This is a genomic window from Cytobacillus depressus, assembly GCF_008923245.1.
Lineage (GTDB): Bacteria > Bacillota > Bacilli > Bacillales > Cytobacillaceae > Cytobacillus > Cytobacillus depressus.
The window spans coordinates 403701-460526 of record NZ_WBOS01000001.1 but is presented as its reverse complement, the minus strand read 5'-3'; the positions used below and the strand labels follow the sequence as shown (position 1 = coordinate 460526).

65 protein-coding genes and 1 riboswitch (2 of these 66 running past the window's edge) are annotated in these 56826 nt (G+C 38.4%); of the genes, 52 read left to right on the top strand and 13 right to left on the bottom strand.

Annotation, left to right across the window (positions count from 1 at the left end; genetic code table 11):
• The 3 genes from F7731_RS02265 to F7731_RS02255 all read left to right on the top strand — a co-directional run.
• Positions 1 to 58, top strand: the end of a protein-coding gene (locus F7731_RS02265) for an iron-sulfur cluster biosynthesis family protein (RefSeq protein ID WP_151533148.1). The gene continues 272 nt to the left of window position 1, outside the view; only the last 58 of its 330 coding nucleotides appear in the window; its start codon lies off the left edge, out of view; its stop codon occupies positions 56 to 58.
• A 197-nt stretch (positions 59 to 255) separates the two neighbouring features.
• A complete protein-coding gene (locus F7731_RS02260; RefSeq protein ID WP_151533147.1) occupies positions 256 to 990 on the top strand; it encodes a polysaccharide deacetylase family protein in 735 nt (244 codons plus the stop codon).
• A gap of 132 nt (positions 991 to 1122) precedes the next feature.
• On the top strand, positions 1123 to 1626 hold the full coding sequence (locus F7731_RS02255; protein ID WP_246197116.1) for a hypothetical protein: 504 nt from the start codon (positions 1123 to 1125) through the stop codon (positions 1624 to 1626).
• A 240-nt stretch (positions 1627 to 1866) separates the two neighbouring features.
• On the opposite strand, the gene dctA is transcribed toward F7731_RS02255, so the two are convergent.
• Positions 1867 to 3132, bottom strand: a complete 1266-nt coding sequence (dctA, locus tag F7731_RS02250) for a C4-dicarboxylate transporter DctA (protein ID WP_151533146.1) — start codon at positions 3130 to 3132, stop codon at positions 1867 to 1869.
• Between the two features lie 628 nt (positions 3133 to 3760).
• Here dctA and ttdA point away from each other — a divergent pair.
• Genes ttdA through F7731_RS02235 form a run of 3 tightly spaced genes read left to right on the top strand, consistent with a single transcriptional unit; the run spans position 3761 to position 6098 of the window.
• Positions 3761 to 4672, top strand: coding sequence for a L(+)-tartrate dehydratase subunit alpha (gene ttdA, locus F7731_RS02245; RefSeq protein ID WP_246197115.1), 912 nt, complete (start codon positions 3761 to 3763; stop codon positions 4670 to 4672).
• The gene (ttdB, locus tag F7731_RS02240) at positions 4669 to 5280 is read left to right on the top strand and encodes a L(+)-tartrate dehydratase subunit beta (RefSeq protein ID WP_151533145.1); all 612 of its coding nucleotides are present in this window, start codon (positions 4669 to 4671) and stop codon (positions 5278 to 5280) included. The genes ttdA and ttdB overlap by 4 nt, the downstream gene beginning before the upstream one ends.
• A gap of 20 nt (positions 5281 to 5300) precedes the next feature.
• Entirely contained in the window at positions 5301 to 6098 is a 798-nt protein-coding gene (locus tag F7731_RS02235; RefSeq protein WP_151533144.1) for a fumarylacetoacetate hydrolase family protein, read from the top strand.
• A gap of 100 nt (positions 6099 to 6198) precedes the next feature.
• On the opposite strand, the gene F7731_RS02230 is transcribed toward F7731_RS02235, so the two are convergent.
• The 4 genes from F7731_RS02230 to F7731_RS02220 all read right to left on the bottom strand — a co-directional run bounded on the left by F7731_RS02230 (position 6199) and on the right by F7731_RS02220 (position 9627).
• Positions 6199 to 6972 carry a GntR family transcriptional regulator gene (locus F7731_RS02230; protein ID WP_151533143.1) on the bottom strand — a complete coding sequence of 258 codons (774 nt, stop codon included), beginning with the start codon at positions 6970 to 6972 and terminating at the stop codon, positions 6199 to 6201.
• 157 nt (positions 6973 to 7129) lie between these two features.
• Entirely contained in the window at positions 7130 to 8062 is a 933-nt protein-coding gene (locus F7731_RS02225; RefSeq protein WP_151533706.1) for an alpha/beta hydrolase, read from the bottom strand.
• A 307-nt stretch (positions 8063 to 8369) separates the two neighbouring features.
• Entirely contained in the window at positions 8370 to 8501 is a 132-nt protein-coding gene (locus F7731_RS27040) for a hypothetical protein (RefSeq protein WP_281352193.1), read from the bottom strand.
• Positions 8502 to 8724: 223 nt separating this feature from the next.
• Positions 8725 to 9627 (bottom strand): hydroxymethylglutaryl-CoA lyase, encoded by a 903-nt coding sequence (locus F7731_RS02220; RefSeq protein ID WP_151533142.1) that lies wholly within the window; start codon positions 9625 to 9627, stop codon positions 8725 to 8727.
• Positions 9628 to 9826: 199 nt separating this feature from the next.
• On the opposite strand from F7731_RS02220, the gene F7731_RS02215 reads away from it, so the two are divergent.
• The 5 genes from F7731_RS02215 to F7731_RS02195 all read left to right on the top strand — a co-directional run bounded on the left by F7731_RS02215 (position 9827) and on the right by F7731_RS02195 (position 13186).
• Complete coding sequence (locus F7731_RS02215) at positions 9827 to 11014, top strand: acetyl-CoA C-acetyltransferase (RefSeq protein WP_151533141.1); 1188 nt, start codon at positions 9827 to 9829, stop codon at positions 11012 to 11014.
• 53 nt (positions 11015 to 11067) lie between these two features.
• Positions 11068 to 11757, top strand: coding sequence for a CoA transferase subunit A (locus tag F7731_RS02210; RefSeq protein WP_151533140.1), 690 nt, complete (start codon positions 11068 to 11070; stop codon positions 11755 to 11757).
• A gap of 22 nt (positions 11758 to 11779) precedes the next feature.
• Positions 11780 to 12448 carry a CoA transferase subunit B gene (locus F7731_RS02205; protein WP_151533139.1) on the top strand — a complete coding sequence of 223 codons (669 nt, stop codon included), beginning with the start codon at positions 11780 to 11782 and terminating at the stop codon, positions 12446 to 12448.
• 62 nt (positions 12449 to 12510) lie between these two features.
• Entirely contained in the window at positions 12511 to 12882 is a 372-nt protein-coding gene (locus F7731_RS02200) for a VOC family protein (RefSeq protein ID WP_151533138.1), read from the top strand.
• Between the two features lie 58 nt (positions 12883 to 12940).
• Positions 12941 to 13186, top strand: coding sequence for a YqkE family protein (locus F7731_RS02195; RefSeq protein ID WP_151533137.1), 246 nt, complete (start codon positions 12941 to 12943; stop codon positions 13184 to 13186).
• A gap of 81 nt (positions 13187 to 13267) precedes the next feature.
• Here F7731_RS02195 and F7731_RS02190 read toward each other — a convergent pair whose 3' ends face one another.
• Positions 13268 to 14179 (bottom strand): aldo/keto reductase, encoded by a 912-nt coding sequence (locus F7731_RS02190; RefSeq protein ID WP_151533136.1) that lies wholly within the window; start codon positions 14177 to 14179, stop codon positions 13268 to 13270.
• 211 nt (positions 14180 to 14390) lie between these two features.
• Positions 14391 to 14525, bottom strand: a complete 135-nt coding sequence (gene mciZ, locus F7731_RS02185; RefSeq protein WP_151533135.1) for a Z-ring formation inhibitor MciZ — start codon at positions 14523 to 14525, stop codon at positions 14391 to 14393.
• 76 nt (positions 14526 to 14601) lie between these two features.
• Here mciZ and F7731_RS02180 point away from each other — a divergent pair, with 76 nt between their 5' ends.
• On the top strand, positions 14602 to 15153 hold the full coding sequence (locus F7731_RS02180; protein ID WP_151533134.1) for an NUDIX hydrolase: 552 nt from the start codon (positions 14602 to 14604) through the stop codon (positions 15151 to 15153).
• Positions 15154 to 16317 (top strand): endonuclease Q family protein, encoded by a 1164-nt coding sequence (locus F7731_RS02175; protein ID WP_151533133.1) that lies wholly within the window; start codon positions 15154 to 15156, stop codon positions 16315 to 16317.
• Between the two features lie 59 nt (positions 16318 to 16376).
• Here F7731_RS02175 and F7731_RS02170 read toward each other — a convergent pair whose 3' ends face one another.
• The 3 genes from F7731_RS02170 to F7731_RS02165 all read right to left on the bottom strand — a co-directional run bounded on the left by F7731_RS02170 (position 16377) and on the right by F7731_RS02165 (position 18267).
• The gene (locus F7731_RS02170; RefSeq protein ID WP_425481979.1) at positions 16377 to 17216 is read right to left on the bottom strand and encodes an IS3 family transposase; all 840 of its coding nucleotides are present in this window, start codon (positions 17214 to 17216) and stop codon (positions 16377 to 16379) included.
• A gap of 8 nt (positions 17217 to 17224) precedes the next feature.
• Positions 17225 to 17566: a helix-turn-helix domain-containing protein gene (locus F7731_RS27230; protein WP_425481972.1), complete on the bottom strand. Its 342-nt coding sequence runs from the start codon at positions 17564 to 17566 to the stop codon at positions 17225 to 17227.
• A gap of 137 nt (positions 17567 to 17703) precedes the next feature.
• Positions 17704 to 18267 (bottom strand): GNAT family N-acetyltransferase, encoded by a 564-nt coding sequence (locus F7731_RS02165; RefSeq protein ID WP_151533131.1) that lies wholly within the window; start codon positions 18265 to 18267, stop codon positions 17704 to 17706.
• A 250-nt stretch (positions 18268 to 18517) separates the two neighbouring features.
• Here F7731_RS02165 and spoIIM point away from each other — a divergent pair, with 250 nt between their 5' ends.
• The 18 genes from spoIIM (at position 18518) to F7731_RS02080 (ending at position 33956) form a co-directional block, all read left to right on the top strand.
• Positions 18518 to 19159 (top strand): stage II sporulation protein M, encoded by a 642-nt coding sequence (gene spoIIM, locus F7731_RS02160; protein WP_151533130.1) that lies wholly within the window; start codon positions 18518 to 18520, stop codon positions 19157 to 19159.
• Positions 19160 to 19284: 125 nt separating this feature from the next.
• A complete protein-coding gene (gene fur / locus F7731_RS02155) occupies positions 19285 to 19752 on the top strand; it encodes a ferric iron uptake transcriptional regulator (RefSeq protein ID WP_151533129.1) in 468 nt (155 codons plus the stop codon).
• Between the two features lie 138 nt (positions 19753 to 19890).
• Positions 19891 to 20046: a hypothetical protein gene (locus F7731_RS26310; protein WP_170289624.1), complete on the top strand. Its 156-nt coding sequence runs from the start codon at positions 19891 to 19893 to the stop codon at positions 20044 to 20046.
• 160 nt (positions 20047 to 20206) lie between these two features.
• Complete coding sequence (locus F7731_RS02150) at positions 20207 to 20437, top strand: YqzK family protein (RefSeq protein ID WP_151533128.1); 231 nt, start codon at positions 20207 to 20209, stop codon at positions 20435 to 20437.
• A 9-nt stretch (positions 20438 to 20446) separates the two neighbouring features.
• Complete coding sequence (gene xerD, locus F7731_RS02145; RefSeq protein ID WP_151533127.1) at positions 20447 to 21340, top strand: site-specific tyrosine recombinase XerD; 894 nt, start codon at positions 20447 to 20449, stop codon at positions 21338 to 21340.
• A 225-nt stretch (positions 21341 to 21565) separates the two neighbouring features.
• A complete protein-coding gene (gene deoB, locus F7731_RS02140) occupies positions 21566 to 22750 on the top strand; it encodes a phosphopentomutase (protein ID WP_151533126.1) in 1185 nt (394 codons plus the stop codon).
• 15 nt (positions 22751 to 22765) lie between these two features.
• A complete protein-coding gene (locus F7731_RS02135; RefSeq protein ID WP_151533125.1) occupies positions 22766 to 23605 on the top strand; it encodes a purine-nucleoside phosphorylase in 840 nt (279 codons plus the stop codon).
• 40 nt (positions 23606 to 23645) lie between these two features.
• Complete coding sequence (locus F7731_RS02130) at positions 23646 to 24950, top strand: pyrimidine-nucleoside phosphorylase (protein ID WP_151533124.1); 1305 nt, start codon at positions 23646 to 23648, stop codon at positions 24948 to 24950.
• 538 nt (positions 24951 to 25488) lie between these two features.
• Positions 25489 to 26655: a D-alanyl-D-alanine carboxypeptidase family protein gene (locus tag F7731_RS02125; RefSeq protein ID WP_212031137.1), complete on the top strand. Its 1167-nt coding sequence runs from the start codon at positions 25489 to 25491 to the stop codon at positions 26653 to 26655.
• A gap of 129 nt (positions 26656 to 26784) precedes the next feature.
• Entirely contained in the window at positions 26785 to 27135 is a 351-nt protein-coding gene (gene spoIIAA, locus F7731_RS02120; RefSeq protein WP_151533122.1) for an anti-sigma F factor antagonist, read from the top strand.
• A 1-nt stretch (position 27136) separates the two neighbouring features.
• Positions 27137 to 27577, top strand: a complete 441-nt coding sequence (gene spoIIAB / locus F7731_RS02115; RefSeq protein WP_151533121.1) for an anti-sigma F factor — start codon at positions 27137 to 27139, stop codon at positions 27575 to 27577.
• 11 nt (positions 27578 to 27588) lie between these two features.
• Positions 27589 to 28347: an RNA polymerase sporulation sigma factor SigF gene (sigF, locus tag F7731_RS02110; RefSeq protein ID WP_151533120.1), complete on the top strand. Its 759-nt coding sequence runs from the start codon at positions 27589 to 27591 to the stop codon at positions 28345 to 28347.
• 112 nt (positions 28348 to 28459) lie between these two features.
• On the top strand, positions 28460 to 29080 hold the full coding sequence (locus tag F7731_RS02105) for a stage V sporulation protein AA (protein WP_151533119.1): 621 nt from the start codon (positions 28460 to 28462) through the stop codon (positions 29078 to 29080).
• Entirely contained in the window at positions 29067 to 29492 is a 426-nt protein-coding gene (locus tag F7731_RS02100; RefSeq protein ID WP_151533118.1) for a stage V sporulation protein AB, read from the top strand. The genes F7731_RS02105 and F7731_RS02100 overlap by 14 nt, the downstream gene beginning before the upstream one ends.
• Before the next feature lie 31 nt (positions 29493 to 29523).
• Positions 29524 to 30108, top strand: coding sequence for a stage V sporulation protein SpoVABEA (spoVAEA, locus tag F7731_RS02095; protein WP_151533117.1), 585 nt, complete (start codon positions 29524 to 29526; stop codon positions 30106 to 30108).
• Positions 30109 to 30112: 4 nt separating this feature from the next.
• Positions 30113 to 31564 (top strand): spore germination protein, encoded by a 1452-nt coding sequence (locus F7731_RS02090; RefSeq protein WP_151533705.1) that lies wholly within the window; start codon positions 30113 to 30115, stop codon positions 31562 to 31564.
• A 230-nt stretch (positions 31565 to 31794) separates the two neighbouring features.
• Entirely contained in the window at positions 31795 to 33114 is a 1320-nt protein-coding gene (lysA, locus tag F7731_RS02085) for a diaminopimelate decarboxylase (protein ID WP_151533116.1), read from the top strand.
• Positions 33115 to 33602: 488 nt separating this feature from the next.
• The gene (locus F7731_RS02080; protein ID WP_151533115.1) at positions 33603 to 33956 is read left to right on the top strand and encodes a GNAT family N-acetyltransferase; all 354 of its coding nucleotides are present in this window, start codon (positions 33603 to 33605) and stop codon (positions 33954 to 33956) included.
• Positions 33957 to 34283: 327 nt separating this feature from the next.
• On the opposite strand, the gene F7731_RS02075 is transcribed toward F7731_RS02080, so the two are convergent.
• The gene (locus F7731_RS02075; protein WP_151533114.1) at positions 34284 to 34826 is read right to left on the bottom strand and encodes a DUF309 domain-containing protein; all 543 of its coding nucleotides are present in this window, start codon (positions 34824 to 34826) and stop codon (positions 34284 to 34286) included.
• Between the two features lie 181 nt (positions 34827 to 35007).
• Entirely contained in the window at positions 35008 to 35109 is a 102-nt protein-coding gene (locus F7731_RS02070) for a YjcZ family sporulation protein (RefSeq protein ID WP_151533113.1), read from the bottom strand.
• A 221-nt stretch (positions 35110 to 35330) separates the two neighbouring features.
• On the opposite strand from F7731_RS02070, the gene F7731_RS02065 reads away from it, so the two are divergent.
• The 16 genes from F7731_RS02065 to F7731_RS01990 all read left to right on the top strand — a co-directional run bounded on the left by F7731_RS02065 (position 35331) and on the right by F7731_RS01990 (position 51736).
• Positions 35331 to 36068, top strand: a complete 738-nt coding sequence (locus F7731_RS02065) for a segregation/condensation protein A (RefSeq protein ID WP_151533704.1) — start codon at positions 35331 to 35333, stop codon at positions 36066 to 36068.
• A 56-nt stretch (positions 36069 to 36124) separates the two neighbouring features.
• Positions 36125 to 36712 carry an SMC-Scp complex subunit ScpB gene (gene scpB, locus F7731_RS02060; RefSeq protein ID WP_151533112.1) on the top strand — a complete coding sequence of 196 codons (588 nt, stop codon included), beginning with the start codon at positions 36125 to 36127 and terminating at the stop codon, positions 36710 to 36712.
• A 293-nt stretch (positions 36713 to 37005) separates the two neighbouring features.
• Entirely contained in the window at positions 37006 to 37425 is a 420-nt protein-coding gene (locus tag F7731_RS02055; RefSeq protein WP_151533111.1) for a hypothetical protein, read from the top strand.
• Positions 37426 to 37584: 159 nt separating this feature from the next.
• A complete protein-coding gene (locus F7731_RS02050; RefSeq protein WP_151533110.1) occupies positions 37585 to 38475 on the top strand; it encodes a superoxide dismutase in 891 nt (296 codons plus the stop codon).
• Between the two features lie 283 nt (positions 38476 to 38758).
• The gene (locus tag F7731_RS02045; protein ID WP_151533109.1) at positions 38759 to 39907 is read left to right on the top strand and encodes a D-alanyl-D-alanine carboxypeptidase family protein; all 1149 of its coding nucleotides are present in this window, start codon (positions 38759 to 38761) and stop codon (positions 39905 to 39907) included.
• Positions 39900 to 40487: a nucleoside recognition domain-containing protein gene (locus F7731_RS02040; RefSeq protein ID WP_151533108.1), complete on the top strand. Its 588-nt coding sequence runs from the start codon at positions 39900 to 39902 to the stop codon at positions 40485 to 40487. Before F7731_RS02045 ends, F7731_RS02040 begins: the two co-directional genes overlap by 8 nt.
• Positions 40488 to 40493: 6 nt before the next feature.
• Complete coding sequence (locus F7731_RS02035; RefSeq protein WP_151533107.1) at positions 40494 to 41027, top strand: spore maturation protein; 534 nt, start codon at positions 40494 to 40496, stop codon at positions 41025 to 41027.
• A gap of 239 nt (positions 41028 to 41266) precedes the next feature.
• Positions 41267 to 41989 (top strand): 23S rRNA pseudouridine(2605) synthase RluB, encoded by a 723-nt coding sequence (gene rluB / locus F7731_RS02030; protein WP_151533106.1) that lies wholly within the window; start codon positions 41267 to 41269, stop codon positions 41987 to 41989.
• 167 nt (positions 41990 to 42156) lie between these two features.
• Positions 42157 to 42684, top strand: a complete 528-nt coding sequence (resA, locus tag F7731_RS02025; RefSeq protein WP_151533105.1) for a thiol-disulfide oxidoreductase ResA — start codon at positions 42157 to 42159, stop codon at positions 42682 to 42684.
• 18 nt (positions 42685 to 42702) lie between these two features.
• Entirely contained in the window at positions 42703 to 44328 is a 1626-nt protein-coding gene (gene resB / locus F7731_RS02020; protein WP_151533104.1) for a cytochrome c biogenesis protein ResB, read from the top strand.
• 16 nt (positions 44329 to 44344) lie between these two features.
• Positions 44345 to 45526 carry a c-type cytochrome biogenesis protein CcsB gene (ccsB, locus tag F7731_RS02015; RefSeq protein WP_151533103.1) on the top strand — a complete coding sequence of 394 codons (1182 nt, stop codon included), beginning with the start codon at positions 44345 to 44347 and terminating at the stop codon, positions 45524 to 45526.
• 107 nt (positions 45527 to 45633) lie between these two features.
• On the top strand, positions 45634 to 46350 hold the full coding sequence (locus tag F7731_RS02010; protein ID WP_151533102.1) for a response regulator: 717 nt from the start codon (positions 45634 to 45636) through the stop codon (positions 46348 to 46350).
• Positions 46347 to 48128 carry an ATP-binding protein gene (locus F7731_RS02005; RefSeq protein WP_151533101.1) on the top strand — a complete coding sequence of 594 codons (1782 nt, stop codon included), beginning with the start codon at positions 46347 to 46349 and terminating at the stop codon, positions 48126 to 48128. Before F7731_RS02010 ends, F7731_RS02005 begins: the two co-directional genes overlap by 4 nt.
• A gap of 293 nt (positions 48129 to 48421) precedes the next feature.
• Positions 48422 to 48970 (top strand): RNA polymerase sigma factor SigX, encoded by a 549-nt coding sequence (gene sigX, locus F7731_RS02000; RefSeq protein ID WP_151533100.1) that lies wholly within the window; start codon positions 48422 to 48424, stop codon positions 48968 to 48970.
• Entirely contained in the window at positions 48948 to 50195 is a 1248-nt protein-coding gene (locus F7731_RS01995) for a hypothetical protein (RefSeq protein ID WP_151533099.1), read from the top strand. Before sigX ends, F7731_RS01995 begins: the two co-directional genes overlap by 23 nt.
• A gap of 639 nt (positions 50196 to 50834) precedes the next feature.
• A riboswitch (FMN riboswitch) is annotated at positions 50835 to 50994 on the top strand.
• Positions 50995 to 51151: 157 nt separating this feature from the next.
• The gene (locus F7731_RS01990; RefSeq protein WP_151533098.1) at positions 51152 to 51736 is read left to right on the top strand and encodes an ECF transporter S component; all 585 of its coding nucleotides are present in this window, start codon (positions 51152 to 51154) and stop codon (positions 51734 to 51736) included.
• A gap of 102 nt (positions 51737 to 51838) precedes the next feature.
• On the opposite strand, the gene F7731_RS01985 is transcribed toward F7731_RS01990, so the two are convergent.
• On the bottom strand, positions 51839 to 52087 hold the full coding sequence (locus F7731_RS01985; RefSeq protein ID WP_151533097.1) for a 4Fe-4S domain-containing protein: 249 nt from the start codon (positions 52085 to 52087) through the stop codon (positions 51839 to 51841).
• Positions 52088 to 52556: 469 nt separating this feature from the next.
• Between F7731_RS01985 and F7731_RS01980 the strand changes: the two genes are divergently transcribed.
• From F7731_RS01980 to F7731_RS01960, 5 genes are all read left to right on the top strand, one after another.
• Positions 52557 to 53621 (top strand): YpbB family protein, encoded by a 1065-nt coding sequence (locus tag F7731_RS01980; RefSeq protein WP_151533096.1) that lies wholly within the window; start codon positions 52557 to 52559, stop codon positions 53619 to 53621.
• A complete protein-coding gene (locus tag F7731_RS01975; RefSeq protein WP_151533095.1) occupies positions 53611 to 55113 on the top strand; it encodes a RecQ family ATP-dependent DNA helicase in 1503 nt (500 codons plus the stop codon). The genes F7731_RS01980 and F7731_RS01975 overlap by 11 nt, the downstream gene beginning before the upstream one ends.
• 2 nt (positions 55114 to 55115) lie before the next feature.
• Positions 55116 to 55712 carry a CPBP family intramembrane glutamic endopeptidase gene (locus F7731_RS01970; RefSeq protein WP_151533094.1) on the top strand — a complete coding sequence of 199 codons (597 nt, stop codon included), beginning with the start codon at positions 55116 to 55118 and terminating at the stop codon, positions 55710 to 55712.
• A 13-nt stretch (positions 55713 to 55725) separates the two neighbouring features.
• Entirely contained in the window at positions 55726 to 56409 is a 684-nt protein-coding gene (locus tag F7731_RS01965; protein WP_151533093.1) for a LysM peptidoglycan-binding domain-containing protein, read from the top strand.
• A gap of 91 nt (positions 56410 to 56500) precedes the next feature.
• Positions 56501 to 56826, top strand: partial view of a YpbF family protein gene (locus F7731_RS01960; RefSeq protein ID WP_151533092.1) — the 5' portion only. It continues 133 nt past the right edge of the window; the window shows 326 of its 459 coding nt (coding positions 1-326); the start codon lies at positions 56501 to 56503; its stop codon lies beyond the right edge, outside the window.

Genomic DNA, 56826 nt, shown 5'->3' with positions numbered 1-56826 from the left:
AAGTCCGAACCAGTACTTAAATCCGCGAATGAGCTTTTTCGATAAGACAGTTGGATAAATCAATAAAAGTGAAACTTCTAGTAAAGATTAGATCTTATTAGGAGTTTCATTTTTTAATGTCACAAAAATCAGGAACCATGCTTTATAAGCTTCCCGAATAAACCTTTTATAATTAGCTGTGTTTGAGATTGGTCGGTAAAAAAATTAATTTTAGGAATAATAAAGATAAGAAAATAGATGAAGCGAGGAATTTTTTTGAAAAAGACTGCAATGTTTTTTCTGTGCCTTCTTATCTTATTTACTCCATCACAAGCCTTGGCGGCTCCAAAAATACCGATTTTAATTTATCACTCCATTGACGAGTTCCATGGCCATGGCTCTAAAGAGTTATATGTGACGCCAGAGAATTTTGAGAAGCAAATGATGTATTTGCGAGAACATGGCTTCACGTTATTAACTTTTGAACGCTGGAAAGATATTCATAAAGTGAACAAACCAATTTTCATTACCTTAGATGACGGCTACAAAAACAACTTAAATGTATTGGCTATTTTTCAAAAGGTAAAAAATGAACATTTTAAGCCCGCAGGAACGATTTTTGTTATTTCTGATTTTATTGGACGCTCTAACCGATTATCGAAATCGGATTTGAAAATGATGGCTGATTCAGGGGTAATATCTATCCAGTCCCATACTGCGACCCATCCGGATTTAACGAAAATAACAAATTATGAATATGAGTTGAAGCAATCAAAGGACAAAATTGAAAAAATAACAAGGAAACCTGTTATTGCTTTAGCGTATCCATATGGAAATTTCAACAACAAGATTATAGAAGAAACAAAGAAGTACTATATGTTCGGACTGACAACGACTCCAGAATTATTTTCTGAAGAGGGAATAAAAAACGAGTTGTATCTTTTACCGAGAATATATATAAAGTATTCAACCAGTCTTGAGGAATTTGCAAAAATTGTAGAAGGTGAGTGAGGGCGGTTACTTTAAGGTAATCGCTTTTTTGTGTGAAAAATAGTTATATTCGCACAAATATATGAAAATAAGCATGTTTCACAATATTTTTACATTAAATGATAAGGATGCGGAAGAACGGAGGGGAGTTAAGTGAAGCTTAAGCGGATCATGCCTCTTTTAATAACGATCCTTATATTGGCAGCTTGTTCTAGAGCTACAATGGGTGAAGTGATAGAAAAGGACATCCCATTTAATGTAAAGGAAATCATCCATAAAGAAAGGGTAAAGAAAGGCGTCATTCTCCTCTATGTAACAAGTCAGAAAAATAATCAAGGCGAATTCGATACTGTGACTGTTGCCTTTTTAAAAGGAAATGATCAGGACGGCTGGGAAAATGCCGGACATAATCACTGGGAGCATGAAGAGGATAACTTAATTACCGTTTATCAAGATGTTTTCTACGATTATGATCATAAAGGACATTTGGAAAATCGCCTTCCCGTTATTTATGGGAAAATCGAAAGTGATGGAATTCGATCAGTAAAACTGTACAGTGAAGATGGAAAGCTTGAACAAGCCAAGATTATTGAAAAGAAAAGTGGCCGGTATTATATGAAAATAGGAGATTACGCAATTACAAAAGGAATAAAGTAAACAAATCGTGAATAAGGCCTAAACCACTAAAACGATCCTAATGAATAGGCTGCGGTTTTATCGTAGTAACCTATTAAACATATATCTGCTTGTGTGTTGTGCATCCAACTTTAAAACCCAGCTACCTTCGCATAAGAAGATTAGCTGGGTTTCTTCATTAGAACCATTCCACTCTGCTATTCAAGGAGTCCTATCAGAAAATCCATTTACGAAAAACAATAGTTCAAACTTTTCACTGAATCAAGACACATTATCTTCAGCTGAATATTCCTTTAAATGGTTAAACTGATTCTCGCTTTTCGCGAGCACAACTGTTGCCACTGCGTTACCAATTAGGTTGGTTATAGCACGTGCCTCTGACATAAAGCGGTCTACACCCAATAACAGAGCTATACCCTCAACTGGAATTGGACTGCCTGGAAGAGATGTCAACGTTGCGGCTAATGTAATAATGGCAGAACCAGTTACTCCTGCAGAACCTTTAGAGGTAAGCATTAGCACCCCGAGCACTATGGCAATTTGCGTCCATGAAAGGTCGATGCCATAGGCTTGGGCGATAAACAAACAGGCCATAGTGTAATAAATACACTGTCCATCTGGGTTAAATGCATATCCAGTAGGAACTACAAAGCCAGTAATTGACTTAGAACAACCATACTTTTGCATTTTATCTATTAAACTTGGCAAAGCAGACTCCGAAGAAGAGGTTCCTAGAACAAGTATAATCTCCTCTTTGATATGTTTAATTAAGTTAAAAATGCTAAACCCGTAAAACTTGCATATAGCCCCCAATACAACGACAACAAATACAAACATCGTAGCGTAAACAGCACCTAGCATTTTACCGAGAGAGAAAAGAGATTCAATACCGAAATTCCCGATTGTATATGCCATAGCTCCACCAGCAGCCAAAGGAGAAACTCTCATAATCATAGAAACGATCTTAAAAAACACGTCATTGATTTTTTCGAAGAAAACAATAAGTGGTTTTCCGGTGTCCCCCAAAGAAGAAAGCGCTACGGCGAACAATAAAGCAAAGAACAAGATTGGAAGCATGGAACCACTTGTAAAAGCACCTATAGCACTATCTGGGACAATGCTTAAAATAAAATCTTTGAATGTAAGGCTCGTTCCTGCTGCTTGTTCTGCAATTTTCGCAACATCGGCAGCACCTTTACTAGCACCACTTGTATCCAATCCATCACCGGGTCTAACAATTAACATAACCACTAACCCAATGACTAAGGCAAAAGTTGTCACAACTTCAAAATAGATTAATGATTTAGTTCCAATTTTTCCGATCTTCTTCATGTCCCCCATACTGGCAAAGCCTAGAACAATGGTAAGGAAAATAATTGGACCGATGACCATCTTAATCATTTTTATGAAGATATCTACTAGGATTTTTAATTGAACACCAAAATCAGGGAAGAGATATCCAATTAAAATACCAGTAAAGATGGCGAATACCACCTGTACAGTTAAATTTTTAAAAATATTTTTCATGCAGATTCCTCTTTCTCCATATTTAAATGAAATATGGTTTTCATTTAGATTTCTAAGCTACTCTGTTTAGAAACTACAGTCTGCAAAAATTTAGCGATGGGAGCGCATACAAAACTGTTCAACCCTTATGGTGAATCGATAAAACTACTCGCGATCACGTAGGAGGATAAAATGGTAGGAATGTTGCTCAAATGATTTCTTTTTCTCCCCTCTCTTTCTTTATATTTGTGTGATAAGTCCTTTTTTCCGTCTCCAATTTAGCTAACTTATGAATGATCACAGATGAAAAACCTAAATTTTGAAAGCGCACCCAATAATAGGACTTCTTTATTTCTAAATTAATGGTGCAAGGAAAAAGTTAAGAGAATCCCACTGCTCAAATTTTATATTAACGTATACATTAGTGTCAATATAGTTTTTAGAATATTTAGCCACATTATTGTTACAGAAATTTAAAAATATAAATATTTATATATTAATAAAGGTATAACGATAATTTTAGTCTGTGCTTACACATGTTCGGAATCCTATTTTTAATAAAATAAATAAAGGCATTGACCTTAATGTATACATTGTTCAATAATTAGCTTATAAGTAATTAAAATTAAAGATACAAAGGAGAGTTATTATGAGTGTTGTTATGGATAAGACACAGCAAAAAGAAAAGATGACTGATCTGATGTCAAAGTTTATATCTCTTGTTAGCTACAAACTTCCTGATGATGTGGAAAATAAACTGAAGGAACTAAGTGAAGAGGAAAATAATCCACTTGCAAAAATTATCTACAAAACTATGTTTGATAACCAGAAGCTAGCTTATGAGTTAAAGAGGCCTTCATGTCAGGATACAGGGGTTCTTCAGTTTTTTGTAAAGTGTGGCCAGAACTTTCCGTTGATTGGACAGTTGGATAGTATTCTAAGGGATAGTGTGTATAAGTCGACTAAAGAAACTCCGTTACGACACAATTCTGTAGAAACATTTGATGAATACAATACAGGGAAGAATATCGGGGATGGCTCACCAAGTATCTTTTGGGAGATTGAAGAGGATAGTGACAAAGTGGAAATTTATACGTATATGGCAGGAGGAGGTTGTACCCTTCCTGGAGTGGCGACAGTATTAATGCCGGGCGAAGGTTATGAAGGGGTGGTAAAGTTTGTGCTGGATCGGATGACTAGTTATGGAGTTAACGCTTGTCCTCCTCTCCTCGTAGGTGTGGGTGTCGGTACTTCCGTTGAAACAGCAGCTATGAATTCTAAAAAAGCACTTATGAGACCTGTTGGAAGTCGGAATGAAAATGAAAATGCAGCTAAGATGGAAAAGCTTCTTGAAGATGGAATTAACGCAATTGGTTTAGGGCCTCAGGGACTTAAGGGATCTAAATCTGTTATGGGTGTAAACGTTGTGAACACGGCAAGACATCCTTCTACGATTGGAGTGGCTGTTAATACAGGATGTTGGTCCCATAGAAGAGGAAAGATTACTTTCGACAGTCATTTGAACTATGAAATTAGTACTCATGAGGGGGTAACGCTATGAGTAAGAAAGTATTAACAACACCTATAAAGGATGATGATCTTAAGGACATAAAAATTGGCGACATTATTTACTTAACAGGTACACTGGTTACTTGCAGGGATGTTGCGCACAGAAGACTTATTGAAGAAAAAATTCCTTTACCTGTTGATCTGAAAGGGAAAGCCATTTTCCACGCTGGTCCCATTGTTAGAGATTTGGGAAATGAAGAGTACGAGATCGTTTCTATTGGTCCTACAACGAGTATGAGAATGGAAAAGTTCGAAAAGGAATTTATCGAAGAAACGGGTGTTAAACTCATTGTTGGAAAAGGTGGAATGGGTAAGAATACGGAAGAAGGATGTAAGACTCATAAAGCGCTACATCTTGTCTTTCCAGCCGGAAATGCTGTTTATGCGGCAACAAAGGTTGAGCGTATCAGAGAAGTACACTGGAAAGACCTAGGAATGCCTGAGTCTCTTTGGGTATGTGAAGTGAATGAATTCGGTCCACTTATTGTTTCCATTGATGCAGAAGGAAATAACATCTATGAAGAAAATAAGGTGGAGTTCAATAAAAAGAAGGAAGAACAATATGAGTTAATTAGTCAGCAAGTAAGATTCATCAAGTAAGTTATGGAGTCGGTGTGATCATGCAAATACTACAAAAAACACAAACGATCGTTCGCTATCAGCAACATAACGGAAAAGTATTTTTTGGAATGGTTGAAGATGATGAAATTTTACAATTGTCAAGTGATTTTACTGAAATTGTAAACGATGAACTGAAATTTAATGGATCGAGAGTTAAATATTGTGATGTGAAGATTTTGGAGCCAGTAGTACCTTCAAAAATCGTTAATTTTGGCTGGACATATGCTGAACACGCAAAAGAGACTGGGGGGAAGGCCAATCTAAAAGAGCCGTTCTTATTTTTAAAACCGACATCTTCCGTGATTCCGGATGAGGGGGAAATCATTCTTCCGTCAAGTGATTTAACCAAGCAGGTGGAAATGGAAGGGGAAGTGGCACTTGTTATTGGGAAACGCGGCAAAAATATAAAAGAAGAAGAGGCATTGGAGTATGTTTTTGGTTGTACGATATTTAATGATGTAACGGCAAGGGATCTTACAAAAACGGATCCCCAGTTTACACGCGGCAAAGGTTTTGATACTTTTGCTCCTTTGGGCCCCTGTATTGTGAAAGGGATAGATCCAACCAATTTACAAATAGTTACAACATTAAACGGCAAAGTCGTACAAGAGGGTAATACGAATCAAATGTCATTTTCTATTCCTTTCCTAATCAGTTGGATTTCACAGGTTATGACATTGGAACCAGGTGATATTTTGGCTACTGGCTCACCTTCTGGAAGTTGTCCAATGAAGTCGGGAGATATTGTCGTTGTTGAAGTAGAGCAGATTGGTAAGCTTCGAAACTATGTAAAATAGAACGAACAAAAATGGCTGTAGGTGATTTCAGTGAAATCTCTCTACAGCCATTTCTTTTCTATAATGATAGATTGTCACATCACTAAAAATTCTTCTTACATTAACGTTCCTCTTCTAGTAATGGAGGCATTGATCGGAGGGCCTCTAGAATTTCATTACGAGCTCTATAGCGATGAGATTGCAACATTGTTCGTACTGCTTCAGGCTCACCCGCCCGCATCACTGCTAAAATGGCCTTATGTTCAAGTACTGAATGTGTTGGCTTAGGTCGAAGCCCAATTGTGTACAAGCGAGCACGGTATAGTTGGTCAGACTGACTGTCCACAATCCCTCTAAGGCGTGGGTTCTGGGCCAAGTCGACAATGTAATGATGAAATTGATCATCAAGGTCTGTCCATAAAAGTAGATCATTTAGTTCTAGTGCCTTTTCCTGCTCTTCAATCAGACGCTCAAGATGGTTTAACTGTTCGTGAGCAGCACGACCGGTAGCGAACCTGCCTGCAATCCCATCCAGCGCTTCCACCACTTCATAAATTTGTTGAAGTTCATCTGCTTCAATGGGTGCAACAATAAAACCGCGACGTGGAATAAGCCGAACCCATCCTTCCATTTCCAAACGGACAAGGGATTCACGTACAGGCGTCCTGCTCATGCCGAGGATTTCTGCCATCTCCCTCTCTAGCACAGTTTGCCCAGGCGGTAATTGAAGATGGCGAATTGCATGTCTAACAGCTAAATAAGCACGTTGTGGCAATCGTGACTCTCCATTTTTATCCAAACTAGATAAAAATGAGCGAACGGCTAGAGTAAGGTCAGACTGATTTAGCCTTTTAAAATTAGAATCAGGTAATTGAGGTGTTTTTTGATTATTCATTTCATGATCACTCATCCCGACAAGTCTTAAATTTAATGTATGATAAAACGATATAATGTTGAATAGTTATAACAAAAAGTTATATTATGACTCTATCAGTAAATCATAACAGAAAATCAATCACTTCCTCAATCGATAAAACAGATAACCTGTTGTTTCACAGTCCCCTTTTTTCCCCAATAAAATCATAAACATTTTCATTTAGAAACTCATCAATCGCTTTTTCATAGTTTTCGCGATTTTCGTTTAATGATTGGGCGTGAGCGCCTATTGGAGCGATATAAAGCATTTTAGGGCCTTTTTTCCTCTTATACAGATTTTCAGACATGGAAGGCAAAATATAATCATCTTTTTCGCTATGAATAAATAAAACCGGTTTTTGAATATTTTCGATAACAGAGATAGGAGAAACTTGTTTTATGGAGTATTTCTGCCGCAATCGGAGAAATAAATCGGCAATCGGCAAAATAAATGCAGCGGGCAATTTCAGATCAGATTTTAACCGATAAGTCAGCAACTCTTTAAAATCGGAAAATGGACAGTCAGCAATATAAAAGTCGGCTCCATCTTCTAAGCTGCCCGCGTATAATAGCATCGTTGCCGCACCCATTGATTCCCCGTGAATCCCGAGTAAAATATTAGCACCTTTTTCTTTTTTCAGCCAATCGACAATTGTTTTTAAATCGAATTTTTCATAATGGCCGAAGCTGGTCGTTTCTCCTCCAGAATCACCATGCCGGCGATGATCATAAATGACGGTATTGAACCCGCGCTCTAAAAAAAGATTCATATACTTGATGGAGTTCGTCTTATTTTCAGTAACCCCGTGGGCAATAATGACGTAGCGATTTTTTGGAAAGGGCTCAGCAAGGATGGCTTTCAGATCATAGCCGAAAGGAGAAGGAATAAGCACCTCGGTCTTTGGTAAGCTTTCATATTCGAGCGGATTAAGGCGTCCAGCCTCTTTTTCGCGATTTAAGATAAATTGAGCTTCTTTTTTCTTCATATACATAAGGCGATTCGTTAAAAAAAATCCGATGGATGAAATAAAGAGAATAAAAGATATTATGTAACGTGTAAAACGAAGCAGTTTTTTCAATCTCATCCCTCCAAACACCCTTTTTCTTTATTTTACCAGTTTAAAGCGCGTTTAAACATAGTCCACAGCCAAAAACCGTTCAAGGAGCGGTTTATCGCAGATTAACGGGCGGTAAGACTCCCACCTCAAAACTTTAGATAAATCGAAGAAGTTTCGGTGGGAGACCAACTGCCTGTAAAGGCCCGACGACGGACATGTTGTCCTAGTCAGGTGAAAGCCACAGGACAAGGAATACTACGGCAGCGATACATCGCACGACCAAAAGCAGGGCTTTTGGGAGGACGTAGCATTTTGAACTTTATTGTTTAGAGTTTTGCCGTTTTGTTGGATGGATGGCTTTTTCTAATTCTTCTGCGGCAATCGTTGGGTTCACCGTTTCGCTATTGGGTTTTCCTTTTTGGCTGAAGCCTTTCTCACGCTTTTGGTTCATTATAAAAATTCCCCCTTCTTCATACTTCATCTAATAGTGGTTGTTCAAAAAGTCCGGGAAAAAGAGCTGTCGAATTTCGGCGTCAGCTTGCTTCTCCGCTCCTCACGTATTTAAAAACATACGTTCCGGTGCTCGAAGGCTTCGATTCCTTGAACTTCTCGGCTCTTTTTGTCCTCCTTTTTGAACACATACTAATAAGATGGATTAAGAAGGGCAAGATTATTCATTGATGGGCATGACGCAAGTAATAAGTGCTTTCAATCGGCCGGGATAAATGGGGCTCAACAATCTTGATCGCCTCGAGTAATTTTTCTAAATCAATATTTGTTTCGATCCCCATCCGCTGAAGCATATAGACAACATCCTCTGTTGCGGCGTTTCCGGCCGCTCCCGGAGCAAATGGACAGCCGCCTAATCCGCCAGCTGACGTATCGAAGCGATCAATACCGGCTTGTAAAGCAGCAAAAATATTGGTAAGGGCGAGTTTTCTTGTATCATGAAAATGGGCCGTCAGTAAAACATCGGGAAATTCTTTTTTCAAGCTGCTAAATAAAGCATAAGATTCATGCGGTGCCGCCATCCCAATTGTATCGGCAACACTTAACTCATCGACTCCTGTCTCTACAAACTGCCGGCATAAATTCAATGTATCCTCTTGCTTGATTTTACCTTCATAAGGACAGTAAAAGGCGGTAGAAATACAGGCACGGACAAAAAATTCTTTTTCTTTTAATTCCTTAATAATCGGAGCGAGCTCGTCCAAGCTTTCTTGTGTTGTTTTATTAATATTTTTTTGATTAAAAGTGTTACTGACCCCAACAAAAACAGCAACAGCCTTCACATTTGTTGTGTAAACTCTATCAATCCCTTTCCGATTAGGGGCTAGCACAATATTCCGTCCGCGATTATCTAGACTGCTTGCGGCAATTTCGGCCGCATCCCTCATTTGCGGAACCCATTTCGGCGAGACAAAGGATGTAAGCTCCATTTCAGTAATACCAGCATTTTTTAAACCTTTAATAAAATCTTTTTTTAAATCTGTTGGCACAAATGCTTTTTCATTTTGCAGTCCATCTCGTGGACCTACCTCAATGATCGTTACTTTTTCAGGCATTTGAAGCGTCATGTTTCCCTCTCCCATCACATAAAATTTCAGTAAGTAGCCGCTTTCATTTTAATTGAATTCTATTATGTTTATTTTCTCTTAATTTTAGTGTGATGGCATTTCTAAATGCAAGAATTATATAAATTTTGACGAAATAAAAGGGATTTTGCGTGATGTAGCGAAGTTAATTATTGAGATGGACGAGAAAGGGTTGAGTAGGATGTCAAAAACAGAAGTAGTAATTGTCAGCGCAGTCCGTACAGCAATTGGCAATTTTAATGGTAGCTTAAAGGATGTATCGGCTCCTGAACTAGGGGCAGTTGCTATTAAAGGCGCACTTGAAAAAGCAGGATTAAAGCCTGAACAGATTGATGAAGTAATTCTTGGCAATGTTTTGCAGGCAGGGCTAGGCCAAAACCCGGCAAGACAAGCTGCCCTTAAAGCAGGCCTTCCTGAAAGCGTTTCCGCAATGACGATCAATAAAGTGTGCGGCTCCGGATTAAAAGCTGTTCATCTAGCAACTCAGGCAATTTTGGCTGGCGATGCTGAAATTGTAGTTGCAGGCGGCATAGAGAACATGAGCCAGGCACCTTACATATTAAAAAATGCACGAAATGGTTTCAAAATGGGACATCAGCAGCTGTTGGATACGATGATTTCTGATGGGCTAATGTGTGCTTTTAATGATTATCATATGGGCATTACAGCTGAAAACCTTTGCGACAAATATGGGCTATGCAGAGAGGAGCAGGACGAGTTTGCGGCTGCAAGCCAATTGAAAGCGGCAAAGGCCATTGAAGAAGGCAAATTTAAAGATGAAATCGTTCCTGTTGAAATCCCGCAAAGAAAGGGCGATCCAATCGTTTTTGATACGGACGAATATCCGAAAAAAGGAACCACGGCTGAAAAATTGGCTGCGTTAAGACCAGCATTTAAAAAAGATGGCAGTGTCACAGCCGGAAATGCTTCTGGCATTAATGACGGAGCCGCGGTTCTTATTGTCATGAGCAGAGAGAAGGCTGATGAGCTTGGTATCCAGCCATTAGTAACGATAAAAGGAAACGCAAGTAGCGGAGTAGACCCTAGCATTATGGGGATTGGGCCTGTAACAGCTGTCAAAAAAGCACTTGAAAAGGCATCTGTCTCCATGGAGGAATTAGAGCTAATTGAAGCAAATGAGGCATTTGCAGCGCAATCACTCGCTGTCGATCGAGAGCTTCAATTCAATAAAGACATTTTGAATGTCAATGGGGGAGCAATCGCATTAGGGCATCCAATTGGGGCAAGCGGTGCGAGAATCCTCGTTACACTTATTCACGAAATGAAAAAGCGTCAAGCGAAAAAGGGGCTCGCTACCTTATGCATCGGCGGAGGCCAAGGTGTGGCAACTGTTGTTGAGCTCGTGTAAAACACATTAAATGAGGAAATAAATAACGTTCTCGAATGAGGGGAGAGAATGAGATGAAAAAGATTTGTTCGTCTTTTAATGAGGCAGTAAAGGATATTCATGATGGTGCAGTTTTAATGGTTGGGGGCTTCGGGCTTTGCGGAATCCCAGAAAATTTGATTCTAGCATTAGTTGAAAAGGACGTTAAAGATTTAACGGTTATTTCGAATAACTGTGGGGTAGATGATTGGGGTCTAGGGCTGCTTTTACAAAATAAACAGATTAAGAAAATGGTCGGCTCTTATGTCGGTGAAAATAAAGAGTTTGAGAGACAAGTTTTATCCGGGGAAATTGAAGTGGAACTGTTGCCGCAAGGAACACTAGCCGAAAAAATTCGTGCGGGCGGTGCCGGAATTCCAGCCTTTTACACTCCTGCTGGGGTAGGTACGCCAATCGCCGAAGGAAAAGAAACAAAGATTTTTAATGGCAAAGAATACTTGCTTGAAGAAGCACTAGCCGCTGACTTTAGCTTAGTAAGGGCTTGGAAGGCTGATAAAATGGGAAATCTTATTTATCATAAAACAGCCAGAAACTTTAATCCAATGATAGCAGCCGCTGGAAAAGTAACAATTGCGGAAGTGGAAAATCTTTATGAAATTGGTGAGCTCGACTCGAACTACATTCATACACCAAGCATTTATGTGCAAACATTAATTGAAGGAAAGCAGGAAAAACGCATCGAAAGGCTGACGGTAGCGAAATAACTGTTAGGAAGGAGAAAACGCTATGAGCAATGATAAAGCATTAGTTCGTGAAAAAATTGCGAGACGAGCTGAAAAGGAAATTGAAAATGGCTTTTATGTCAATCTTGGGATTGGGATGCCGACCCTTGTTGCCAACTATATTTCAGATGACAAGCAAGTTGTGCTGCAATCTGAGAATGGCTTGCTTGGCATAGGACCTTATCCTTCTCAAGAGGCAGTGGACCCTGATTTAATCAACGCCGGGAAAGAAACGGTTACAGCTATTCCTGGTTCAGCATATTTTGACAGTGCCGAATCCTTCGCGATGATCCGTGGCGGACATGTGAATATTGCTATTTTAGGAGGAATGGAAGTCTCTGAAAATGGTGATCTCGCAAACTGGATGATCCCGGGCAAGATGATCAAAGGAATGGGCGGAGCGATGGATCTCGTTCACGGTGCTGGAAAAATTATCGTCATCATGGATCATACGAATAAAAACGGTGAATCGAAAATCTTGAAAAAATGTACACTTCCATTAACGGGTAAAGCAGTTGTAAACCGGATCATTACAGAACGGGCGGTCATTGATGTGACCGATTCTGGTCTTAAGCTGATTGAAGTCGCTAAAGGCTATACGATTGAAGAAGTTGTTCAGTCTACAGAAGCTTTATTACAAGTAGATGAAAACGTCGTAACAGACGCATATTAATATTTTCGAAGAGCACAGTTATAATGGCTGTGCTTTTCTTAATAAAAGGAGAGAATAGCAGAATGGCCTTCAGATTTAAAGGAATCGATCATATCCAATTGGCAGCTCCAAAAGGCTGCGAAGAACAGGCAAGATTATTTTTCGGAGACATTCTCGGTTTAGAAGAAATACCAAAACCGGAAAATCTTCAGAAACGGGGCGGCTGCTGGTTTTTATGCGGAAATCAGGAAATCCATATTGGGGTGCAAGAGGAATTAGTTCCCGCAAAAAAAGCCCATCCAGGCTTAGTCGTAGAAAATTTAGCGGGCTTGCGTGAGAATTTAGAGAAGAGGGGTATCAAAATAAAAGAAGAACCGCCAATTGAAGGGAGAAATCGCCTTTTTGTCGATGATCCATTTGGCAATCGAATCGAGTTTCTAGAGTTTCTTAAGTGAAAAAAGGGACAATTATGATATAATAGTTGCCAAAAATGATGTAATGAGGGGAATTTTGATGAAAAAGAAAAAACAGCCTTCCCAACCGAAAAAGGATGACAAACCAATTACGCTTGGGGATATGCTAAACAAAGAATTAATGACTAAATTAAAAAATACAAAGCAAGAATTAAAAGCGGCGGAAGATAAACAAAAAGAAGAGGAAGAAGCAAGAAAAAGAGAAGAAAGACGACTGCGCGAAAAGAACAAAAGCTTCGAAGAATTGTTCGGTGAAAGCAATCTTAATTGGAAGGATTATAAGTAAAATGTAAAAAAATCGCTTGAAAGGTTCAAGCGATTTTTTTAGGGACAAGGGGACAGGTTCTATATCCCGGTTTACACAATTTTATCTGTGTTGGTCATATAAGTTCATTTTTGTAATGGATCTAATAATGGCTATTTCTTCCTCCAATAGTGGCGCCACTGAAATGGCTTTTGCGTTTTCTTTCACTTGTTGGACACTGCTTGCACCCGCAATGACCGAAGAGACAGCTGGATCAGCTAAATTATATTGAAGTGCTATTTCAGTCATCGAACGAGAATCAGAAAGTCTGTCACGCAGCAGTGGAATCACTTCCTGTAAGTCTTCTAAATGATAGTCTAGGTATCCTTTTTCCGTTGCTTTTTCTAGCATCTTTTCACTTAATAGCCCTTTCGCAAGCGGTCCCCGAGTAACAGCTCCAATACCATTTTTCTTCAGAAGTGGAAGTACTTCCTCTTCAGGGCGGCGATCTAGAATACTGTATTGAATCATGACAGAAACAATATTGGATTTTTTAATGTATTCACGAATAACATTTGGCCGAATGGAAGAGATGCCGTAATAGCGAATGAGTCCTTCTTTTTTTAATTCCTCAAATGCTTCAATCGTTTCCTCAATAGGATCTTCGATGGTTCCGCCATGAAGTTGAAATAAATCAATATAATCCGTACCAAGCCTGGTTAAGCTTGCTTTGACTGCTTCTTTAATATACTTTTTGGAAGGATCCCAGCTCCAGCTATCTTTGTTTTCATTCCAGTGGTTCCCCGCCTTCGTTGCAATAATGACTTGATCTCTCACACTTTTAAGCACTTGGCCGATAATCTTCTCGTTTTCACCAAAATCATATAAATCAGCTGTATCAAAATAATTAATGCCTTCATCTAATGCGGTTTCAATGATTTCCTGTGCTTTATTTGCATCTGTACCAAGGGACATGCACCCAAGTCCAAGCTCACTTACATACAAATCAGTTTGGCCTAACTGTCTTTTTTTCATAAAAATTACCTCAATTTCATCTTTTCATTTTATTTTAACGAATGAAATGAGTAGATCACAAATAAAAAGGCCTTTTTCAAACTGTTCATGGTCAATGAACCTTGAATATCATGTACCATTCTATATATCAGTAACTTTTCGGATATATCGGCGACATTCCGGATATATCGGCGACTTCCACAATATCTCAGAACTTTCCAATATCCCCCATTCAAGATCGGGTCTTCTTAAACTCCACCCAATCCTTAACCAATCGGAAATCCTTGTCATATTCCTTTAGTTTTTCTCTAATCTCCCATGCCTTGCCGACTAGGACGACGCCCTTCTCGTGAACATATATTTTCATTTCATATTCCCCCAATTAAAGTATGATAATATGTATGAGTAAACTTATTCGGAATAGAACAGGAGTGACTGAAATTATGAGTCGCCTAGAAGAAAAGACGGTCAAGATAGAAAAACTTTTCACTGGGAAAGTAATTAGTCTGCAAGTGGAGGATGTTGAGCTTCCGAACGGTAACATGTCTAAGCGTGAAATTATCAAACATCCCGGTGCAGTTGCAGTCATTGCGTTAACAGATGATCAAAAGATTATTATGGTCGAGCAATATCGAAAAGCATTGGAAAAAGCAATTGTGGAAATTCCCGCAGGTAAGCTTGAGGTAGGAGAAGACCCGGAAGTTTGTGCAAAACGGGAGCTTGAAGAAGAGACTGGCTATGAATGCAAAGAAATGGAGTGGCTAATTTCCTTCTACACATCCCCTGGATTTGCAGATGAAATTATTCATTTATACATCGCAAAGGGCTTAGTGAAAAAGGAAAATCCTGCACCACCAGATGAGGATGAATTCGTAAACTTGCTTGAGCTGACGCTAGAAGAAGCAGAGCAGCTCATAGTAGAAAAGAAAATTTACGATGCAAAAACTGCGTATGCTGTTCAATATTTGCAACTTCAAAAGGCTTTGAAAAAATAAATGAACAATTATTATTCAGATTTACATATTCATATTGGCCGAACGATCACTGGCAAACCGGTTAAAATCACGGGGGCAAAATCACTTACGTTTACGAATATTATTGAGCACGCAAGAAATGAAAAAGGGTTAAATATGATTGGGATTATTGATTGTCATTCACCAGAAGTAATTATGGAAATTGCTCAGCTCATGGAAACTGGGGATGTGACAGAGCATCCAGAAGGCGGTTTACAATATGGAGATTTAACAATCATCCCAGGGTCTGAGTTGGAAATTTACGATGAGCATTGTCAAGGGCCGATTCATGTGCTTTGTTACTTTCCCAACTTAGCGATTATGGAAGAGTTTTCGATTTGGCTTTCACAGCATCTCAAAAATATAACCCTAAGCTCACAAAGAATTTACGTCTCGGGCCGTAACCTCCAATCAAAAGTGAAGGAGCTAGGCGGATTATTCATTCCTGCCCATGTATTTACTCCTTTTAAAAGCTTATATGGAAAAGGTGTTCATCGGTCTTTAGAAGAAGTGTTTAACAAAGACCAGATTGATGCGATTGAGCTTGGGTTAAGTGCAGATACAGCAATGGCAGATCAAATTAAAGAGCTGCATCAGTATTCGTTCTTAACCAATTCGGATGCACATTCTTTAAAGAAAATTGCTAGGGAATATCATGTTCTTCATATAAAGGGGCCATCATTTCTTGAATTGAGTTTGGCGCTAAAAGGGGAAGATGGACGTAGAATTGAAGCCAATTACGGTCTCGACCCGCTTCTCGGAAAATATCATCAAACGGTATGCTCCCAATGCTTCGTCCCGTTTGATCCCGAACAAAATGAATGTGCACATTGCGGCAGTACTAAATATATTAAAGGGGTCGCTGACCGAATTGCAGAATTAAAAACAGCCGATGCATCACCAGCAAATCGCCCGCCTTATGTGCACCAAGTTCCGTTAGAATTTATTCCAGGACTTGGTCCAAAAATGCTCGGAAAACTACTCGATCACTTCGGAACAGAAATGGCGATCTTACACGAGGTTTCATTTGAAAACCTAAGTGAAATTATCCCAGTTAAAACAGCTGAACTTATAATGAAAGCAAGAGAAGGAAAACTGAATCTTTCTGCAGGCGGCGGTGGGAAATACGGGAAGATATCGCATTAAAAGGAGAAAAAGACTGTCTATTTGAACTTACCCCTGTCAAGTAGACAGCTCAAAAAAGACTACGCAGCCATCGTGATACGGTATTCTACCGGAGCACGGTGGTTTAGTCGTTTTTGGAATCTCTTATAATTGTAATGATACATATATGTTTCTATAGCTTGAATCAACTCTTCTTCTGTTCTAAAATCATATTGATACAACATTTCTGTTTTGAAATGGGAAAAGAACGATTCAATACAGGCATTATCTAGGCAGTTTCCTTTGCGAGAGTGGCTGCCTCTTATGCCGTATTTGTTTAATCGTTTGTTGTATTTCTTAGACGTGTATTGGAATCCTTGATCTGAATGGAGGATGGTTCCATACACGTTTCTTTTTTTATTGAGGTCCTCTATGGTATCTAAAACCAATTTTAAATTATTTCTGTCTGAAACCTTCCAAGAAACAATTTCATTATTATAAAGGTCCTGAACTACAGATAGATAGTAAAATTTATTTTGGAAGGGAATATATGTTATATCACTTACTAGTACTTCATTTTTCTTTCTATTTTTGAATTCACGATTAACCAAGTTCGGGTATACCTTAGAACCTTTCTTACCAAAATATCTCCATTTCTTTCTGATTACTGATTGAATGCCCATTAACTTCATTAATCGATAAACCTTTTTATGGTTTACTATGAACCCTTTTTCTCTGAGTGCGATTACCATCCTAGGATATCCAAACTCTTTATGCTGGTTGTGGACAGAAAGCATTTTCTCCATTAAATCTTGATCCTGCTTCATTCTCTTCTCACGTAATGCTATTGTCTTTACCCATTTATAATAACTTGAACGTTTGACCTCTGCTATTTCAGTAAGCCATGTAATAGGGTACGTTTGCTTCATTTCAATAATAATCTCGAACCTTACTGATTTCTTGATTTCACCACCCCGTGTAGATTTGGATAGCGCTTTTTTAAATATTCAACTTGTGCCTTGTAGTAATCTCGTTCTTCCCCTACACTTTGAAATTTTGTTTTAGGTCTCCCCATAAGTGGATTATCTATAGATGACATTTTCCCTCTTTTATCAACTAGACTACCGCCTTCTTCATATTTCTTTACCCAACTCTTTAACTGAGTAGAATTTTTTAACCCTAGTTGTTTAGACAAGGATTTGTAGCTACCATCACCATTCAAATACATCTCGACTGCTTTCAACTTAAAATCTTCTGTATAGTGTTTAAAGGTTTGTCCTTTTTTTGCCATAGAAAAATCCCCTCCAAGTAGTAGTGTAGCATCCATGATTAAATCATGGGCTTTTAACACTGTCTACTTAAAGGGGATAATACCAATTTGGCAGTCTTTTCTTATGACTTCAACAAGAATAACAACTATTTTTCTGTCTATTTCTTTACTTTAGCAAACACACAAGTATCCCGAAGCTCTTTCCCATCTGCACTTAAACCTGCATTCTCCAAAATACCTTCTAGTTTAAAACCTAATTTTTCCGGTATTTTTCTGCTGTTAAGATTGTTAGGATCACAGCGAATCTCAATCCGGTTTGCTTCAAAATGATTAAATGTAAAATCGATTAAAGCGCTTACTGCTTCTGTCATATAACCGTTTCTTTGATGGAGGGAGTCGCACCAATAGCCAATTTCAAACTTTCGTATATCCCAATCAATCCGGTGCAATCCGGTTGAGCCAATGAACACATCATCTTCTTTGCGAAAAATATGAATCCAAAAATCCTCTCGCAACAAAAATTGTGAATATGATTTTCGGATATTCACTTCAACATCTTCGGCTGATTGCTCTTTGTTAGCAAAAGGAAGCCATACTTTCAAATCTTCGATAGAGGCTTGAATCGATTCATGAACTATTTGGCCGTCCCCGGGCATGCAAATCCGTAAATATAGTCTCTCTGTTTCAATTCTGTCCGGAAAATCAATTAGTACTGGATTCATTTTTTCATCTCCCTTAAAAAACTGAAGTTAATTGGACAGGTTCTTGGAAAAACACCTAATGTTGTCCAGTAAATCAAGTTAATTGGACAGGAAATTACCCAACCACCGAAACCTGTCTGAATATTATAATGCAAAATTAGAAATATTCAACTATAATTTTCCAACCTGCAATTTTCGCTCGAAAAATCTGTCATACCCCAGCCAGACAAGCATACAATTTAATATCAGAATTGTAACAGGAGGAAGGGCAATGAGAAAAAATATGTACCAGAACGTCGTCGCAACCCATTTTCGCGAGCATTCCTCAATATATTTGTTTGTGGTTGTTTTATTTTTAATGGGCGTCATCTTCGGCGCTGTAGTAGTTAACAGCTTGAGTTTTACACAGAAGGAAGATTTATTTTATTACCTTTCACAATTTTTCAGCCAAGTATCTAGTGAGGATGTAGCAAGTAAAAATGATCTTTTTAAACAAAGTTTTTTTCATAACATGAAATTTATTGGATTAATGTGTATTCTAGGCATTTCCATTATTGGTCTCCCGATCATTCTCATTTTGTTATTTATGAAAGGCATGGTTGTCGGTTTTACGGTTGGATTTTTAGTAAACCAAATGGGATGGGATGGATTTTTATTATCGTTCGTATCTGTTCTGCCGCAAAATCTCATCATCATTCCGATCTTTATCATTTCCGCTGCTATTGCAGTTTCCTTTTCATTAAAAATGATTAGTCGACAGTTTATGAAAAAAATCGGTCCGCCGGTCATGCCATTATTCGGAAAGTATATGATGACCTTTGCTGGAGTCCTTTTATTTTTATGTGCTGCGGCGGGGATTGAAGCTTTTATTTCCCCCCATTTAATGAAAACGGTTATTCATTCACTTAAATAATATTAAAATGATAATAATGATTAAATTATAATGACTATAAATGCTTATTTGTAATAATTTTATTTTGAATATCCTCCAGTTTCTGCTATAATGAGAATGTGTAAGTGGGCGAGGAGGACTTCAGAATGGAAAGCAGAATCGATAGAATAAAGAAGCAGTTGCATTCGTCTAGCTATAAATTGACACCTCAGCGTGAAGCAACCGTTCGCGTTTTATTAGAACATGAAGAGGATCATTTAAGTGCGGAAGATGTCTACCTCCTAGTTAAAGAAAAGTCGCCTGAGATAGGCCTAGCAACTGTTTATCGAACACTTGAATTGCTAACAGAACTTAAAATTGTCGATAAAATCAATTTTGGTGATGGAGTATCTCGCTATGATCTTCGTCAAGAAGGCGCAGCGCATTTCCATCATCATTTAGTTTGTATTGAATGTGGGGCAGTGGATGAAATTCAGGAAGATTTATTAGAGGATGTAGAAGAAGTGGTCGAGAGAAGATGGAATTTTAAAATTAAAGATCACCGCCTAACATTCCACGGAATTTGCCACCGATGCCACGATAAAAACGATGATAACAATGAACAAAGTGAATAACAAATAGATGCAGACCTTTTCTTATTCAGAGAGAAGGTCTTTTCTATAGGAAAAATAGATGGATATTACTTTTTGGCAGCAATACACCGTTATTGAATAAATATAGGAAAGACAAATTCAGAAAAAGAGGTGTATTCAATGGGAAATGAGTATTTTGTAGGCTGGGGCACACTCGCTTTGATTAACGCAGGCTTGGCACAAGGAAAGAATAGGTCAGGTTTAAATTGGTTTTTCTTATCTTTATTATTAGGCCCGCTGGCAACATTGAGTTTAGTCATTGCTGAGAAAAGATGATTAAATAGCTTCGTTAATCAATATTTTTAAAGGCTGTGTTAGTAAAGAATAAAAACAACAATATGCCAAATAGAGCCTATTAAAAAAGCTTTCAAACAGGTATATTTCTTGTCCAAGATGGCATACCTTTTACTATCAAAGGTTTCTGGAGGATAGGAAAATGATCTCTTGGCTAAAAGTCGTTGTTCAGACCGTTAAAGTGTTCGTGCTTTTTACCGGATGCACAATCCTTTTTTATTATGGTATTATGTGGTTAAATGAAGAATATAAGGATTATCATAAATATGATGAACCGAAAGGCGCAGCAGTAAAAGTTTCCGCAAGTGCGAACAGCAGTGAACCTTCAAGCTGGCTGGACCGGTTAATTCTTTTTTATTTAAATGGGGAGTAGAGTTTATCGATGGAGGACGAGCTTAAAGATTTCATACATTATTTAATCGTCGAAAAAGGCCTGGCAAAAAATACAATCGTTTCTTATGAAAGAGATTTAAAGAGCTACACAAAATACCTGCTAAAAATCGAAAAGATTTCAAGTTTAAATAATGTTCAGCGCACACAAATCATTCATTTTTTAGCGCATTTAAAAGATCAAGGAAAATCTTCGAAAACATTGGCAAGACATGTAGCCTCGGTTAGAGCATTTCATCAATTTCTTCTTCGAGAGAAAGCAACAGATCAAGATCCATCCGTTCATATTGAATCGCCACAGCTGGAACGGACACTTCCGAAAGTATTAAACATGAAAGAGGTAGAAACTTTACTAGATTCTCCTAACATAAGCAACCACTTTGGAATTCGTGACAAAGCGATGCTTGAACTTCTTTATGCAACCGGTATTCGCGTAAGTGAATTAATTGGCTTAAATATGGGCGATATCCATGTAGAGATGGGTTTTATTAGATGTATCGGGAAAGGAAATAAAGAGCGGATTATTCCAATTGGACAAACAGCTGACAAGGCCTTAACACTGTATATGAAAGAGGGAAGAAAGCAATTTATCGGAAAGAGCTATCATGATGAAGCTTTTTTTCTCAATCATCACGGAAAAAGATTAACGAGGCAAGGTTTCTGGAAAATTCTTAAGCGGCTTGCAGCAGAAGCAGGAATTGATAAGGAATTAACTCCACACACACTGAGGCATTCTTTTGCCACCCATCTTCTCGAAAATGGCGCCGATTTGCGTGCTGTACAGGAAATGCTTGGTCATGCGGATATTTCGACTACACAAATCTACACACATGTGACAAAAACTAGATTAAAAGATGTATATAGTAAGTTTCATCCAAGAGCTTAAATTTTTTTCATAGCTGTCAATTTATACTGGCAGCTTTTTCTTTTCTTTTTTCTTCACCTTCTGTAAAATATAGATGTCAGACTTCTGACATATAGAAAGAAAGATTGTGTTAATCACAAAAAGATAAGGGCAACCTTTAAATAGATAAAAGCTGAATCAATTTACTCTTTGTCTGCGAATACAAGGCAATGATTTTGAAACCGCTTTAAACTAGGAGGACTTAATTTGACATCTTATGCGTATAAAAGAATTTTCGTCATCGTCATGGATTCGGTAGGAATTGGCGAAGCACCTGATGCTGCAAAGTTTAATGACAAGGGGGCAGATACATTCGGTCATATTGCTGAGAAAATGAATGGTTTAAACATGCCCAATATGGCTAAGCTCGGTCTAAGCAATATTCGCGAAATTAAAGGCATTGAAAAAGCTGAAAAGCCACTTGCTTTCTTTACAAAAATGCAGGAAGCATCCAATGGAAAAGATACAATGACTGGCCATTGGGAAATCATGGGGCTAAATATTCAAAAACCATTTCAAGTGTTTCCAGAAGGATTCCCACCTGAGCTTATTTCTGAATTAGAATCACGCACGGGTAGAAAAGTGATCGGCAATAAACCTGCAAGCGGCACGGAAATTCTTGTTGAGCTCGGTGAAGAACATATGAAGACAGGGGATCTCATCGTCTACACTTCAGCTGATTCTGTTCTGCAAATTGCGGCTCATGAAGAGATTATTCCGATTGAGGAGCAATATCGCATTTGTGAAATTGCCCGTGAATTGACATTGGATGAGAAATATATGGTAGGTAGAGTCATTGCTAGACCGTTTGTTGGTGAGCCTGGAAACTTTACAAGAACATCTAACCGTCATGACTATGCGTTAAAGCCATTTGATCGTACTGTGATGTCTGAACTAAAGGATTCTGGATTTGACGTCATCGCTATTGGGAAAATCTCAGACATTTTTGACGGAGAAGGTGTGACAAAATCATTGCGCACTGTTTCTAATATGGACGGAATGGATAAGTTACTGCAATCCTTTGATATGGAATTTACAGGGCTTAGCTTTTTAAATCTAGTCGATTTTGATGCGCTTTATGGACACCGCCGTGACCCAGAAGGCTATGGAAAAGCGCTTGAAGAATTTGATGCGCGGCTTCCTGAGGTTTTTGCGAAAATGAAGGATGATGATTTAATAATCATTACGGCAGACCATGGTAATGATCCAGTTCATCATGGCACAGACCATACGAGGGAATATGTTCCGCTGCTAATATATGCAACTAATATGAATGAAGGTAAAGAGCTGTCAATTCGCGAGACTTTTGCTGATGTTGGGGCAACGGTTGCAGAGAATTTCCATGTGAAAATGCCTGCATACGGCAAAAGCTTTTTAAACGAATTGAAATAGGAGGAAAATAAAGCAATGGACTATCAAAAAATTCAACAGGCTGCTCAATTTCTTCAAGGAAAATATGAGCGGCAGCCATTAATCGGCCTTATTCTTGGGTCAGGGTTAGGAGTATTAGGAGATGAAGTGGAGGAAGCGGTAAAAATTCCTTACAATGAAATCCCTAATTTCCCTGTTTCAACCGTTGAAGGGCATGCGGGAAACCTTGTATTTGGCTTGCTAAATGATGTTCCCGTTGCTGTGATGCAAGGACGATTTCATTATTATGAAGGATACAGCTTTGATAAAGTGACGTTTCCTATTCGCGTCATGAAAGAATTGGGCATTCATACATTGGTTGTGACAAATGCTGCTGGAGGGGTTAATGAAAGCTACTCACCAGGTGATTTAATGCTGATTTCCGATCATATTAATAATATGGGAAGCAATCCATTAATCGGACCAAATGATTCACGCATGGGAGTGCGCTTTCCTGATATGTCAAAGGCCTACTCTGCTGAACTGCGAAAGCTTGCTAAAGAAATCGCGGGAAAAATCAATCTTCCGATTCAAGAAGGAGTATATGTTGGGAATACGGGTCCAACGTATGAAACACCAGCAGAGATTCGCATGCTGCGTACATTAGGAGGAGACGCTGTCGGTATGTCAACCGTTCCAGAGGTGATTGTTGCGAGACACGCGAATATGAGTGTCCTTGGAATTTCATGTATCTCCAATATGGCAGCTGGGATTCTCGACCAGCCTCTTAATCATGAGGAAGTAATTGAAACGACTGAAAAGGTGAAAGCTCATTTTCTGCAATATGTAAAAGCAATCGTCGCTGAGCTAGGGAAAAAGGAAAACAAGCAAGCATAATTTTTGCTCTTGATAATACGAAAACGGATCGGTGATAACAATGAGAATGATAGATATTATTGAAAAAAAGCGAGATGGAGAAGAGCTTTCCACTGCAGAAATTCAATTTTTTATTGACGGGTATACTGAAGGGACGATCCCTGACTATCAGGCTAGTGCACTTATGATGGCTATATATTTTCAAGGAATGACCGAGCAAGAAAGAGCCGATTTAACGATGGCCATGGTTCAATCAGGTGACCAAATTGATTTATCAAAAATAAACGGAATTAAGGTAGATAAACATTCAACTGGAGGCGTAGGCGATACGACAACTCTCGTACTAGGTCCATTAGTTGCAGCCCTAGGTGTTCCAGTCGCAAAAATGTCGGGACGCGGGCTCGGTCATACGGGCGGGACCATTGATAAGCTTGAGGCTGTCTCCGGCTTCCACGTGGAAATAGAAAATGAAGAATTTATTGATTTAGTCAATAAAAATAAAATTGCCGTTATCGGTCAAAGTGGGAATCTTACTCCAGCTGATAAAAAGCTATATGCCCTCCGTGACGTAACAGCTACTGTTGACAGCATTCCGTTAATTGCCGGCTCAATTATGAGTAAAAAAATTGCTGCTGGTGCTGATGCCATTGTCCTTGATGTGAAAACAGGGGCAGGCGCTTTCATGAAAACACTTGATGACTCACGCGATTTAGCTAAAGCGATGGTTCAAATCGGCAACAATGTAGGCCGAAATACAATGGCTGTCATTTCTGATATGAGCCAGCCGCTCGGATTTGCAATTGGAAATGCCCTCGAAGTTAAGGAAGCGATTGATACGCTAAAAGGTGAAGGACCAGAGGATTTGACAGAGCTATGCATAACTTTAGGCAGCTATATGGTTTATTTAGCAAAAAAGGCCAGCACATTAAAGGAAGCGCGCGAAATGCTGGTTAAAGTAATGAAAGATGGGACAGCTCTAGAAGTGTTCAAAACCTTCTTAACTTCACAAGGCGGAGATGCATCTATTATTGATGATCCAAGCAAGCTTCCACAAGCGAAATACACTTTTGAACTGGAAGCAAAAGATGAAGGCTATGTGTCCGAAATAGTTGCTGATGAAATCGGAACTGCGGCAATGCTTCTCGGTGCAGGGAGAGCAACGAAAGAATCTGTTATTGATCTAGCTGTTGGCCTTGTTCTTCGCAAAAAGATTGGCGACCATGTGAAAAAAGGCGAGTCACTCGTGACCATTTACAGCAATTTCGAAAACATTGATGAAGTAAAAGCTAAATTATACGAAAATATAAGAATTTCCAGTGAAAAAGTAAACCCTCCAGTTTTAGTTTACGAGGAAATTACAAAGTAAATAGTTAAGAAAAGTGGAAACGGCTTGCTCAGCCCCGACAAGCATAAGACGCTTTATGAATGAAGGCGTACTTTGCCTTCATTTATAAAGTGGCTTATGACCTCGAGGGGCTAGCCGTTGGAGCTAAACAAAGAAAAGCGTCAGTGGATTAAATGTCCGCTGGCGTTTTTTTTAAAAGTGATATTTATTTAACTACTGAGTTGATTGGAGCGGAGGGCACTTGACTCCTCCAAAATGCATACGCATTTTGTTGTGCGGTGTCCATTCAGGGATGTTAATTCAATGTCCTGCGGGAAAAGCGAGTCAGGGGAGAGACCCCGCAGGAGCGTTAGTGACGAGGAGGCTCCCCGACCGCCCGCGGAAAGCAATTGCCCGCAGCGGAAATCAACGGGCAAACTTAAAACGAATAAATTAATGTTCTGCACAATTTTTTAAAATACCCATTCAAGAAGAAAATATCCATTTTAATCGAAAATGAATTGAATAATTTCCCTTCAAATGGAAAAGATGGAGGCTATAAAGAATGGAGGGTTATGTGATGAAACGAGTAGTGTCATTTATTATGATGTCATTTTTATTAGCCTCTACCTTTGCCCCATCTGCTTTGGCAAGGGAAAACGGAGCCGAATTAGCCGATAATGTAAAGTCTGCTATTTTAATTGAGCGGGATACAGGGACCGTTCTTTATGAAAAAAACAGTCATGATAAACTTCCGCCTGCGAGCATGACAAAGGTGATGACGATGCTTCTCATTATGGAAGCGATTGATGAAGGGAAGCTCTCAATGAAAGAAAAAATCCGCACAAGTGAGTATGCAGCCTCCATGGGTGGATCACAAATTTTCCTAGAACCAGGAGAAGAAATGACGACAGAGCAGATGCTCCAAGGAATTGCTATTGCTTCAGGTAATGATGCATCTGTGGCTATGGCGGAAAGGCTTGCAGGTTCGGAGGAAGAATTTGTTAAACGAATGAATAAAAAAGCACAAGAGCTCGGTTTAAAAAATACTGAATTTAAATCAGCAACCGGATTACCAGGTAAAGACGACTATAGTTCAGCACATGATATGGCCATTATGGCGAAGGAATTGCTGAAATATGAAGGAATAACGAAGTTTACAAGTATGTATGAATCTTATTTGCGTGAAGATACAGACAAGAAGTTTTGGCTTGTAAATACGAATCGCTTAGTTCGCTTCTATCCAGGTGTAGATGGTTTAAAAACTGGATTTACAAATGAGGCGAAATACTGTTTAACGGCTACGGCGCAAAAGAATGGCATGCGTGTTATAGCAGTTGTGTTTGGGGCTCCAACTTCTAAAGAGCGGAATGCCCAAGTAACAAAAATGCTCGACTATGCATTTAGCCAATATCAAACCCATCCGATGTTTAAAAGAAACGTTACTCTTGGTCATGTAGCCATTAGTAAAGGTGATAAGAAAAAAATCGAGGCACTTACAAGTGAATCGATCTCCCTTTTAACAAAGAAAGGGGATAGCATCGAAAACATTAAGCAAAAGGTTACTTTAAACAAAAATGTCAAAGCCCCAGTTAAAAAAGGAGACAAAGTTGGCACATTAAAGCTTATTCAAGATGGCAAAACATTAGTAGAAAGTCCGCTAGTCGCAAAAGAGGACAGCAAGGAAGCAAATTGGTGGACTCTGTATAAACGTTCAATGGGAATGTTTACAAGAGCGGGAAAATAGCCGGTTTGTCGAAATGAAAAATATGCTTTCTACTTTTAGCGAATTAACACTAGTTTTGTCTTAAGGAAGGAATTCCGGGTTAAAATATCGAATTGGACTCACTAGATGCTAGATAAGGAGGCTATGATAGTGAGTCTTTCGACTAATTTAGAAGTGAAAAAAGATGTTCTTTGTATTCGTCTTAGCGGTGAACTTGATCATCATTCAGCTGATGACCTTCGTGAAAAAGCGACGAAGGCAATTGAAGATTATGATATTCAGCATATTGTTTTAAATCTTGAGCAGCTTTCATTTATGGACAGCTCAGGGTTAGGAGTTATTCTTGGCAGATATAAACAAATCAAGCAGCATCACGGTGAGATGGTTGTCTGTGCGATTTCTCCAGCTGTACAAAGATTATTCGAAATGTCGGGATTATTTAAGATTATTCGCTTAGAGCCGACAGAAGAATATGCTTTGCAAAGACTGGGGGTTGCTTAATATGAAAAATGAAATGCATATTCAATTCAGTGCATTAAGCCAAAATGAATCTTTTGCCCGTGTAACGGTAGCGGCGTTTATTACGCAGCTAGATCCAACGATGAATGAGTTGACAGAAATAAAGACAGTTGTATCTGAAGCAGTAACAAATGCCATTATTCATGGCTATAACCAAGATCCAAATGGTGTAGTGTATATTTCCGTTAAAATGGAGGATGGCTTTGTTGATATGTCGATTAGGGATGAGGGAATAGGAATTTTGGATGTAGAAGAAGCCCGCCAGCCGCTGTTCACAACGAAGCCTGAGCTAGAAAGATCAGGAATGGGTTTTACAATTATGGAAAATTTCATGGATGAAATCGAAATTCAATCGCACCCGGGGAAAGGCACAGAGATCCGATTAAGAAAGCATTTATCAAAAAGTAAAATGCTGTGTAATTAAGGAGTCTTGCTATGGATGTGGAGGTAAAAGCAGAAAAAGGTCAAGCATTTTTGAAGGATTATGAAGTTAAGGATCTTATTAAAAAGAGCCAAGATGGCGATCAGAATGCCCGTGATACAATTGTCCAAAAAAACATGCGTCTTGTCTGGTCTGTCGTCCAGCGCTTTTTAAACAGGGGATATGAACCGGACGATCTTTTCCAAATCGGTTGTATTGGTTTGCTAAAATCTGTTGATAAATTTGATCTTAGCTATGATGTTAAGTTTTCAACTTATGCTGTCCCGATGATTATTGGTGAGATCCAGCGTTTTATTCGTGATGATGGAACAGTGAAAGTCAGCCGCTCGCTGAAGGAAATGGGGAATAAAATTCGCAAAGCCAAAGACGAATTGTCCAAAACGCTTGGCCGGATCCCAACTGTAAATGAAATTTCTGAGTTTCTTGATATTCCACCAGAGGACATTATTCTTGCCCAAGAAGCGGCGCGAACTCCTTCGTCCATACATGAAACCGTGTATGAAAACGATGGAGACCCGATTACATTGCTTGATCAAATTGACGATGGCAATGAAGGCAAATGGTTTGATAAAATCGCTTTAAAAGAAGCGATCAATGAACTAGATGATAGAGAGAGGTTAATTGTTTATTTACGATATTATAAAGATCAAACCCAATCTGAAGTTGCTGTAAGACTGGGGATATCACAAGTTCAAGTCTCCAGACTGGAAAAAAAGATTCTCCAGCAAATGAAGGGCCGTATGGATATTTAAATCCATACGGTTTTTTTACATTTCTCCCTTTCCAATTATTAGTAATCATGAAGTCAATATTTGTAACTCATACTACATATATAAGGAAATTAATGATCAGGAAGTGAGAAAAATGGAACAAACCGTTTACATCCGCTTACGACATCGTTTGCAAACTAGGCCAAATGCGACCATTTTTCTAAAGGACATTGCGCAATTAATTGCCGATGAAAATATGTATGAGCAACTCAAAGAACTCAAAATTTATGAGGTGAGTGAAAAGGACCGCAACATGATTGTCATTGATATTATGAGAGTTATCCGTTTAATGACTATGACAATTCCAAATACTGAAATACAAACGGTAGGGCCATCACAGATCATTGTTGAAGTAGTTGCAAAAAAAAGGAAGGTATCACTTCCATTGTTTATTTTAGTATGGCTCTTATTATTTTTTGGTGCAGCATTAACCATTATGAATTTCCATGAGGATGTAAGCATGAGAGCTGTTCAACAACGAATTTATACGATCATGACAGGGGAAATTGATGCAAACCCGTTAATTTTTCAAATTCCCTATTCATTCGGCTTAGGGTTAGGAATGATTCTTTTTTTTAACCATTTATTTAAGAAGCGTTTAAATGAAGAACCGAGTCCGCTAGAAGTTGAAATGTTCAATTATCAAATGGATTTGGACAATTATATTTCCATTCATGAAAACAAAGAAAGTATGAGACAAGTTGACGACCATTAATGTAGTAATTGTCATATTTATCGGTCTTGCTGGCGGACTGGCGGTCGGATCGGGATTTGTCGCTTTTTTAACGGTATTTGGCATCATTCCAAGGCTTACACAACTGACAAAAACAATGAAAATGGTCCGTTTTTATGAATGGTCTGTTGTTTTAGGGGCCGTGTTTGGCACAGTTGCGACATTATGGGATCCTGTATTACTCATTACCCCTTATTTATTATTCCCAATTGGTCTTGCTTCTGGAGTTTTTGTTGGGATGGTAGCTGCTGCTTTAACCGAGGTGTTAAATGTTCTGCCTATTCTTGCGAAAAGAATTGGTATAGACGGCCAAATCGCCATATTGCTAATGGCCATTGTTTTTGGAAAGATATTAGGCTCCTTGTTTCAATGGGTGTATTTTGTAAACAAATGAAATACGAAACTATAACGAAAGGATCATTTGTATGGATAATAGGAGAAGCGTAATTCTAGTAACTGACGGGGATGATTATGCAAGACGGTCAATCGAATATGTCGCAAAGGCTGTAGGTGGAAGGTGTATCTCCCATTCACACGGGAATCCTACGGTTTTGGACGGTCCCCAAATTGTAAAACTAATCAAAAAAGCTTCTCACGATCCAGTTTTTGTCATGTTTGATGATAGCGGCTTTGTTGGAGAGGGAGCAGGAGAAAAGGCTTTAAAATATGTAGCTTGCCATCAGGATATTCACGTTCTAGGAGTCATTGCGGTTGCTGCTAAAACAAGGCAATCAGAGTGGACAAAAGTAAATGTATGTATCGATCGCGAAGGTGAGCTGACGCCATTCGGTGTAGATAAATATGGCTTGCCAGAAATGGATGTTGGGCGGCTAAATGGCGACACTGTGTATTGTCTGGATGAATTGAATATTCCAATCATCGTAGGAATTGGTGATGTTGGAAAAATGGCAAAAATGGATGATCTTGAAAAGGGATCACCGATAACGATGAAAGCTGTAGAGCTCATTATGGAAAGGAGCGGTTACCGTGTCAAACGACAAGCAGAATAGTAATATGCTGCCGATTCCTGAATCAGTAAGTGTTATTGAGAAATATATGAAAGACCGGGTCGGGCTGGGTGTAAGTTTTGATTTAGGGATAAGGAAGCTGAACATTCTTCGCAAAGATGTGCATTTATATTATGTAAATGGTTTAACAGACTCACTGATTATTGTTCATTTAATTGAAGAGCTTGTTCGAATAAATGAAAATGAGAAACAATCAAGCAAGATTTTTGAAATTATTGAAAATCGTTTAGTTCACGATTCGGTTGAAAAAATAAAGACGATGGATGAACTTGTCGATCAAGTTCTTTCTGGTTTAATTGTTGTTGTTATTGAAGGGGAATCGACTGCACTAGTTATTGATGTCCGCAGCTATCCAGGCAGGTCCACCCAGGAGCCAGATATAGAAAAGGTTATTCGCGGTTCAAGGGATGGATTTGTAGAAAATATTATTTTAAATACGGCATTAACGAGAAGAAGAATTAGGGATGAAAGACTTCGATTTGAAATCACTTCAGTCGGTGAACGTTCGAAAACAGATGTGGCTATTGGCTATATTAAGGATATTGCCAATGAGGATTTAATTAATATCATCCGAGACGAGATTGGAAATATCAAGGTTGATGGGATTCCGATGGCAGATAAAACCGTTGAGGAATTTCTTTTCAGACAAGGATATGATCCGTTTCCATTCGTTCGTTATACGGAACGTGCAGATGTTGCAGCTACCCACCTGCTTGAAGGGCATGTACTCGTCTATGTAGATACATCGCCAAGTGTCATTATCACGCCTACGACGTATTTTTATCATATGCAGCATGCAGAGGAATATAGACAATCACCTGCAGTTGGAACGTTTGAACGATGGATGCGTTATATCGGTATCCTATCCTCCTTGTTTCTGTTGCCGCTTTGGTTTTTATTTTATTTAGAGCCGTCCATTTTGCCGGAAAAACTTGCTTTTATTGGTCCGAGCAAAGAAACGAATGTTCCGGTGATTTTTCAAATATTTATAGCTGATTTTGGTATCGAAATTTTAAGGATGGCAGCGATTCATACTCCCACTCCCCTTGCAACTGCTATGGGGTTGATTGCCGCTGTATTAATTGGACAAATAGCCATCGATGTTGGATTATTCGTACCTGAAGTTATCTTGTATGTTTCTTTGGCCGCGATAGGGACGTATACGACCCCAAGCTATGAGTTAAGTGTGGCGAATAAAATCACAAGGCTTTGTTTTTTGATCGCAGTTGCTATTTTTCATACACCAGGTTTTATTATTTCAATTACGCTATTCATTCTTTGGATGGCAAGCAAGAAGCCGTTTAATACACCTTATTTGTGGCCGTTTATTCCGTTTTACCCGAAGGCCTTTTTACAGGTGTTAATCCGCAGATCGATTCCCGGATCAAAGCTGCGGCCTAGTATTAATCGGACTGGAGACCGCATAAGACAGCAATAAGATGATGAAAACATCTAGTAGAAAGCAATTGTGATTCACATATATATATGATAAAGTATTTTTAATATTTTATTAATAAATTGACAGTGTCTTCCCTGAGATTCTGTCTATTTATAAGTATTAGGCGATTTATTTAAAGAGTATTACATTTGGATATTTGATTTATATGGGACGTATGAAATAATATTTAAGCATACAATTCACTGTGCTTTTGAGGAAGAGGGGAAAATATGTATTTTCATGGTACATCAAAGGTTAATGCCAAAGGCCATTTAGAGATAGGCGGTATTGACACGGTTGAGCTAGCAAAAAAATTCGGGACGCCATTATACGTATATGATGTTGCGCTAATTAGAGAAAGAGCAAAAGGTTTTAAATTAACTTTTGAAAACTTGAAAGTGCCAGCACAAGTCGCTTATGCAAGCAAGGCTTTTTCAACGATTGCCATGGTGCAGCTAGCAGAGGAAGAAGGTCTTTCTCTTGATGTTGTTTCTGGCGGTGAATTATACACGGCTTTAGCTGCTGACTTTCCAAGGGAGCGCATTCATTTCCATGGGAACAATAAAAGCAGAGAAGAGCTTGAAATGGCATTAAAGCATGAAATCGGCTGTATTGTAGTTGATAATTTCTATGAATTAGAGCTGCTAAATTCAATATGCGAAGAAATGAAAATGAGCACAAAAATATTGCTAAGAGTCACTCCGGGGATTGAAGCTCATACACATGATTATATTTTAACAGGACAAGCCGATTCGAAATTTGGATTCGATTTGCAAAACGGGCAAGCTGAAGACGCACTGAAGAAAGCTTTGACATTTGAGAAAATAGACGTATTAGGTCTTCATTGTCATATTGGCTCGCAAATTTTTGAAACAACCGGGTTTATTTTAGCGGCGAAGAAACTTTTTGAGAAGCTGCATGAATGGAAGGAAGCTTTTTCTTATGAATCGAAAGTATTAAATCTAGGAGGAGGCTTCGGGATTCGATACACTGCTGAAGATGAGCCATTGCCGGCAGCTCAATATGTAGCAGAAATTATTGAAGAGGTTAAAAGATTAGCGGAACATTATTCAATGGCAATGCCAGAAATATGGATTGAACCAGGAAGATCTTTAGTTGGTGATGCTGGTACAACCCTTTATAAAATTGGTTCCAGAAAAGAAGTGCCGGATGTTCGCCAATATGTTGCTGTGGATGGCGGGATGAGCGATAATATCAGGCCAGCTCTTTATCAGGCGAAATATGAGGCAGTTCTGGCCAATAGGGCATTAGAGAAGGCTGATGAGACGGTATCCATTGCAGGTAAATGCTGTGAATCAGGTGATATGCTCATTTGGGATCTTCCTCTGCCGAAGTCTGATAGCGATGATTTACTTGCTGTATTTTGTACAGGTGCTTACGGGTATGCGATGGCTAATAATTACAACCGTCTTCCAAGACCGGCAGTTGTCTTTGTAGAAAATGGTGAAGCAAAATTAGTCGTAAGACGGGAAACGTACGAAGATTTAATTAGAATGGACATTTCTTTAAAACAAAAAATTAACAATTAAGCTGCCGCTGTCGGCAGCTTTCCCTATGCAAACTAAATTTACATATCATGCATTCTATTAAAATTGCAACATGGAAATAATATTTCGTTTCGTGTAAAATGTAGTTGTCCAGTGATAAAGATTTTGTGGGAGGGCAATTTACGATTTATGAAGAAAAACAATTGGCTTCTTTTCGGTTTATTATTAATCGGTAGTTTGGCGTGGGGGCTTTTTTATTCGTTTGTCATCTTACCATCAAAGTAGCGGGTGGATTTAAATATTCAATTGAAAGCACAAAGAGATGTTCTGTACATATATTATACCAAGTTTGAAAAGAATGGTATTTGGAGAAAATAGGAATGTTACATTCCATGTAAACTTAATGAAAGTGATAAAATGGGGCCCTGCATGCCTCCATTAATGTTTCCAATGAAAATATCGCATAAGTAAAACTGAGCGTCTTCTTTCTAAAGCGATGACGGCCAGATTTACGACTAATGAGGGATAATATGTTAATTCGATATAAAAAGGCATTTGAAAAAATTGCCATGGGACTTTTATCTTTTATGCCTAATGAGAAAGATTTGAAAATTTTACAGCAGACGATGAAGCAATATGAAAATGATGGCAATAAGCAGCTTTTCTTATGGAAAGTTGGAGATGATATTATCGGTTTAATCGGCGTTTCGTTTCAAGATGATGCAGCCATGATTGAACACATCTCTGTAAATCCTTCACATAGGCACCAAGGTATCGGAAAAACGATGGTTAAAGCATTGAAAGATATGTATCCGGATAAAGAGTTAAAATCAAATGATGTAACCGATTCATTTCTAAATAAATGCGACATTAAAACCGAATAAAGACTTCAACCTTATCGAAGAAAAAATGAGAGCAATCGGAATCATTACCGATTGCTATTTCTATTTGTCTAGCTACAGCGCCTAGCCCCGACGTATAGGACGTACTAGTGTCGACAATGCGACAGGACAAGGAAAGCTTCAGCAGCGTAATCATCGCACGACCAAAAGAGAAGCTTTTGGGAGGACGTCGCGCTTTTGTCGACCTCAAGGTCATAAGCCAATCCATCAAGAAGGTTAAAGAACAACCTTCTCGCTGCCTCGTCTTATGCTTGTCGGACTTGCACAGGATGTGCTGACATCGGCGTTCGCCACAGGACGTGGCGGTTTTTAGTCGATGTTCATCTTCGAAGGTGCTTTCGCTTTTCTATTTTTTAAAGCAATGTTTCGTTCTTGAATGACTTGACTCCGATCCCTAAGTAAATGCCGGTGAATGATTTCTTGATTTTTTAAATCGCTATTTCCGCACCAAATAAACTCTTCCTGAGTGCATTTTTTCTTGCAAAGGGAAATTAATGAATGATCGATAATGGGAAAATTATAACTAGAGTATACCCTTCCTTTAGTAAGATATTGGAGCCTTATTTCTAAATCTGATATTAGCTTTTCTCCATCAAGCCCTAAGTCTGCTAAGTGCCTTTCGTTCATTTGTAAAATATAGATCGCCTTCGTTAATGTCCTTTTTGCACCGCTTATATTCCCTCGGCGTTGATGGTAATTGGAAACTGCGAATAAGATGAGACCGACCCAAATAGAGGATTTATTCCCTGGATCAACTTTTTTCCAATAATCTTCAAGAACTTCATGACATTCAAAATAATCTCGGTCACCATGGAAATGAATTAAATAATCAATATATTCTTGTGGATACACATCGTTTCACCTCCAGATAATTAATATCTTATCATAAAGTGAAAAAATTATTGGGAACTGTATTCTCTTTATCGCTAACAAAAAAGTTAAACCCAGCAATGCACCGGGTTTAACTTTTTTACTACTTATTAAACATTTAAATCCTTCATGCTTTTTTATTTATTAAAGAATTAATCGTTTATTAAATGAAACAAGAGCATCCTACAATAATTAATAGGATAAACAACACAACGATCAGTGAAAAGCCGCCTCCAAAGCCAAAACCAAAACCACCGTCTGACATACTACATACCTCCTGATAATCTTTATTTATTGTTCAAAATCATCATATGTGGGCAGCGTCTAAATGGTATGGGCGGTTTAATATTTTTTTAAATGATGGTCAACCAGTAGCATAAGGTTTAATTTTCTATTGGATATCGACACTGAATAATTTATACTAATGATAGTGTTTTAGCTGAATTTACTATAGAAATATTGGTGAACAGAAATATGCAAGATGTTATGCATTATAATGTAAAGATTGACGCATTTGAAGGACCGCTTGATTTACTCCTTCATTTAATCCATCGGCTTGAGATTGATATTTATGATATTCCAGTAGCTGAAATTACTGAACAATATTTATTGTATATTCATACGATGCAAGAACTCCAGCTTGATGTTGCAAGTGAATATTTAGTTATGGCAGCAACACTTCTTGCCATCAAAAGCAAAATGCTGTTGCCAAAGCATGAAGAAGAATTATTTGAAGAAGAGCATCCAATGGAAGAAGAAAATCCGATGGATGAGCTCGTGGAAAAATTGATTGAGTACCGTAAATATAAAGAAGCGGCCGTTGAGCTTAAAGAACTGGAACAGGAAAGGGGCTTAATGTTTACAAAGCCTCCGAGTGATCTTTCCGATTATGTAAAAGAAGCTCAAAATGAAAAAGCAGATTTGAATGTGTCGCTTTATGATATGCTAGGAGCCTTCCAAAAACTATTGCGCAGACAGAAATTACAAAAGCCGCTTTCAACTAAAATTGCCCGCCAGGAAATTCCTATTGAGAAAAGAATGGTTGAAATCTTAGATGATTTAAGGAAAATAAAAGGGAGAAAAAGCTTTAACGATCTTTTTCCCTACGCAGACCGGGAACAGATTGTTGTAACTTTTCTTGCTGTTTTAGAGTTAATGAAACGAAAAGAAGTTCATCTTGAACAAGAAAAGAATTTCTCAGAAATCTTTTTACAGATTGTATAGCATTGGAAGCTCCCATTCGTTTATCACTTTGCGAATTAATAAGGGGGTTGCAGCACTTGGAAGTTGTAAATTGGAAAGGAATTGTCGAGAGCCTTTTATTCGCAGCAGGCGATGAAGGTCTTTCGCTAAAACAAATTGTTCACGTATTAGAAACAGATGAGGTACTAGCTGAGTCCATTATTCGTGAATTAATGGAGGATTACACAAATTCATCGCGGGGCGTTACAATCGTAGAACTCGCTGGCACGTTTCAGCTTGCGACAAAAAAGGAAAACTCAGATTATCTGAAAAAACTAGTTGACACTCCAACCACCTCTGGACTGTCCCAGGCAGCACTCGAAACTCTTGCGATTATTGCTTATAAACAGCCAATTACTCGAGCGGAAATTGAGGAAATTAGAGGAGTAAAAACAGAAAGACCTTTGCAAACTTTAGCTGCAAAGGCATTGATTAAAGAAGTAGGAAGAGCGGAAGGTACGGGAAGAGCTTATTTATACGGCACGACGAAGGAGTTCCTTGATTATTTTGGATTAAAACGAATCGATGAGCTCCCGCCGCTCCCGGAAAAATTAGACGAGGATGATTTTCCTCAGGAGGATGCCGATCTATTTTTCGGCAAATTCCAAGAAACTCTAGAATCATAAGTTTTGGCGTACAATTCTGACTGTTTATCGCAGATTAGCGTGCTGTAAGACTCCCACTTCAAGAAGCCCAGAAAGCCATAAAATCTAAGTGGGAGATCCAACAGCCCGTAAAGGCCCGACGACGGACAGGATGTCCTAGTCAGGCGAAAGCCACAGGACGTGGCGTTTTGAGCGTGATAGGTTCAACTAACTATCAGTGGAAAACCACCACTGATAGAAGTTTCACTTTATGTTAATATATAACTATAAAGAAGGATTATTACATAAACGGGAATTGTACGGGAGGGGATTGCATGCTAATAAAAAATTGCAGCGGCTTCGAGCTTGAAAAGGAAAAATCAAATACTTCAGAGGATTTCTTTAATCGAAGCGAAATCACTTTTGAAGAAGACGGTGTAGAGAAGACACTTCATGTATTATATGTTCGATATTTCGAGGAGCAACTGAATGAATTTACACCTTTTGCTTCAAATCCAATTTTTGTGAGTGTCGGAAGAGAAGTTGAGCTAAAAGATATTGTTGCTATTGTTTGTTTACTTAAAAATCCAGGCTTTCGCCATCGCAAACGGGTATATATAAATTCACTAGCTGAATTTGCTTCGTATTTTCAACATATTGATTTTGATAAATTACCCGCTATTTTTGAAGCATTAAAAAATCAAAAAAGCTTTACTCTCCGTTCTCCGTTAGAATATATTGTCCAACCGAATTAAAAAACGATAAGTTAAGGAGCAGCTATCTGAGCTGCTCCTTTATTAATATGTGGCTCAATCCAGCCCCTGATCAAGGCGCTTCCGCATTTCTAGGCAATTTTCCATTTAGGCGGCATACGATAGAACCGGGGCTATGAAAACCAGGAAAGAGGGATCCACATGAGCCGTCTAAATGAATACATTCAAGATGTGTTTAAATGGAATGAAAAAATGCGGGCTTTTTTGGAAAGCGAAGAGATTGAACGCCATAGTGAGCTTTGGCAAAAATTGGACCTTTTTACGGAGATTATGGAAGGAATTAAAGATCCGCAAAGTATAGAAGAATTAATCGATGTACAAAATTTTGCGGATGAGCTTCACGCGGATATGGAAAAGTATTTTGCCGAAAGACAGCAGATTGGCAGTATTTATTTACATGAACCGACCGTGGCTGCTGGCGGTCATGTACTGCCGCCGTTGCCATATTCTTATAATGCATTAGAACCTTATATATCAGAGGAAATTATGAAATTGCACCATGATAAACATCATAAATCTTATGTTGACGGGTTAAATAAAGCAGAGAAAATGCTGCAGGATGCAAGAAAATCCGGTGATTATTCATTAGTTAAGCATTGGTCGAGAGAGCTTGCCTTTCATGGCTCTGGTCACTATTTACATTCAATCTTCTGGAACAATATGAAACCGAATGGCGGGGGAGCGCCTTCAGGAAGCTTGATTAAAGATATAGAAAAATATTTTGGCAGTTTTGATGCTTTTAAGAAGCATTTCAGTGAAGCGGCTAAGCAAGTAGAGGGGGTAGGGTGGGCGATATTAGTATGGTCCCCGCGTTCCCGTCATCTTGAGATCTTGCAAACGGAGAGACATATGCTATTAACCCAATGGGATACCATTCCACTACTTGTTCTTGACGTTTGGGAACACGCATATTATTTGCAATACAAAAATAATCGCGGTGACTACGTCAATAATTGGTGGAATGTCGTGAATTGGAGAAATGTAGAAGAACGCTTTCAAAACGCTTCCAAGCTTAAATGGAAGCCATATTAATGAAATGTGAGCGGAAAACAAAATGTTTTCCGTGTTTTTTTATGTTCAGCGACACCACATACGAGTTCGTGTTTTTAGTCATATCCCCGCTTGTCCCGCATAAACTTGTACAAAGAAAAGCGGAAGCGCCTTGCCCAGCCCCGACAAGCATAAGACAAGCAGGCGAGAAGGGGGTGTATATTCCCCTTCTTGACTGATTGGCTTATGACCTCGAGGGGCTAGGCGCTGGAGCTAGACAAAAAGAAAAGCGGAAGCTGATACTAGAGGAGACGGGGTTTATGCAATGAAAAAAATGAAAAAGCTTTTATTCCTTCCATTAATTGCTGTCTTATTGATCGGAATGATACCGCAACAGGCAAAGGCTTCGGTTTCTGTGAGCGCACATAGCGCCATTTTGATGGAGCAAAGCACTGGTAGGATCCTATTTGAAAAAGATGCACATACGCGTAAAAGAATTGCTAGCATTACGAAAATAATGACTGCGATTTTGGCGATAGAATCTGGAAAAATGGATGAAATGGTAAAAGTCAGTGAGAAAGCTGTAAGGGCAGAAGGTTCCTCCGTCTATTTACAGCCAGGAGAAAAAATAAAACTGGAAGATTTAGTGTATGGCTTAATGCTTCGTTCCGGAAATGATACGGCAGTCGCCATTGCAGAGCATATTGGTGGCAGCCTTGACGGATTTGTTTTTTTAATGAACCAAAAGGCAGAGGAAATTGGCATGGCGAATACTCATTTTGCGAATCCTCATGGGCTTGACGATCATGAAAATCATTATTCGACCGCATTTGATATGGCTCTTTTAACGCGATATGCGATGAAAAATAAAGAATATGCAAAAATTTCAGGCACAAAGGTTCATACAGCACCGAATCCGAATGAGAGCTGGGATCGGAAATGGACGAATAAAAATCGCCTCCTAAAAGAATATGAATATTGCACAGGTGGAAAAACTGGCTTTACAAAACGGGCCAAACGGACATTAGTAACAACTGCAACTAGGGATAAGCTCAATTTAATTGCCGTCACTTTAAATGGGCCTGATGACTGGAATGATCATATTCAAATGTACGAAATGGGCTTTAAAACATATAGCTTGGCAGAGGTGTTGCCGAAAGGCGTTATCAAAGTTATAAAAAATAAAGTTTATAAAAAGAAAGTATTTACGGAGACCGGATTTGATTATCCTGTTACGAATAAAGAAAAAGATCTTTTCCACATTGAATATAAAATGATCAAGCCAAATAAAGATTGGGAGACCGAAGAAAATATTCCCGATATTGTTGGAAAGGCAAAGATTTATTTTGATAACCGCCCTTTAAAGACCGTCCCTATTTATTATAAAAAGGCAAATAGTGAAAGCAAGCAATCATATTTTGAAATGTTTAGAAACCTATTTACTGGGATTATTGGTGTGAAAACGGATGATTAATATAATTTGGGCGGCAATGGCATTGATCGGAATTGTTTTTGCTATGGTGAATGGAACGATGGATGAGGTCAACGAGGCTGTATTTAAAGGGGCGTCCGAAGCGGTAACTCTGTGTATTGGTATGATTAGTATTCTTGTATTCTGGTTAGGGATGATGAAAATTGCCGAGGAAGCAGGACTATTAAACAAGCTTTCGCAAGCATTTAAACCAATTGTCAATAAGCTTTTTCCAGAGGTTCCAACGAATCATCCAGCAATGGGCTATATATTATCCAATATGATGGCGAATATGTTTGGCCTAGGTAATGCAGCAACACCACTTGGAATAAAGGCAATGGAGGAACTCAAAAATTTAAATGGCGGAAAAAATGAGGCAAGCCGGTCAATGATCACGTTCCTTGCCGTCAATACTTCAAGCATCACACTCATTCCAACGATGGTGATAGCGATACGAATGAAATATGAATCTGTCTCTCCGACTGAAATTGTTGGACCGACCTTGATTGCATCCATTTCCTCAGCAATTGGGGCCATTTTAATAGATCGCTACTTTTATTATCGAAGAATTAGAAAAGGATGAGGCTGCATGCAAATTGTATCTGTTATCTCTTTATGGTTTATTCCCGTCTTAATTGGGTTCATATTATTATACGGAACGATTAAACGCGTTCCTACATATGAAAGCTTTGTTGAAGGGGGAAAAGAAGGGATAAAAATTGCTTTTGAGATCATTCCTTTTCTTGTTGGCATGCTTGTTGCGATCTCTATCTTTCGTGCCTCTGGGGCTCTAGAGTATTTCGTTGAATTTGTTCGGCCAGGATTAGAAGCAATTGGTGTGCCGCCTGAAATCTTTCCTCTCGCCATTATTAGACCGATCTCGGGCTCTGCCGCTCTCGGGATGACAAGTGATCTAATTGCTGCTTACGGACCCGATTCCTTTATTGGCCGGCTTGCATCCGTCCTTCAAGGGAGTACAGATACAACGTTTTACGTATTAACCGTTTATTTTGGCGCGGTCGGCATAAGAAAAATGGGTGACGCTTTAAAAGTTGGACTTCTAGCAGATTTAGTCGGCATTGTTGCTGCCATCGTTGTCGTCACCCTCGTATTTGGAATTTAAATAACTGCTTACAAGGATACCATCGCTTTTGGTATCCTTTTTCATGTTGAAAATTCTATCCGAAACAGTGAAAAGCAAAAAACATTTTTTACGAATAATATTTAGTTAACCGTTACTTTGAAAAAAGCTCGATTTATGTCATAATTCATAAGGATAGAAGCGAGTAAAGTCTTCACACAAAGTGTAGGTCATGAACGCGCAAATCCTTAGATGGACAACATAAATTGAGGTGACATAATTTGGAAAGATTACAAAAGGTAATTGCTCATGCTGGCATTGCTTCTCGTAGAAAGGCTGAGCAATTAATTATTGAAGGACATGTTAAAGTTAATGGAAAAACAGTGAAAGAGCTTGGAGTTAAAGTTTCATCTTCTGACCGTGTAGAAGTAAGCGGCATTCCACTCGAGCAGGAAGAGCCGGTATATTTCCTCCTTTATAAGCCAAGGGGCGTAATTTCTAGTGTTCAAGATGATAAAGGCAGAAAGGTTGTTACTGATTACCTGCAACATATCGAACAGCGAATTTACCCAATTGGACGTTTAGACTATGATACTTCTGGTTTGCTTTTATTAACGAATGATGGAGAATTTGCTAATCAGCTCATGCATCCAAAAAGTGAAGTAGAGAAGGTGTATATTGCAAAAGTAAAAGGGATCCCTTCACGCGAGAAGATGCGCAGTCTTGAAAGAGGAATAAAATTAGACGATGGCATGACTGCTCCAGCACGAGCAAAATTAATTTCTATGGACAAAAAGAAACAAACGGCCATTATCGAGCTTACAATCCACGAAGGACGGAATCGCCAAGTTAGAAGGATGTTTGAAGCGATTGGCCATCCTGTTATGAAATTAAAGCGCGAAAGATACGGATTCCTTAACCTTCACGGGCTAAAAGCAGGAGAAGCACGAGAATTGACTACCCATGAAGTAAAGCAGCTTCGGGTATTAGCGCAAAAAAAATAAAATTGGCTAAATTTCATAGAAAAGTCACATTTCCTTCATATTGTAAACATTAACAATGAATGGATGAATGCTATAATTAATATGGACTTTTCTGTTAAGCTTCCTTAGGACACCTAGTAAAAACAACGTTTTCAATGTAGCGAAGGGAATAAAGGGGAGATAGTGGGATGAAGAAAAAGCGGTTAGTGATAAGGACAATGATTCTACTTTTATTAGGTGCCGCTGTTGCTTACACTTTATATGCAAACTTTACGAAGGATGATGTAAAAAAAGTAGCAATAGGGGAAAAAGCTCCTGACTTTGTACTTACAGACATGCATGGTAATAAACATCGACTGTCGGATTATGAAGGTCAAGGGGTCTTCTTGAATTTCTGGGGTACTTGGTGTAAGCCGTGTGAACGGGAAATGCCCTATATAGAAAATCAATATAATGCATTCAAAGAAAAAGGCGTAACAGTCCTAGCAATAAATGTAGGTGACTCAGATCTTGCTGTGCAAAAATTTGCTGATCGCCACCATTTAACTTTTCCAATATTAAAAGATACTACAGATGGACAAGTCCAAACTGCCTATAGAATTAATCCCCTGCCTGCAACGTATATGATTGATAAGGACGGGAAAGTCGTTAAATATCATACAGGTGAGCTAACAGAAGAAATGATTATTGATATGATGGAACAGGTTAAACCATAAGTATAGGGAGTTTTTATAATGAAGGACGTAAAATGTGAATGCGGGCATGTAAACCCGCATGGAACGATTCTTTGTGAAGCTTGTGGAAGGATTCTTGAAGAGAATGAAAAGGAGAAAAAGCTTGTTGATATGCGTTATGAGGGCAGTGCCCGCCGCTCGCAAACATACAACAAAACAATCGTCGATAAAGTATGGAACTTTTTTTCATCTGTAAAGGTCGGTGTGTGGCTGATTGTGATTACATTAATAGCCTCATCGATTGGAACGTTGTTTCCTCAAGAAATGTATATCCCTCCTGTCATGTCTGCATCGGAGTATTATGAGGATCAATATGGCTGGTTAGGTAAATTATATTACGAGCTTGGCTTCCATAATCTATACAGCTCCTGGTGGTATTTAATATTAATCGCCTCAATTGGGGTTTCACTCGTCATTTGTAGCTTAGATCGGGTCGTTCCACTTTATCGTGCTCTAAAGGCACAGCGTGTGACGAGACATGAAGGGTTCTTAAAGCGGCAGCGCCTTTTCGGAATTTCGGAAGCGGAAAATCTTGATCAGTCTTATGGGGAAATAAAAGAAAACTTAAAAGCGAAGCGTTATCATATTCGCGAGGAAGATGGAAATATCCTTGCTGAAAAAGGCAGATTTTCAAGATGGGGCCCATATGTAAACCATGTCGGATTAATTATTTTCTTAATTGGCGGCATGCTGCGCTTTGTCCCAGGGATGTATATTGATAAACTTCTATGGGTGCGCGAGGGCGAAACGAAAGTGATTCCGGAAACGAACGGTGAATACTACTTGAAAAATGACCAGTTTATTCTGGAAGTTTATGATAAGAATAAAGACAATCAAGCGTTTAGTAACGCAATTGATAAATCCGGGACGGTAGTAAAAAACTTTCAGTCGAACGTGACCCTTTATAAAAAGACAGGGGATACGATTTCTGGGGAAGAACCGGAGCTTGAAAAAGTAAAAGATTTTGAAATACGTGTAAATGGACCTTTAAAGTTTGAAAGCTTTGCTTTATATCAAACCTCCTATAAGCTAGATGAATTGAACAAAATGACGTTCGCTCTTACGAATAAACAATCGAATGAAGAGTTTGGCACTTTAACAATTGATTTGTATGATCCGCAGGAAAAATATGATCTTGGAAACGGTTACTCGGTTGAGGTCGTTAGCTATTTTCCAGATTTCGAGTTTGATAAAAGTGGTGAACCGGTTACCATTTCACGAATTCCGAATAACCCAGCTTTCGTCTTTAAAATGCTGACTCCGGATAAGCCTGATGGAGAAATTAGCTTTGTAGCAATCCGTCAAACGATTGAACCATTTGGTGATAATGAATATAAATTAGCTTTTAAAGGCGTTGAAACGAAAAATGTGACAGCCTTAACCGTCCGTAAAGATTTAACACTATGGATTATTTCATTAGGCGGATTAATCTTCATGATTGGGGTTGCCCAAGGCTCTTACTGGACACATCGCCGCATATGGATTCGCAGGGTAAATGGCGAGGTTTGGATTGCTGGACACACGAATAAAAACTGGCACGGATTAAAACGTGAAATTCATAGTGTATTAGCAGGAACTGGAATAAAAGAACCCGTTGACCAAACAGATAATGAACAATCGGCATAAGGAGGGACCCCTTTAGGTGGTTAATTTAAGCGGTAATTTACTATATACAGCCTTTATTCTTTACATAATTGCAACTGTACTATTTGCAGGATCTATAAAAGATAAGCGGAATCAAAAGAAAGGCCAAAACAGATGGGCACAGCTCGGACTAATAGTGAGTATCATCGGCTTTTTGGCTCATTTAGGTTATTTTATTACACGATGGATTGCTGCTGGACACGCGCCGGTTAGTAATATGTTTGAATTCATTACATTTTTCGGCATGTCACTTGTTGGCGCATTCATTGTCATCTATTTTTTATACAAAACTCCTTTATTAGGATTGTTTACAATGCCTGTAGCTTTGTTGCTCATTGCATATGCAAGTATGTTTCCAAGGGACATCTCACCGCTCATACCTGCATTGCAAAGCCATTGGCTTTATATTCACGTAACAACGACAGCGATAGGCCAGGCTGTATTATCAATCAGCTTTGTCGCTGGAATCCTTTATTTAGTTAAATCTGTCGATCAAACGAAATCTAGCAAACGTACTTTTTGGCTAGAGGTAGTTATGTTTGGCTTAACTTGGACTCTTGGATATATCATTATTTCTACTAGTTTCTCAGTAATGGATTATCAAGCAGAATTTAACTGGATTGATAAAGAGGGGAAAGAAGCAACTCTCGAGTATGCAATGCCTGCATTAACAGGTCCTCATGAGGGTGAACTCATTACAGCTGGTAAATTCGAACCAATTGTTGAAGTACCAGCAATTATTAATGCAAAAAAATTAAACACAGTTATTTGGTCATTCGGAGCAGGTATTATTTTATATTTATTATTTAGACTTATTTTTAGAAAAAGAATCGCAGCTGCAATTCAACCGATTGCTAGAAAAGTCAATCTTGATTTAGTTGATGAAATTGGTTATCGGTCCGTATTAATTGGATTCCCTATTTTCTCACTAGGCGGCTTAGTTTTTGCGATGATCTGGGCACAAATCGCTTGGACCCGTTTTTGGGGATGGGATCCGAAAGAAGTATGGGCACTTATTACCTTCCTTTTCTATGCAGCATTTCTTCACTTGCGTTTATCAAAAGGCTGGCATGGGGAAAAATCAGCCTGGCTAGCCGTGATTGGTTTTATTATTATTATGTTTAATCTAGTTGCCGTCAACCTTGTTATCGCTGGCTTGCATTCATATGCAGGATCCTAATTAAGCTTTTTAAAATTCAAACAAATAATATTTCTTATCTATCAGTTAAAAGCCTTCACTTTGTGGAGGCTTATTTCAAAAATAGGAAATAAAGGGTGATATTGAAAATGGAAAAAGACATTAAGATTTTAGTGGTTGATGATGAAGAAAGAATTCGCCGCTTATTAAAAATGTATTTAGAGAGGGAGAATTTCATCATTGATGAGGCAGAGGATGGAAATGAAGCCTTATCTAAGGCTTTAGAGAACGATTATGATGTCATCCTTCTAGATTTAATGATGCCGGGTAAAGATGGAATTGAAGTTTGCAAAGATTTACGGGAAAAGAAAGCTACTCCGATTATTATGCTGACAGCAAAAGGGGAGGAAGTTAATAGAGTTCAGGGGTTCGAAGCGGGGACTGATGACTACATCGTTAAACCATTTAGTCCAAGAGAGGTAGTATTGCGTGTAAAGGCCTTATTACGTCGTGCTTCTACAAGTACTTATGTCCAAACGGAAGCGGTAACGAAAGATATTATTGTATTTTCGCATTTAACAATTGATCATGATGCCCATCGTGTCCTAGCCGACGGGAAAGAGGTAAGCTTAACTCCTAAGGAATATGAATTGCTTTATTTCCTTGCGAAGTCTCCTGATAAAGTATTTGATCGTGAGCAATTACTAAAGGAAGTTTGGCATTATGAGTTTTTTGGAGATTTAAGAACGGTCGATACACATGTTAAGCGATTACGTGAGAAGCTCAATAAAGTTTCAGAGCATGCGGCGAAAATGATTGTTACGGTATGGGGTGTAGGTTATAAGTTCGAGGTTATTAATGAATGAAGCTTTGGCGAAGTGTCGTTGGTAAACTTTGGATAACTATTCTATTACTTGTATCTTTTGTCCTTTTTATATTAACCATTTTGCTGTTGGAGTTTTTTCAAAACTACCATATTAATGAGATGGAGCGTGAGCTTACTCAGACAGCAAAAAAAATCTCCCGTATTATAGATGAGCACGAAAGAGATGTAGCCCTAGAGATTTCTTGGGAATTAGTGGACGATGTCACTGAAGTGGTCATCGTCATGAATAAAAATGAATATTATTACTCCCCTGTTGAGAAGCAAGTCATTAAGCTGCCAATCTCTTATTTAACAGAGGAACCTGATTTACAAAAAGTTTTAACTGAAGATAAAATGGTCAAGAAAAAGGCTACCTTAAATAATCATATAGAAACTAACAGCGATGAATCTAAAGTTTTAATCATCGGTGCACCTCTGAAAGAATCAACTAGTACAAACGGGGCTGTCTTCCTGTATCAATCATTAGAGGTTATGGAGGAAACTACACGTACGACGACAAAGTTTATTTTCCTGGCTGCTTTTATCGCCATCATTTTAACAACAATTTTTGCGTTTTTCTTGTCAACGAGAATTACAGCTCCGCTAAGAAAAATGCGTGAGGCAGCATTTGAAGTGGCGAGAGGAAAATTTGATACGAAAGTACCTTTCACCTCACAGGATGAAATTGGTCAATTAGCGATCGCCTTTAACCAAATGGGAAAAAAGCTTAAATTTAATATGAATGCCTTAAGTCAAGAAAAGGAACAGCTTGCTAGCATTTTAAGTGGAATGGCAGATGGTGTCATCACATTTAATAAGGATGGGACGATTTTGATTACGAATCCTCCTGCTGAGCAGTTTTTGCATAGTTGGTATTATGAGCAAGAGGAAGAGAATATGGACACAGATGCTGTCCCATCAAAAGTAATGGAGCTATTCCAACTAGCTGTTAGTACGGAAAAAGAACAGGTAGGGGAAATCTCCATACAGGGCCGCTTTTGGGTGATGATTGTTAGCCCTCTATATAGCAATAAGCTCATTCGTGGAGCAGTGGCTGTTATTAGGGATATGACGGAAGAGAGACAGCTTGATAAGTTAAGGCAAGATTTCATTGCGAATGTATCTCATGAGCTGAGAACGCCAATTGCGATGATGCAAGGATATAGTGAAGCGATTGTTGATGATATCGCTAGTACGGATGAAGAAAAGAAAGAAATGGCTAGTGTAATCTACGATGAATCTTTAAGAATGGGTCGTTTAGTGAATGAGCTTTTAGATCTTGCGAGAATGGAAGCAGGTCATGTGCAATTAATGATGGAGGAAATGGAAGTAACACCGTTTCTTCATAAAATTGTCCGAAAGTTCCAAGGTTTAGCTAAAGAAAAAAACATCCAGCTTGATTTACGGCTAAGCGATCAGCCGCTTCGGTTGCATTTTGATCCGGATGGAATTGAGCAAGTATTAACAAATTTGATTGATAATGCGATTCGCCATACCCCAGATATGGGGAAAGTGATCGTTTCAGAGCGCAGTGATGATCGTGGCCTATATATAGAAGTTGAAGATTCTGGCTCTGGAATCCCAGAAGAAGATTTACCGTTTGTTTTTGAGAGATTTTATAAAGCAGATAAAGCAAGAACGAGAGGACGGTCAGGGACTGGGCTTGGACTAGCCATTGCGAAAAATATTATTAATGCACATAAAGGGCGAATATCTGTTCAAAGCAAAGTTGGTCAAGGTACGACATTTTCCTTCTTTATCCCTCGAAATTTAGGCTAATACAGAAAAAAATGCCGATTGTTCTTGATACACGGGAAACATTTTTTTATTATTGGATGTTTTCATAAAACTTGTTGCGATATTCGTGTAATGTTAATTTAACTATCTGAGTTGATTGGAGCGGAAATCAACGGGAAAACTTTGAAAGATTATTTTATGCTTGGAAGGATTTACTTAAAAATCCTTCCATTTTTATTACTGTAAAAAGTATAATAAGGCGAGGGGATTTATCTAAAGTCTGTAACCTTTTTTAAACAAATTACGACTATTTAATTAAACGGGGAGGGAATCTGATGGACTCCGTTTTTGATGAATTATATAGAAAATATCATCATGATGTATTTCAATTCCTTTTTTATATGGTCAAAAACAGGGAACTTGCCGAGGACCTTGTACAAGAGGTTTATATACGGGTTCTGAAATCTTATACAAAGTTTGAAGGAAAAAGCAGTGAAAAGACGTGGTTATTTTCGATTGCGAGAAATGTAGCCATTGATTCATTTAGGAAGCAAAAAGGCTGGAAACAGCGGATTTTGGAGAAATTTGATTGGTCAACACAGCAAATAAAGGATGAATATCCTATTCCAGAAGAAATTGCGATTCAAAACGAAGAAGTTCAAGCTATTTATAAATGTCTGGATTATTGTACAGTCGACCAAAGGTTGGTCATTGTCATGAGATATATTCATGAGCTATCTATTTCAGAATCAGCCGAGGCGTTAGGCTGGACAGAAAGCAAAGTGAAGACTACGCAGCACCGGGCGTTAAAAGTATTAAAAGGTCATATGGAGGAAATGAAAAGGAAGGAGGGGATGGAAGATGAGAAAATCGGAGTGGAATGATGAACAGTTAAAGGAATTATTAAGCCAGCTGCCAAAAGTGGGGGATCATCGGACTCCTATTGAAATTTATCAAAATATTGCTATCAAATTAAACAGACGCAAACAAAGAATGTGGATCCTGCCTAGTGCAGCGGCTGCAGCAGCCGTCCTCCTGTTTTTCATCCTAGTTCCTAACCTTATTAATTGGCAAGGCATTGAGGAAAAAGCAAAGAATGATGCTAGTGAACAATCTACTTCTGCACCTGAATTAGTAATGGAAAAAAGAGCGCTCGTTGAGAAAGATAACCAAAATGCAGAAGCTAGGGAAAATCAAATAGCTATGGATACGAAAGAACAAGAAGAGGGAAAAGCAGAAATTAGCATCACTTCAATGGACATGGCTGATCAAGCAACCGCTGTTTATGATGAGGATGTAGTTGATAAAGAAGTGCTTACCTACGGGATTCCAGATCCAAATGTTGAATTCCTTGTCCCTGTTAGTATTCTCATCCCTAAAGAGGGTAACAAGTCAAAATTTGAATTATTTAGCGAGAATATGGCAAGGTTAACTGAGGAGGAATGGGGACTGACAGATTACTTTCCTTTAGACGCAAATTTAACTTTCGATGAAAAAAGCCGGATTTTGTCATTAGATGTTCCAGCAGATCATTCCTATAGCTTATCATCTACGACGGAAACACTTTTACAACAAGTACTAAATCATACGATGGAAACATTGAATGTTCATAGAGTAAATTTAACGACCGAAGGAAAACCAGGAATCGATTTTAGCCATTTTGGGCATATCGATCATTTTGAAAATGCTGACCAACAAGGTCGAGAAGCTTATTACTTTTATTTTCCTTTTCAAAATGTGACGAAGCCATTTCTCGTACCATTGAGTATCATAGACAAAAAAGGAAGCATTAAAGAAGCTTTTTCAGCAATGAGAACTAATCAAAAGGGAAAGAAATTATTAGCGTCCATTCCTGAAAGTATGCAATTTGTGACAGAGGAAAAACCAGGTGAGAGCAAATTAGTTATTCGTTTTGATAAAGGCTCGAATCTTGCTAATGATGACATAACTCTTCATACAATTGAAGCAATTTTATTAACAGCGAAGGAATTTAACTATGATGTCGTTAAGTTAGAAAATGCAAATATCGATAAAATTGGACGATTTGATTTGAATCAAGAAATAAAGGTTCCTGTTGCGGCGAATAAAGAAACAATTACAAATGAGTAAAAGAGGCGGTCCATTAGGCTCGTCTTTTTTTACTGCCTAGCTAAAGCGGCTACCCCCGACGTACAGGACGTACTAGTGTCGACAATGCGACAGGACAAGGGAGGCTTCGATAGCGATTCATCGCACGACCAAAAGTGAAGCTTTTGGGAGGACGTCGCGTTTTTGTCGACCTCGAGGTTATAAGTCAGTCCGCCAAGAAGGTTAAAGAACAACCTTCTCGACGGTCTGTCTTATGCTTGTCGGGGGTGAGCGAGCCGCTTCCGCTTTTCTTTGTTCTATCTCTGCTTAAATAATCATAATGTGGATATGGGAAATGAGAAATGAGAAAAAATTTATAGGAGGACAAAATGCGGGATTATTTAAGACGATTCATGATTGCAGGAATAATGGGGATTTTTATTAGCTTGTTATTTTTAGGAGGAAGTATGTACAAGCTCTAGGCAGGAGAATAATTGTCTAGCTCCAACGGCTAGCCCCTCGAGGTCATAAGCCACTCTATGAATGAAGGCAAAGTACACCTTCCTTCATAGAGCGTCTTATGCTTGTCGGGTCTGAGCGAGCCGTTTCCGCTTTTCTGTTTTAATTCCTTTCCATTTAGAAACATTTCGAGTATAATATAAACTGTATAAATTAAATACGGTCTATCTTCGGGGCAGGGTGAAATTCCCGACCGGCGGTGATGAGTTTTTTTCTCTAAGCCCGCGAGCCACTAGTTCTAGGAAATGTAAGACCCTAGAACAGGGCAGGATTTGGTGCGATTCCAAAGCCGACAGTACAGTCTGGATGGGAGAAGATGGAGGTTCTGCAGACGTTCAAAAAATGCAGGTTATTCGAACGTTTATTTAGTGAGCCTTTTAAATCTCCCTCAAGTGATAATCTTGAGGGTTTTATTTTGGGCTTCAATCTGCTGAACCTTTCTTCTTTAGGAGAGATAGTCCTAAAAAGGAGAGAGGAACTTGAAAAGATTTTCTGTTAAAGCTTTAGTCTCGATTGGGATGTTAAGCAGTATTTCGTATGTTTTGATGCTGCTAAACTTCCCGGTGCCGCCATTTCCACAATTTCTTATGATTGATTTTAGCGATATTCCTGCATTAATCGCTGCGTTAATCTTCGGTCCACTGGCGGGCATTTTAGTTGAATTATTTAAAAATATTTTAGACTACTTCATGACAGGCAGCGCAACAGGCGTTCCGGTTGGACATATTTCCAACTTCATTGCGGGTACGTTATTTGTATTGCCGACCTATTATGTTTACCAAAAGTTAAAAACGAGAAAGGGTATGACATTCGGCTTAGTAGCTGGATCCATTATTATGGCCGTAGTAATGAGTATTTTAAATTACTTTATCATTTTACCAGCATATACCTTTTTCTTAAATACTCCAGCCATGTCAGCTCCAGAAATGCGGACAATGATTGTTACCGGAATCTTACCTTTTAATATTGTTAAGGGGTTAATTATAACGATTGTATTTATGCTAATATTTGCCCGAATGAATGCCTGGATTAACAAGCAGGGCACCTATAACAATGTAGCATAATGCAGAAAAGCAGTGGCCTAAACCACTGCTTTTTCTGTTGCTTCCGACATCAAAAAAAGCTCCCCAATAGTTAAAGGAGAGCCGTATATTTCGAATCTATTACTATTCAAATTTTAGTGGGTCACCATCAAATGCATTGTCAGCCACTTTGATTGAATCGGTTGGACAGCCTTCAAACGCATCCATCATATCTTCGATTAATACATCTGGAATTTCTACAATTCCTTGGTTATCATCTAGTGTAACGAATGCGATACCGTCGTCATCGTAATCATAAATATCTGGTGCTGCTGCTCCACATGCTCCACATGCGATGCATGTTTCTTTGTCAACAATTGTAAACTTTGCCATTGGTTTTTACCTCCCAAAGATTATCACGAATCATTTTTATTTTTCCTTAATTAAGATGGAAACATCCCTCAAACCTATTGTAAAACTGAATGGCAAACATTTCAATAGAAAAAGTAGTGAGAATGCTTATCATACAAGGTACAAGGTTCCAACAATAGTCAGAAATAAAGCGGTTCTGTTTTTTCATTCATGTTAAGATAAAGAAGATGATTAAATTGTTATCGCAGATTAACGGGCTGTAAGACTCCCGCTCCAAGAAGTTGAGAAACAAAAATTTCTAAGTGGGAGATCCAACAGCCCGTAAAGGCCCGACGACGGACACGATGTCCTAGTCAGGGGAAAGCCACAGGACGTGGCGCTTTGAGCGTGATAAGTTCAACTAACATTCATTGGGAGATGAAAATAATCCCCCAATGAATGAAGTTTCACTTTATCAAGTCCAATAAAGAATGAAAATGGTGTGATTTTTATGAACGAGTCCTATTTGAAAATGGTCATTCTATATTGCTTACATAAAATTGATGGACAGCGCTCCCTATATGCCGTCCTTCATCTTTTAAATGGAAAGAAATCTGCGCAAACGATCCAAGATGCTCACTTTTTCCATTTGACAAATCTTTTCGGCACATTTCCTTATTTAAAACGGAAGGACTTAGATGACTTAGCTGATAACATGAAGAATGAAGGCTTGATCAAGCCTATGCTTGAACAAAGCTTCAAATTAACAGACTTAGGTGTGAATTCCTTGAACATATGGGCAGAGCAGCAGCCAATTCCAAGCACATTAAATGGATGGAAATTTCACCAAATAACCAATCTGTTTTGGGAAAGATTGTCCTTAATGGTACAAGTCATATCCCATTTGCAAAGCAGGGATACAAAATACATTCCAATTCAAAGAAAAAAAGAAGTTCATTTTTGGCTAAAGGAATTTTTGCAAAAAACGTCTTTAAGCAGGGAGGAATGGGGCCATAGGCTGTATCATGAATTAACCCACTGCCTTGAAAAAAATCAAGAAATAGACCCTGCGATTATGATCATAAGACTGACCGGTTATAAAAGAATTGGCTTAACTGCTAAGCAAGCAGCTGAAAAGCTAGGAATCGAATTTGGTCTGTATTGTATACAATTTATCAGCCTAATACATTATATGCTAGAAACGATTCAATTAAACTCAAAAAAATACCTGTTATTGAACATGCTTATTTCGAACGAGTATGATTTATTCCCTTTAACTCAATCAGCAAGCAAAACCTATTCATTGCTTAAAAAAGACTTGAACATCGAAGAGATCGTGCAAATTCGCCGATTAAAAAGAAGTACGATTGAAGATCATATTGTCGAAATCGCCTTGAATGTAAAAAATTTTGATATTTCAACGTTTGTACAAAAAGAGAAACAACAGTTAATTAATGAAGCTTTTAAAAAAAGCTCCTCAAAGCAGTTAAAGCATATTCGGCAATTAGTTCCCAATGCAGATTACTTTGAAATCCGTTTAACACTTTCGAGGGGAGGTAAAGGGAATGAAGCTTGAAAATTTATTACAACAGCATTTTAACTATCCCTCATTTAGAAAAGGTCAGAGGGAAGTGATTTCTTCCATTCTTGAAGGAAATCATACAATTGCTATGCTTCCGACGGGAACAGGGAAATCACTTTGCTATCAATTGCCAGCATATATGTTAACAGGACATGTGGTAATTGTCTCGCCTCTTCTTTCTTTGATGCAGGATCAAGCGGAGCAACTTATGATGAATGGAGAAAAAAGGGTCATTGCATTTAATTCTTTTTTAACATTAGAAGAAAAGCAGCAAGCACTAAGCCAATTATATAAATATAAATTTATTTTTCTGTCACCGGAAATGCTTCATGCAAATTATGTAATTCAAAGGCTAACAGAGCTTCAAATCGCTTTATTCGTCATTGATGAAGCCCACTGCATATCTCAATGGGGCTATGACTTCCGCCCTGATTATCATAAACTTGGAGCAGTGAGGGAGAAATTAGGCAATCCTTTAACACTCGCTTTAACTGCTACGGCTACACCTGAAGTGAAAGAGGATATAATTCAATCATTGTCATTAGACAATTGGAAGGAATTTATTTATTCAGTTGACCGTCCTAACATCTCCTTATCAGTAGAAGCAGTTGATTCTTTTCCGGAAAAAACTGAAAGACTTATTGAGCTTGTAAATAAATTAGAAGGACCTGGGATTATTTATTTTTCAAGCAAAAAAATGTCTGAACAAATGGCTTCATTGTTGAGGGAAAGAGGAGTTCAAGATATAGCAGCTTATCATGGTGGCATGGAGCAAGAGTCGAGAATTTTAATTCAGCAGCAATTTATTCAAGGTCAATTAAATATCATTTGTGCTACAAGTGCATTTGGGATGGGGATTAATAAAGAGAATATTCGGTATATCATTCATTTCCATATGCCTTTACAATTAGAATCCTATTTACAGGAAATTGGACGAGCAGGAAGGGATGGCCAAAAAAGTGTTGCCATTTTGCTTTATTCACCTGGAGACGAACAGCTGCCATACCAGCTGGCTGAGGGGGAACTTCCTTCTGACGACCAGTTGACATGGCTATATCATTGGATTACTGAAAATCCGCATGCTTTAAAGTATATGTCAGCTAATGAATTAGAAATTAAAAGAATAGCGGGTTTATCAGACATTCAGTGGAGAATAATAGATAATTTTCTTCATAGTGTAACGGAGGATCAGCTTGAAGAATCTTTTAATCTCATTAAAAATTTTTCAAAAGATCGTTTACAAGTGAAAAGGCAAAAGATTAAAGAAATTTATAGGTGGATTCAATTAACGGAATGCCGGCGAAAAAATATCTTGAACTATTTTAAAGAAGACAACAAAATAAAGATAGAGGATTGTTGCGACATTTGCGGACTGGATTATACAAAATATTATGTTTCTCGTACAAGGGAAGATGTGATTGAAGGTGAACGAGGCTTTCATTGGAAGGAACATTTAGCTGAAATACTTTTAAGTGAGAGAATTTGAAAATGAAAGATAAATATTCTGAATTAATTAAAGAGCTTACAGACAGGGATTTGCTTTTCCATTTATATTTAACGCAATTCATTCTATTATCAATATCTGTTATATTAGGTATGATATTATTTAAACGCTATTCTGATATTTTTGACCTTTTTGAATTACATGATCTTAATATTATTGTGATCGGCGGATCGGCAGGACTTATCATTGTTCTGCTAGATGTATTATTAATGAAAGTATTACCGCCTGCTTATTATGATGATGGAGGGTTAAATGAACGGGTTTTTCGGAACCGCAGCGTTATACATATTGCTGTTATTGCAGCAATTGTGGCATTTTGTGAGGAATTGTTATTTAGGGGGATCATTCAAACACATGCGGGCCTCATCATATCAAGTATTATTTTCGCTGTTGTTCATTACCGCTATTTATTTAATTGGTTCCTGTTTTTGAATGTCGTATTATTAAGCTTTATTATTGGCTATATTTTTTACTTAACGGAGAATTTATTTGTCACCATTTTTATGCATTTCATTATCGATTTTTTACTTGGAATCATCATTAAGTACCGAAAAAATTTAAGTTCCGAAAGTGGAGTATAGGAAGGGATGTTTCATGAATAAAGAAGGTCCATACAGAGATCAAGCAGAAAGACTTCGGAAAAAGGTTGATAGAAACAGGGACCCTGCCGAAGAAAATACAACTGAAAAAGAATCATTGCCGCCAAGAAGCAGACTTCATCGACAAAAAACAAAGAAAAATAAGTGGAAGGTGAAATATCCAGTTATCCGTCTACTCGCCTTATTGTTTATTTTGCTGCCAGTGACAATCTTCAGTGCGTATAATTATTTGCAAAAATTGGGAACCGAAAGCTCTGAGAAGGCTAGCAGCCAAAATGGCTTTGAAACAATCGGCTTTGAAGAGAAAAAGGAAGAAAAAGGGACAATTATTAAGGAGAAAGAAACCGTAACTGAAAAAGAAAAACAGGCCAAGAATGAAAAACAAATTGAAAATGATGTAAAGGAAGATGAGCAAACTAGAATCCCTGTTCCAAAGTCTCCTGAAGTAAATAATCCAGAAGATAAAGGCTCAGCAACAACTAAAAATGAAGAACAACAGGAAAAAAACAATCAGTCCACAAATAACAGTGAAGTCATTAACCATACAGTCCAGCCAGGTGAAAACATGTTTCGAATTGGACTAAAATATAGTATTGGAACTGACAACATCATGAAAGCGAATAATTTAAAAACTACTGACATACAAGTGGGACAAGTATTAAAGATACCAAAAAAATAACATGTTTATACTCCTTATCATAAAATGCTGTACAAGCTCATAACATTAATTAAGGCTTGGGCCTTATGCATTTGTGAATGGAGGAGTACTTATGGAGTCATCAATCAAAATGCTTGATGATCGAACAGACCAGGCTACACGCCAAATGCTGCAAAAAGTAGTCGAGAGAAAAACAAAGTTCGACACATTTAAGCTGAGACATCTAATCGCCATGTGGGCAACAATGTTTTTGTCATTTTGTTATTTTATATATTTATATCAAACGGTGATGAAGCCATATTCTTATTCATTTTCTGCCATGTTTTCGGTTTTTGTTAATCAATCTGCTAATCTATATTTTCTTGTCATGACGGTCGGCTTGTATGGGCTGATGAATGTGTTGCGGGCAAAAAGAGAGAAGGCAGAAAAAGAATTTCA

Excerpts from the sequence above, each read along its gene's own strand:
- ttdB (WP_151533145.1), top strand. The coding sequence starts at position 4,669 with ATGAGTAAGAAAGTATTAACAACACCTATAAAGGATGATGATCTTAAG.
- lysA (WP_151533116.1), top strand. The coding sequence starts at position 31,795 with ATGTATTTTCATGGTACATCAAAGGTTAATGCCAAAGGCCATTTAGAG.
- F7731_RS26310 (WP_170289624.1), top strand. The coding sequence starts at position 19,891 with ATGGGAAATGAGTATTTTGTAGGCTGGGGCACACTCGCTTTGATTAAC.
- spoIIM (WP_151533130.1), top strand. The coding sequence starts at position 18,518 with ATGAGAAAAAATATGTACCAGAACGTCGTCGCAACCCATTTTCGCGAG.
- F7731_RS02200 (WP_151533138.1), top strand. The coding sequence starts at position 12,511 with ATGGCCTTCAGATTTAAAGGAATCGATCATATCCAATTGGCAGCTCCA.
- dctA (WP_151533146.1), bottom strand. The coding sequence starts at position 3,132 with ATGAAAAATATTTTTAAAAATTTAACTGTACAGGTGGTATTCGCCATC.
- F7731_RS27040 (WP_281352193.1), bottom strand. The coding sequence starts at position 8,501 with ATGAACCAAAAGCGTGAGAAAGGCTTCAGCCAAAAAGGAAAACCCAAT.
- F7731_RS02230 (WP_151533143.1), bottom strand. The coding sequence starts at position 6,972 with ATGAATAATCAAAAAACACCTCAATTACCTGATTCTAATTTTAAAAGG.
- F7731_RS02055 (WP_151533111.1), top strand. The coding sequence starts at position 37,006 with ATGCTAATAAAAAATTGCAGCGGCTTCGAGCTTGAAAAGGAAAAATCA.
- F7731_RS02235 (WP_151533144.1), top strand. The coding sequence starts at position 5,301 with ATGCAAATACTACAAAAAACACAAACGATCGTTCGCTATCAGCAACAT.
- sigF (WP_151533120.1), top strand. The coding sequence starts at position 27,589 with ATGGATGTGGAGGTAAAAGCAGAAAAAGGTCAAGCATTTTTGAAGGAT.
- F7731_RS02050 (WP_151533110.1), top strand. The coding sequence starts at position 37,585 with ATGAGCCGTCTAAATGAATACATTCAAGATGTGTTTAAATGGAATGAA.
- F7731_RS01965 (WP_151533093.1), top strand. The coding sequence starts at position 55,726 with ATGAATAAAGAAGGTCCATACAGAGATCAAGCAGAAAGACTTCGGAAA.
- F7731_RS02035 (WP_151533107.1), top strand. The coding sequence starts at position 40,494 with ATGCAAATTGTATCTGTTATCTCTTTATGGTTTATTCCCGTCTTAATT.
- F7731_RS01970 (WP_151533094.1), top strand. The coding sequence starts at position 55,116 with ATGAAAGATAAATATTCTGAATTAATTAAAGAGCTTACAGACAGGGAT.
- F7731_RS02045 (WP_151533109.1), top strand. The coding sequence starts at position 38,759 with ATGAAAAAAATGAAAAAGCTTTTATTCCTTCCATTAATTGCTGTCTTA.
- ttdA (WP_246197115.1), top strand. The coding sequence starts at position 3,761 with ATGAGTGTTGTTATGGATAAGACACAGCAAAAAGAAAAGATGACTGAT.
- F7731_RS02215 (WP_151533141.1), top strand. The coding sequence starts at position 9,827 with ATGTCAAAAACAGAAGTAGTAATTGTCAGCGCAGTCCGTACAGCAATT.
- xerD (WP_151533127.1), top strand. The coding sequence starts at position 20,447 with ATGGAGGACGAGCTTAAAGATTTCATACATTATTTAATCGTCGAAAAA.
- F7731_RS02105 (WP_151533119.1), top strand. The coding sequence starts at position 28,460 with ATGGAACAAACCGTTTACATCCGCTTACGACATCGTTTGCAAACTAGG.
- F7731_RS02165 (WP_151533131.1), bottom strand. The coding sequence starts at position 18,267 with ATGAATCCAGTACTAATTGATTTTCCGGACAGAATTGAAACAGAGAGA.
- F7731_RS02040 (WP_151533108.1), top strand. The coding sequence starts at position 39,900 with ATGATTAATATAATTTGGGCGGCAATGGCATTGATCGGAATTGTTTTT.
- F7731_RS02010 (WP_151533102.1), top strand. The coding sequence starts at position 45,634 with ATGGAAAAAGACATTAAGATTTTAGTGGTTGATGATGAAGAAAGAATT.
- fur (WP_151533129.1), top strand. The coding sequence starts at position 19,285 with ATGGAAAGCAGAATCGATAGAATAAAGAAGCAGTTGCATTCGTCTAGC.
- F7731_RS02205 (WP_151533139.1), top strand. The coding sequence starts at position 11,780 with ATGAGCAATGATAAAGCATTAGTTCGTGAAAAAATTGCGAGACGAGCT.
- F7731_RS02210 (WP_151533140.1), top strand. The coding sequence starts at position 11,068 with ATGAAAAAGATTTGTTCGTCTTTTAATGAGGCAGTAAAGGATATTCAT.
- F7731_RS02090 (WP_151533705.1), top strand. The coding sequence starts at position 30,113 with ATGCTGCCGATTCCTGAATCAGTAAGTGTTATTGAGAAATATATGAAA.
- F7731_RS01980 (WP_151533096.1), top strand. The coding sequence starts at position 52,557 with ATGAACGAGTCCTATTTGAAAATGGTCATTCTATATTGCTTACATAAA.
- F7731_RS02195 (WP_151533137.1), top strand. The coding sequence starts at position 12,941 with ATGAAAAAGAAAAAACAGCCTTCCCAACCGAAAAAGGATGACAAACCA.
- F7731_RS02190 (WP_151533136.1), bottom strand. The coding sequence starts at position 14,179 with ATGAAAAAAAGACAGTTAGGCCAAACTGATTTGTATGTAAGTGAGCTT.
- F7731_RS02080 (WP_151533115.1), top strand. The coding sequence starts at position 33,603 with ATGTTAATTCGATATAAAAAGGCATTTGAAAAAATTGCCATGGGACTT.
- F7731_RS02180 (WP_151533134.1), top strand. The coding sequence starts at position 14,602 with ATGAGTCGCCTAGAAGAAAAGACGGTCAAGATAGAAAAACTTTTCACT.
- mciZ (WP_151533135.1), bottom strand. The coding sequence starts at position 14,525 with ATGAAAATATATGTTCACGAGAAGGGCGTCGTCCTAGTCGGCAAGGCA.
- sigX (WP_151533100.1), top strand. The coding sequence starts at position 48,422 with ATGGACTCCGTTTTTGATGAATTATATAGAAAATATCATCATGATGTA.
- F7731_RS02220 (WP_151533142.1), bottom strand. The coding sequence starts at position 9,627 with ATGACGCTTCAAATGCCTGAAAAAGTAACGATCATTGAGGTAGGTCCA.
- F7731_RS01985 (WP_151533097.1), bottom strand. The coding sequence starts at position 52,087 with ATGGCAAAGTTTACAATTGTTGACAAAGAAACATGCATCGCATGTGGA.
- resB (WP_151533104.1), top strand. The coding sequence starts at position 42,703 with ATGAAGGACGTAAAATGTGAATGCGGGCATGTAAACCCGCATGGAACG.
- F7731_RS02005 (WP_151533101.1), top strand. The coding sequence starts at position 46,347 with ATGAAGCTTTGGCGAAGTGTCGTTGGTAAACTTTGGATAACTATTCTA.
- resA (WP_151533105.1), top strand. The coding sequence starts at position 42,157 with ATGAAGAAAAAGCGGTTAGTGATAAGGACAATGATTCTACTTTTATTA.
- spoVAEA (WP_151533117.1), top strand. The coding sequence starts at position 29,524 with ATGGATAATAGGAGAAGCGTAATTCTAGTAACTGACGGGGATGATTAT.
- spoIIAB (WP_151533121.1), top strand. The coding sequence starts at position 27,137 with ATGAAAAATGAAATGCATATTCAATTCAGTGCATTAAGCCAAAATGAA.
- F7731_RS02150 (WP_151533128.1), top strand. The coding sequence starts at position 20,207 with ATGATCTCTTGGCTAAAAGTCGTTGTTCAGACCGTTAAAGTGTTCGTG.
- F7731_RS01975 (WP_151533095.1), top strand. The coding sequence starts at position 53,611 with ATGAAGCTTGAAAATTTATTACAACAGCATTTTAACTATCCCTCATTT.
- F7731_RS02135 (WP_151533125.1), top strand. The coding sequence starts at position 22,766 with ATGGACTATCAAAAAATTCAACAGGCTGCTCAATTTCTTCAAGGAAAA.
- F7731_RS02065 (WP_151533704.1), top strand. The coding sequence starts at position 35,331 with ATGCATTATAATGTAAAGATTGACGCATTTGAAGGACCGCTTGATTTA.
- F7731_RS02175 (WP_151533133.1), top strand. The coding sequence starts at position 15,154 with ATGAACAATTATTATTCAGATTTACATATTCATATTGGCCGAACGATC.
- F7731_RS27230 (WP_425481972.1), bottom strand. The coding sequence starts at position 17,566 with ATGGCAAAAAAAGGACAAACCTTTAAACACTATACAGAAGATTTTAAG.
- F7731_RS02125 (WP_212031137.1), top strand. The coding sequence starts at position 25,489 with ATGAAACGAGTAGTGTCATTTATTATGATGTCATTTTTATTAGCCTCT.
- F7731_RS02070 (WP_151533113.1), bottom strand. The coding sequence starts at position 35,109 with ATGTCAGACGGTGGTTTTGGTTTTGGCTTTGGAGGCGGCTTTTCACTG.
- F7731_RS01995 (WP_151533099.1), top strand. The coding sequence starts at position 48,948 with ATGAGAAAATCGGAGTGGAATGATGAACAGTTAAAGGAATTATTAAGC.
- F7731_RS02130 (WP_151533124.1), top strand. The coding sequence starts at position 23,646 with ATGAGAATGATAGATATTATTGAAAAAAAGCGAGATGGAGAAGAGCTT.